The organism is Sulfuricurvum sp. PD_MW2 (assembly GCF_002633015.1).
Lineage (GTDB): Bacteria > Campylobacterota > Campylobacteria > Campylobacterales > Sulfurimonadaceae > Sulfuricurvum.
The window spans coordinates 57,672-115,342 of sequence record NZ_NSIU01000003.1; the positions used below are offsets into that span (position 1 = coordinate 57,672).

Here is a 57,671-nt window from a genome sequence, read left to right on the forward strand (position 1 = left end):
GAGTTTGCCGCATCATTTGGTTTTGACCGTCTCAACGTTTTCTCGTATTCCGATGAAGAGGGGACAACCGCGCACGAAATGGAAGATAAAATTTCAACCAAAGTGATCAATGCCCGTGCCAAAAAACTCGGAAAAATTGCGTCCAAGGTTGAAGAGGAGAGCCTCGCGAAACTTGTAGGAAAAGAGATTCCTCTCGTCATCGACGGGGAGTCTGAAGAGCATGAATTTCTTCTAAGTAGCAGATCATTGAATTGGGCACCCGATGTCGATGGAGAGATTTACGTCAATGATCGTGAAATCGAAGAAGATCTCCTCTACGGAGTGATCTACCGCGCCCGTATTACCGAAATCGCCGGAAAAAATCCACTTGCAACACTCACGGGTCATGCGTGAGATTCTCCACCTCGATCTCTTAAAACAAGGGCGTTCTCTCCTCGCTTTTTCTGGAGGTGTGGACTCTACCGCCCTTTTCCACCTTTTGCTCGAACACCATATCACTTTCGATATTGCCCATGTCAACTATCATACACGTGCAACGAGTGATGAAGAAGAGCGAAATGCCGAATCTCTCGCTGAGCGTCACAACCTCCACTGCTATACCCATTCCTGCCGTTTAGAAGGGATCAATTTCGAGCATCGCGCCCGTGAGGAGCGATACCGTTTTTTCGGATACTTGATGAAAAAACATGGCTACACTTACCTGCTCACCGCCCATCAACTGAATGATCGTTTAGAGTGGCTGATGATGCAGATGTGCCGCGGTTCAGGGTTGCCGGAGATGCTCGGTATCCGTTCACACGATAGACGTGATGAAGTAGAGATTCTACGCCCACTTTTGGAGTGGGATCGTGATTCGATCGAAGACTATCTTGCAGACCATAACATCCCTCACTATCTCGATCAGAGCAATGCCGATGAGCGCTATACGCGCAACTTTTTCCGCCACCGTTACAGCGCTCCGATCATGCGTGAATACAAAGATGCCATCCGTCGAAGTTTTCGCTACCTCGAAGAAGACAATGACGCATTGATCGAAACTATCCATTTTGAAACCGTTCATGAGCTTTCATACACAAGAAACCCTCTCACTGTGAGATCATTGATCTACGGCATCGATCAGTTTTTTAAAGCTCAAGGGCATCTGCTTACCCAACACGATAAAAATGACCTCAAAAAAGGGGGAGAACATATCATTGGACGAGTGTTTGTCGTCTCTATCGAGCATGACTATACGTTTATCGCTCCGTATGAAAGCAATATCGTAATGGATAAGGGATTTAGGGAAGAGTGCAGACGACTCAAAATCGCTTCAAAACTTCGAGGATACCTCTACGGTACCCCTGAAGCGATGAATCTTATGCGTCGATTAAAAGGCGGCTGAGAACTTCTTCTATTCGGCTCACACCAACAATTTCCAAAGACGCTTTCACCTCATCGGGAATATCGCTCAAATCACGTTCATAATTTTTCTGCGGAATCAATGCCAGTTTCATCCCCGCACGGTGCGCCGCAATCAGTTTCTCTTTCAATCCGCCGATCGGAAGAACATTTCCGGTCAAAGAGACTTCACCCGTCATGGCGATATCGGCACGCACTTTTTTATTGGTCAAAATCGACGCGATGACCGTGGACATTGCAATTCCGGCACTCGGTCCATCTTTTGGAGTAGCACCATCGGGTACGTGTACATGCAGATCAAATCGTTTATACACTTCACTCGCATCCAACAACGTTTCACTTTCACGCTCAGCCGGAGAGAGAGGGATAATCGAGTGATCGACACTGAGTTTCCCCTCATCGATCTGTGTTTTCACTACGGAGAGAGCGATACGTGCGGACTCTTTCATCACATCACCCAAACTCCCGGTCAATTGCAACACCCCTTTACCATTGATACGGATCGCTTCGATTTTGAGCACATCACCCCCTACCGCTGTCCAAGCTAATCCGTTCACTACACCGACACGATCGATATGATCGGTTCGATCGATCTCAAAAATCGTTTTTTCCAAAAACTCTTTGAGGTTTTTGAGACTTACGTTCACTTTTAACGTACTTGGCTCTTCGAGTATCTTTTTCGCTGCTTTTCGGACAATGTCCGCGACACGGCGACGGAGATTACGAACCCCTGCTTCACGGGTATGTTTTTCGATCACTTCAGACAATGCTGTTTTAGAGATTGAGAGTTCACTCGGTTTGAGACCGTGCTTTTTCAACTCTTGCGGGATCAAATACTGTTTTGCGATTTGAAACTTCTCTTGCGGCGTATACGAACTGACCGTAATAAATTCCATACGATCGCGCAGTGGTCCCGGGATTTGTCCCACATCGTTCGCCGTCGCAATAAAAATCGCTTTGCTAAGATCGAGATTGAAATTCAGATAATAATCTCTAAAATGGGTGTTTTGTTCCGGATCGAGAATTTCGAGTAATACTGCAGTCGGATCACCACGATGCGATTTCGCTACTTTGTCGATCTCATCGAGAACGATGACAGGATTCATCTTTTTCGCTTCGATCACCCCTTGGACAATACGCCCCGGCATTGCACCGATATAGGTACGGCGATGTCCACGAAGCTCATTCACATCTTCCAACCCACCAAGGGCGATTCGCACAAGCGGACGTTTCAGCGCTTCAGCGATCGAGTTCGCAAGAGATGTTTTACCGACACCCGGAGGGCCTGAGAAACAGAGGATTGCCCCTCGCCCCTCTTTATCGGCAATTCCGCGCAGTTCCAATAACTCTTTAACGGAGAAATACTCCAAAATCCGCTCTTTTGGTTTTTTGAGCGAAAAGTGATCTTTATTGAGTTGATTCTCAACATCGTGGATGTTAAGACCTTTTTTTGCCTCTTCGCCAAATGGAATCTCAAGCACCCATTCCAAATACGTTTGCAATAACCCTGCATCGGCACTGTCCGGATGCATCCGAGAAAATCGCTCCAGCTGTTTGTTCACCTCTTTATAGGCATCAGCATGCATCTTATCTTTTTTCGCTTCGAGCTTTTTACGAAACTCTTCGATCTCTTCATCACGATGGGTATCGGTACCCAACTCTTTTTGGATTTGTTTGAGCTGCTCTTTGAGAAAATACTCTTTGTTGACTTTTTCAATCCGCGTATGGACTTTGGAGCGAATCTCTTTTTGGAGTTTATTGGCTTCCGTCTCTTCGATCAACTCATCGATCAGCATCAAAAAGCGCTGTTCCGGATCACGCTCGATAAAGAGTTTATAGGCGTTCTCTTTTTTGATTTTGATGGAGCTGCAAATCAGGTCGACAATACGGTTATATTCATGATTCTCTTCGATTGTGCGGAGCAAATCGGGGGGAAAATAGTTGCTTACCTGAGAAAGCGCGCGTACTTTTTCTCGTAAGACTTCCAAAATCGCATCCATTTTGAGTTCATTGACACTGCTCGATTGGATAAGATCTACATGTGCTCGAAGCGGATTATCATGAACCATATCTATCACATGGCCGCGTGCAAGTCCTTGAAACAGTACTTTGATTCGACCATCTGGGAGAACTACTTTGCGCATGATAGAGCCGATAACACCCGCATCGTAAATCGAATCGCCTTCCCGTTCCCCTTCGTGTTCCGGTTTTACCGGGCATACAATCACCAAAGAGTTATTTTCTATCGCCTCTGCCGCCGCCGCAATATTTTTTTCATCATTTAAAAACAACGGAGAGATCATAAACGGATATAAAAAAAGCTCATCCTCCGCAATCACCGGCAAAGTGGTCGGGAAAGAGCTGTAATTACTGAGTTGCATCGAAAAAAATCCTTAATTCTTATTTGGTCTTATTATCATCCATAGAGATAACGTTACGTGTTTTAGGAATCATAAAATCATACCAGCTGCTGGTACCGTCACCCTCGAAAGCTTTGCGATACCAGGGTATTTGAGCCTGAACAATCTCTTTAGAATCGATCCACGTCACCGGAGCAATTGAACGATAGAACTCTGCCCCTTTTGGTTTTCCCAAACGCTCGTACAATTGTGCAATGTATTCATTCAATACACCGCGTGCCAGTTGAAGCTGCGTCTCCATAGAGTGAACCAACGGCATATACGTGGAATACGGATAAGATGCCTTAAACGTATCAATATTACGAAGCGTATCATCAATTAATCCCTGATCTCGACCCGGATGAGGAAGGGCCAAAAATTTGGCCTTAATTTTCAAAAATTCAGCGTATTCACGTCCGGCGGGATTGGCATAGCGACGAATATACTCATCCAAAAAATGTTCTGAAAGTAAATACTCTTCATGTGCCATATGCGCTTGAGCCATAATCATCGTCGCTTCCGCCAAAAAAGGCGAGCTGATATGTTCACTTTGAAGTGAACTAAAATAACTATCTGCTTTCTCCAAATTTCCGTTGGAGACGGCTGTCACCATTTTTTCATACCAATACTCTGCGGGTTTATTAAACTCTTCGATATCTTTACCGCATCCGCTTAGCAGAATCAGTGCCGTTACAGCGATCAACCATATTTTTATCATTGAAAAACCTACGCTATTTTGAAATTATCAGCTATTTTACCGTAAAGAGATTAAACACCCCTGCATAAACTTGAAACTTTTTAGTTTGATGTGTTAAAATCAGACTATTAATGACAGAAGAAGGTAGTTATGCAGTTTGATTTAAAACTCCCCTTACTTGGGTTCGAAGCCGTATCCAAAATGGAACTTCAAAAGATTGATGATATATTCATGCGTTTGGAGAGTGTGGGAGAAGGACCCTCTTTTACACTTGTGAACCCTTTTGCTCTTCGAGAATACTCTTTTGATATTCCCGCTTCCCTTCAAGCACTTATGGAGATCACCCCGGAGAGTAATCTGCTTATTTACAATATCATGATTTTGCAGCGTCCCATCGAAAAATCGACTATAAATTTTGTCGCACCGATCGTTTTTAATACCGACAATCAAACAATGGCTCAAATCATCGTTGACAATCGCTCAGACTTTGGTATCTCTGAGCCTATCAGCAATTACCTAAAAGGTACCGATAATGTCTAAGACCATCACCTTTATCGGGAATGGTAAAATGGCATTTGCTCTTGCAAAAGGGCTTTGTTCTACTCATAAAATCGAAGTTGTCGGACGTACGATGCATGCACTCGAAGCATTTGAAATTCGTCTTGGTGCACCGATCAAAAAAACACTCTATGCTGATGCCGATATCAATGGAAAAACGATTGTTTTGTGTGTCAAACCGGCCAATCTTACCGAAATTGCCCCCTTCCTCAAAGGGAAAGCATCTGAGTTATATTCGGTTTTAGCAGGAACAACCCTCGAATCTCTTCGCATCGTATCTGCACACACTTATTGCCGTGCTATGCCAAATCTTGCCGCAGAAACAGGTCATTCTATGACTTCATTGGTCGGAGATACGACAATCGCTTCAAACGCTATCGCCTTGTTCGAGGCAATCGGACAAACGCTCTGGCTAAACAGTGAAAAAGAACTGGATATAGCAACCGCTCTGGCAGGTAGTGGTCCAGCTTATCTTGCACTTATTGCAGAAGCGCTTTGTGATGGAGCAGTCAGAGAAGGTTTAAAACGCGATGATGCAATGGCTTTAATGCGTGGATTGTTTGATGGATTTGGTTCTTTAATCCAAACAATCCATCCAGCACTCCTCAAAGACAACGTCATGAGTCCTGGAGGCACAACCGCGGCCGGATACGGAGCACTTGAAAAAGGAAAAGTCCGAGAAGGGTGTATGGAAGCAATACATGCTGCCCATGAACGTGCCAAGGGGATGAAGTAAACCTTTTTTTACTTCTCTTTTTTATGTTCTGAATCTGTTTTATGCGGCGGAGTGAACGGTGAAATAATCTCCGGTTTTTCTTCTGCGGTCTTGTTTGTTTTCTCTACCGGTTTTTCCGAATGTTTAGTATTTTCATTTTTCTTTGCACCCTTCTCTTGTTCGGAAGGTTTATTATGCACTTTCATCGTAAAACTCGAACGGATTTTATCCCCGTCACGTTCAAAATGAATTGGGAAATTAACCCCGATCACCCACTCACTCTTATTGATATTTTCTAAAAACTCATAGAAACTTGTAGGTGATGTAATCTTCGATGTTGCATTCACTTCGTATACTTTAAATGACCCATTTGCCTCTGTACTGGTCATTTCCGTCAAATACAAATCGGTAAACTCTTTTTTATAAAGACGTTCAAAACGACCCGGATCAAATACTTTATCAAACGCACCGATCGTATGTTTATGCTGTTTTTTCAAATCATCCAGACGATTTTTCATGTTATCAAAACGATTTTGCGTAAGTTCAAACTCTTGAAACTCTTTTTTGCTATCCAAACGCAAAGAGCGATATTCTTTCCCTTTCGGAATCAAAAAGAAAAATGAAAATGCACTTACCCCAATCAATAAGAGAATAGACAAAATAACTACAAAGAGCGTTTGACGTTTCATTCTACTACCTCTTTTACCGTCTCTTCATCCAAATAATTGGAAGAAACAAACCGATACCACCCGTTTTCTGCCGGATAAAAGCTCGTATAGGTACGGTTAAAAATAGAGCGCAACGGTGCATGAAGCATATATTCATACGTATCTTTATTCGGGGTAATCCCATACAAAATCAACGATTTTTCTTCCAATTCCGCACGCGTCAAAGTAATATCTTCAGGAACCAGATCAAAAAGGTTTTTTATACTCTCTTTCATCACCGTGTTATCGGTCGATATCTGCTCTACGATCTTGGCTTCCGTTTCGATCACTTTTATCTCTTCGTCCATGGCTTCAATAGAGTGTTGCAACTCTATACTTTTGCGAGCAACCTCTTTACGCTCATTGACGAAATCATACGTTTTATATTCTAGAAAGAGATACGTACCGACAACCATAGCAATCGTAACGGTAAAAAAGAAAAGCACTAATCTCAGCTCACCGCTGATGAGGCGTTTTCGTCGAGGGGTTATAAAACTATGCTTCATAATCCCTCCTCTTCTATTTTTGAAAGCGCAATCACTTCATCAGCCAAATCAATATTTCGAATCAATACGTTTAAAAAGAGTTCCTCTTCAAGGTAACGTTTTAAATCTATCCCGCTACCGTATGCATCTGCAATATAGATCGTTTCAACAAAACGATTTTGACAGTGTGTTCCGCCGTAAAAGCGGGTTAATGTCCGTTGGATAAGCTCAAATCGATGATAATCGTTGTTAAAGCGATCCATTTGTACTTTTACATCATCAGGACGATAGGTTGTTTGACGTATCTCTTCGATAGTCGGTTCATCTTCACTGAACTCAACAATCTCTTCAATCGTATCCAAATCCTCGATATGACTCAGATCATCCAATTCATCCAAAAGATCAAGATCATCCAACGACTCTATATCATCCAAACTAATATTTTTTTCATTCTCTTCAACCTCAGCGATCCCCACACTAAATCCGCCAAGATTGGTATCATCTTCGATTATTTGCTGTTTTTCATGCGACGGATAATGATGGGCGTATTCAAGTTTTCCATTTTCAAAAATAGCAACACTGAATGAATCTTTTTGTGCCAAGGCATACATTGCAAATCCGCCTTGAATCTTATCGGCAAAAAAATGTTCAATAATCGAAAAAGGGGAAAAAATAAAATCCAAACCGATTTTTTTGTACTCTTCTTGCAAGGCGTCCAATTCACGAAGAGAGGAGTATAAAATCCATTTGTTCTCACGGCAAAGGGTTTTAGCACCGCTCAACTCTTCCATATCTTCAATGGAATGATGAGAGCAACCTGTAAGTGCCCCCTGCTTTTGGTTAGGGTTTAAGAGGGCAATATAATGCAGCGGGGTCTCTTCCGTGTATTTTCGGATATACGTATTCATATCCCGTAAAGCAAACTCACCGTCAAAAGAGCGCTCTTTCGTATAGAGAAACTGCTTTTTCTTTTGCGCAACAATACGGACATTATATTTGCCACCATCTTGAACAATAGCGACGAAAATTTTTCGGTAAAACCGCTCTATCACTTAGAGTCCTCATGATTTTGGCATAGGGGATGCGATTTCAGATAATGCTCCATTTTCAAAGCATTTCCTAATTTTGTATAAATCTGGGTGGTCGCCATACTGGCATGCCCCAATAATTCGCTAACATCGGCAATTCGAGCACCATTGTTTAACAGTTCCGTAGCATAGGTATGACGTAGCTGATGCGGAGTCACTTTGAGTCCAACCTTTGCGAATGCCTTAATAATGGTATATCTTAGACTATTTTCGCTTAATTTTTCACCTTTCTTCTCAAAAACATACTCTTGAGAAGGATGCTCGCGACGATAATTTTCAATCATTTCGACTATCCCCTCTACCATTGGAATGTCTCTTTGTTTTGATCCCTTCCCCCTGATGCGTGACCAGTTATTATCCATATCACTTATACGCAAATGGGTTAATTCAGAAATACGCAAGCCCATGGTGTATAACAAAGAAATTGCCAAAGCTTCTTGCGGGTCAGCATACTCTAATGCATGGGCAATCTGCTCATGGGTAAGTGGTTTCGGAAGTGTTTTAGGGATCTTTATACTCTCATCCCCGCTGAGTTCAACAGCTCTGTTATTGTCTCGGAGATATTTAACAAAACTACGTATCGCACTCAATTTTGCTGCAATCGTTTTTGCTTTTAACGGAGCGATTTTAAGTCTTAGCGGCATTAAGTTAATAGATACAATACCGCTATGTTCAACGATTTCCGCATGCGAGAGCATCTCATCAACAGCATCGTTATAACTTCGGATGGTGAGAGCAGAATACCCCCTAAACCCATCCAGATGCTTTAAAAAAGCTTCTTTTTCACGATATAGTTCGTGCATCATGCCGCCCTTTAGAGTGCATGTTCCATCAATTTCATTTTAATGAGAGTCTTTGCCTCATCCATCTCAAGCCCCGAGATATCGATCGGCTCCGATGCATAGAAATCAATGACCCCAAACGGCTTTGGAACAGTAAAGCGATCCCAGCTCGAGAGCTGCCAAAATTTGGAAGGGACACAACTATAAACGATCACTTTCGTTTGTCGCTTTTGCGCCATAATCACCGCACCGTCGCTCATCTCATGGCGAGGCCCTTTCGGTCCATCAGGGGTAATCCCTATATCATACCCTTCCGAGAGTGATTTAAGCCCTTGTATCAATACTTTTGCTCCACCGCGCGTTGTTGATCCATGTATTGTCCCGAGTTTAAAATAGCGCATGATTCGGGCAATAATCTGACCGTCAAAATGATCACTTATCAGAACATTGGCTTTTGGAATCTTTCGAAATTGGTAATAAAGATACGGTTGCATCAGCAAATCTCCATGCCAAAATGCAAAAATAACCGGCTCATTGGGAATGATAGAGGGGAGATGAAACCGTTTTCGATTCGTGAGATAGATACATCGGATCAAAAATGCTCCGATCGGTGGAATCAGCCATAAAGCAAGTTTACGGAGGATCGTTTTACGCAATGATCTCACCGTATTGGACATTGCGTGAAACCTCGATAATCTTTACTTTAGCGATTTTTCCCAGCCACTCTTCACTCCCTTTGACTTTGATCGAGAGATTATTGTCACTGCGACCCGCAACGTATCCATCACTGCGCAACTCTTCAAAATAGACTTCAACCATTTTTCCTAAATTGATCGATTTCATCTCATCGAGTATCTCATCGTGACGCGCTTGCAATCGATCCAAACGATCCGATCCGACTTCTGAGTCGACCTCTTCCATTTTTTCTGCTTCTGTCAACGGACGAGGAGAGTATTTGAAACTAAAGAGCTGTTCGAAGCGAACCTGATTCAAAACATCCATCGTATCTTCAAAATCTTCATCACTTTCACCCGGGAATGCGACGATGATGTCGGTACTGATACTTACATCCGGAACCAGTTCGCGCAATTTTTGAGCACGATTCAAAAACCACTCTTTGCTGTATCCCCGTTTCATTGCTTTGAGAATATTCGTCGAACCGCTTTGGAGAGGCATATGCATCGATTTACAGATTTTTGGATTACGGGCAAACTCTTCGATAAATTCATCGTCCATATGCAGCGGATGAGGAGAGGTAAAACGGATCCGCTCCAGCCCCTCTACCGCACTCACACGGCGGAGCAATTCGGTAAAATTAACCTTTTCGTTGGCTAAACGACGACCATAATTATTGACATTTTGACCCAGTAAAAAGACCTCTTTTGCACCGTTGTCAACTGCTTTTTTCACTTCCGCAACAATCAGCTCCGGCGGAATCGATACCTCTTCTCCGCGGGTTTTTGGAACAATACAAAAGGTGCATTGTTTGTCACATCCGATAGAGATGTTGATAAATGCTTTGTAGGGGCTGCTGCGGAAATCTTTGAATGCAAACTGTGACTCATCATAATCGATATCCACCTCAACGGCACGATCTTTATGAAGTACATCGGTAATTTTAGAGACATTGCGTGCACCGAGAACGAAATTCACATACGGAGCACGTTTGATAATCTCTTTTCCCAAATGGGACGCAGTACAACCGCATACACCGATTTTGGCATCCGATTTTTTGAGTTTGTTAAAAACACCGAGTTCGGAAAAAAGCTTGTGTACCGGTTTTTCACGAACGGAGCAAGTATTGATGAGGATTAGATCGGCAGCGGTCGCATCGTCGGTGAGTTCATACCCTTCATGTGCATTGAGTTCTGCGATCATATGCTCGGAATCGCGCACATTCATGGCGCATCCGAGCGTTTCGATAAAGAGTTTTTTGGACATTAGAGAATATGAACTTCGTACATGTACTCATTAGCGGAAAGTCCATATTTAACTTCGCGCATATAAAAGCTTTTCCCTTCAGCTTCAAAATGGTCTTGAAGTGCAAGAAGATCTTTATGTGAATTTTCACGATCGAAATAGAGGATAGAAGAGTTGCTTTTTTCTACCATTTCGGTGATTTTTTTAAGATCGATTTTGCGTGGTTTTGTATCTTGTTCGCTGCGTGCGAGTTTGAGTTCCATAATTTTCCCTTTTATATAGAGTTCTTGATATTAGGGGGATTATAGCTGTGAAAGGATAAATATCCCATTAAGAGAATTTCGTGTATAATACTTATCCTTCATAAAAAAGCTTTCCCATACCAACCCTAATTTTTTATGAGTTACCCATTATCAAGAGGATAGTCCTGTGGAAAATATTATAGATATTATTACTTCAATCGCCAACGAAAAAGGTCTGAGTCCGGATCGTGTCCAAGAAGCGATCAAAACATCATTTATCCAAACTGCCAAACGTATTATTAATCCAACTTTTGCTTTTGAAGCGGATATTGACGACCGTACCAAACAAGTGAAATTACGCCAAATCATTACAGTAGTCACTGATGATGCCCCTGAATTAGAAGGTGAAGAAGCAGGTGCTTATATGAGTATCACCGCAGCACTCGAGATTGATGATGAAGCAGAAATCGGTGATCAACTCCAAATGGAACATGATATCGAGAGCTACGGACGCAGCGCATTCGCAGCTCTCCACAGAGAGATCGAATTTCATATCCAACGCCTTGTTGAAAATGAACTTTACGATAAATACAAAAGTAAAATCAACTCAATCGTCTCGGGGCGCGTTACCCGTGTAGACGGAGATCAAAACACCACTATTGAAATTGATGAAATCCGTGCCGTATTGCCGATGAAAAGCCGTATTAAAGGGGAAAAATTCAAAGTCGGAGACGTTGTCAGTGCTATCGTACGACGTGTACACGTCGACAAAAGCAACGGTATCTCTATGGAGCTTTCCCGTACTGCACCGAAATTTCTCGAAGAGCTTTTGGCCCTTGAAGTTCCTGAAATCAAAGACGGTATCGTCGTCATCGAAAAATGTGCCCGCATCCCGGGTGAGCGTGCAAAAATCGCCCTCTATACCAACCGTCCTCAAATCGATCCGATCGGGGCAACCGTCGGGGTACGCGGCGTACGTATTAATGCGGTAAGCGAAGAGCTATGCGGTGAAAATATCGACTGTGTCGAGTACAGTGCTTCTCCTGAGTTGTTTATCTCACGTGCAATGGCTCCTGCAATTATCAGTGCCGTTGTCCTCTCTGAGAATGAGGGTGAAGAGAAAAAAGCGATCGTTACCCTCCCAAGTGACCAAAAATCCAAAGCAATCGGAAAAAGCGGAATCAATATCCGTCTTGCATCGATGTTGACCGGATACACCATTGAGCTTAACGAAGTGGGCGGAACTATCCAAATGGGTGAAAAAGCTCAGGAAGAGAAAAAAGAGGGGCTTAGCTCACTCGAAGCGCTTTTCGGAAACTAATAATACTCTCATACTTTTCTTTTTCATAAGAAAAGTACCGAAAGAAAATCATACAATTAAATTCCCGTAATCCAATACCAAGAGCCGTTCCAAAGGCAGTCGTGCCGAGAGGAACGTAGCGTTTTTGGATTACGGTATGCTCTTTTGCTACTTTTCTGGCTAAACAGAAAAGTAGATCTAAAATTATCTTTTCACAAACGGATTTAACTTCAATAAGACTGCATCCGCAATCTGATTCCCTATCAACGTCAAAAATGCACTCATCATCAAAATCCCCATAATTACAGGATAATCCCGGCTCATCGCGGAGAGATAAAACAACTGTCCCATCCCCTCTATACCAAAAATAGACTCCAAAATCACCGATCCGCCAATCAATCCCGGTAGAGACAATCCTAAAATCGTTACAATCGGCGGTAAAAGATTAGGCAATATGTAATGACGAATAATCTGTGATTGAGAAATTCCTCGTGCACGAGCAAAATAAATATAATCACTTTTGAGGATTTCGAGAGTCAGGGAGCGGATATAAAGAACCAAACTTCCTACTCCGACAAATACCATAACGATTATCGGCAACGTCAAATGCCATGCCATATCAAGATAATATCCGATACCCTCAGGTGGTTCTAACGAATGCATCCCTGCGATTGGAAACCATCCCCATGTAACACTGAGCACCATCATTAAGACCAAAGCCAAATAGTAAGAAGGCATGGCGAAGCTCAAAAGAGAGAACTGCGTGATAAACGAATCGGATTTTTTCCCATGATTTAGTGCTGATTGTATCCCCAACCAAAGCGATACAACAAAAGTTATTACCATAGCAGTGATATTCATCCACAACGTTACGGGAAGTCGATCAGCAACAACAGTAGAGACCTCTGCTCCACTGACAAACGATACACCAAAATTTAGGCTGAGGAGATTGTGTACCCAATCGATGTATTGCTGCAAAAGCGGTTTATCCAGCCCGTAGATACTTTGAAGCTTTGCGATCGCTTCTTGTGTCATGTTCGGATTCAGTTCTCCCCCCATAAAGCTATTCGGTGCCATATGTATCGCTCCAAAAGAGAGGATTGAAATAAGTAACAGCATCAATAGCGTATAGAGAAATGATCGAAATAAATAGTTCATAGAATGATTATAGCAAAAGAAGAGTGTAAAAAGAGGAGTTCATCCCCTAAAGGGGACGAAAGAGAAGCAAAAGAGTCTTAGAATTTAAGAGTCAAGTATGCTTGTACTGAATCGTAACGAGCACCATTTGCGTTAACAGCTGTATTTTGATCTGTTGCATCTGTTGAAATGTATGCCAATGTTGCATCCAATGGTCCGAATGATTTAGTAGCAGTCAATGCAACTTCAGTCATATCTTCATTGCTAGCAGCACTCGTTGGGCGAACAGTTACATCAGTGTATTGTGCAGCAAATTTTGCAATTCCAGCATCGTATTCAGCCAAAAGCATATAAGACTCTGCACCAGCGCGTCCTACATATCCATAGTTCCAGAAAGCTTCTGTATACAATTTAGATTGTGAATTGCCAAGATTGTTTGTAGCAACGTTAGCAATTTTTAATGTACCGTCTTTGTCTGCATTAGAATATGCTGCAGCAACATTCAATTTATCTTTAGAATAACCAAGTTTGAATGCATAAGCTGATGAATCAGTAAATGTTTTTGCTACACCTTTTGTATCGATATCAGCATATTGAGCACCGATTGTCAAACCTTTAACCAATTGGCAATTGATATCAGCTTGCAACCAGTATGCATCCGCAACATCAACTACGTTGTAGTACCATGCTTGGAAAGTAAGTGGTTTGTATGAGTTGTTAACCAATGCTGCTGCATAAGCACCACCTTTAACAAATGTTGTCATTTTAGCTCCAGTCGCCATAATGCCATCGATACCTAGTGGATTAGTTGCTCCACCTGGAACGATATCCTGACGATTATCTGTTACTCCACCTAAACTGTTAGCACCAAGAACGTTAACACCATTCGCTTTTCCAACCCATGCACCTACCAATGTAGTATCCGGAAGATCTTGGTTCAACAATACTGCACCTTCGAATGTGTTAGCAGCAACTGACCATTTTTCAGAGAATGCAAGTGGTGTATCCAATTCCATACGTCCGATTTTTGCAGTTGTTTTACCAAGAGTAGCAGCAATCCATGCTTCACTTACCCATGCTTCATCATCAACTGCTCCACTATGATAGTGTGCACCAGTCCAAGTATTTGCTACAAGGTTATTTTCCAAACCAAGTGTACTAACAGCAGTTGCTGTAACACCGAAAGATACACCTTTTGTCAAATCACCAGTTGCACCAATGCGGAGCGCAGTATCTGCATAACTGTTATCATACCCGAACAACGCATCTGACGTGCCAGCAGTTGTTTGATCTGTATTGCTTGTTCCATAGAAAAGTTTAGCATCACCACTTACTTTTACATTATCGATTGCGAATGCGCTCGCACCGAGCAACACTGCTGCTGCAAGACTCATTTTAACTAACTTCATTGATTCTCCTTAAGTTAAGCTTGACCTTATGTTTTTGTTTCGTCACCGTTAATTGTAACCCCCCTATTCTTAAACATTGCTGTTAAAATAAAATTTGTTTTTTATTCCATACCTTTGAGGAAACCCCTATTTTGCGAATGTGACAATTTTGTAAGAATATATTTAAAGCAGTTTTTGTGACGATTATCCCAGTTCTATGATATAGTACGAATTAATCTAAAAACTTCAATCTAAATAGAGGAAAATCTTATGCATCACTCTCTAACCCTTTCGATTGCATTACTCTTGTTTGGGGGCTGTGCAGCCAATACCACAGGAGTAACACCCTCACAAAATAAAAACCTAAATGTCGTCTCTCCTAGTGCTACTGTAGAAAGTGAAGATGGTGCTATGCAACGTGCATTAGACCGTTGGTTAAAAGAGGAATGGACTCCGCTGACTCAGGACCAAAAAGTGACCACAACCAAAACAATGCCGGATGGAAAGGTCGTTGTTGAAGAAAAAATCGTGGAAGTGCCAAAAACAGATAGCAATGAAACATTTAAGTTGCAAAATTTTGTAGATAAATGGAAAGTGTATCAAGAAAACAAAGAGAAGATGAATGCAGGAAAACCAAAAGATCCTTCCCACATCGATATGCTCAATCGAATGCCGTTGATTGGAAAGTAACCTATCGTAACAGGGCGGAGAGATTATTCTCTCTCATCCCAAACAAAAACGCTTTTACCCTCTGCATTTTTCTCAACAGCAGCCATACCCATAATGTTATAACCTGCATCGACGTAGTGAACTTCACCACTCACGCCGCTTGAAAGATCGCTCAAAAGATACATCGCCGAGTTACCAACCTCTTCGATTGTCACGTTTTTACGAAGCGGAGCGTTGCACTCATTCCATGTAAGGATTTGTTTAAAATCACCGATTCCACTCGCTGCTAGCGTACGAATCGGTCCTGCACTGATCGCATTAACACGTTGCCCTTTTGAAGCGCCGAGTTCTACCGCCATATAGCGTACCGTCGATTCCAATGCCGCTTTTGCTACACCCATCACATTATAATTAGGAATGTATTTTGGTCCGCCAAGGTAGCTAAGGGTAATAATAGAAGCACCCGATGCCAAAACACTCTCTAAACGGCTTGTTAAATCGATGAATGAATACACTGAAATATCCATCGCAATTTGGAATGCATTTTTAGAGGTTTTCATAAACCCTTCGGTCAATGCTTCTTTCGGAGCAAAAGCAACGGAGTGGACCAAAAAGTCGATTTGTCCGAAATCTGCTGCAACTTTATCGGCGATAGCTGCCATATCGGCTTCATCCGATACGTCCAATTTATAAACCGGAGAGTTATTAAAACTTTCTGCAATCGGCTCAACCCGTTTTTGAAGCGCTTCGTTCAAATAGGTGAATGCCATTTGCGCCCCTTGTGCATGAAGCGATTGAGCGATTCCATATGCGATTGATTTATCATTCGCCAACCCTACGATTAGACCTTTTTTCCCTTGCATTAACATCTATTATTCTCCTTTTTGTGTATTTAATTCTGCTGCTTGTGCGATCATATCGCAAAAATCATTGGCACTGAGTGCCGCTGAACCGACCAAAACACCGTCAACGTTTTCCAATGCCATAATCTCGCCTGCATTTTCTACTTTTACACTTCCTCCGTATAAGAGCGGGGCAGACGTTTTAGCTCTCAATGCATGATGCAACGCTTCGATATCTTGATTTGACGGTGTGAGTCCCGTACCGATTGCCCATACCGGCTCATACGCGATAATCAAATCAGGGTATGCAAGATCAATACCCTCAAATTGTCGCTCGATATAGGTCATCATAACATCCTCACCGGCTTCTCTCATTTCAAGAGGCTCCCCGACACAATAAACAATCACAAATCCTTGCTCCGCAAAAAATTGAAATTTTTGCGCTATTTGTTCTTGGGTTTCACCGATAATATGGCGTCGTTCCGAATGCCCGATCAAAATTGTTTTGATTCCGAATTCTTCGAGCTGTTCCAATGCAATCTCTCCGGTAAATGCACCGTTTGCAACAGGATAGCCGTTTTGTACTCCGATCAATACATTGCGAGGATCGTGATCCAGCGCGGTAAACGGAGGAAATACGATCACCGTATCGCTAATGTCATTTGCACTGACGAACGACTCTACGACCGCCATATAGGCTCGTGTCTCTTGACGCGTTTTATTCGCTTTAAAATTGGCACAAATAATCATGACGGTCTCCTTTGGTTTATTTTAATAACGGTTTTACGCCCGGAAGAATTTTACCTTCGAGCAACTCCAGTGACGCGCCGCCACCGGTTGAAATAAATGTCATCTCTTCATCCAAACCGATACGCTGAACCAAATCCGCGGTATCTCCGCCACCGACAACGGTTGTTGCGTATGAATCAGCTACGAAATGGGCAATTTTATTTGATCCGCGTGCAAAGCGATCCATCTCATAAACACCCATCGGACCATTCCAAAGAATCGTTTGAACATCGTTGAGTACTTGACGGTACAAGCGCACCGTTGCAGGCCCGATATCAAGTCCCATCCATCCATCCGGAATCTCCTGAACGGTACATAGACGGCTCATCGCATCCGGAGCAAATTTCTCTGCCGCAACGACATCCACAGGAAGGTAAAATTTCACACCCAAACGCTTAGCCTCTTCCATAATTTTGATCGCATCATCGAGCAAATCATCTTCAACCAATGAGTTTCCGACATTGTGCCCCAATGCTTTGAGGAATGTAAACGCCATCCCTCCTCCGACCAAAATCTTATCGACTTTCGGCAAAAGATTAATGAGTGCTTCAAGTTTTCCTGAAACTTTTGAACCTCCGACAATCGCTGCAAACGGACGGACAGGGCGTTCCAACAATGTTCCGAAGAATTGGATCTCTTTTTGAAGCAAAAATCCTGCGGCTTTATGTTGTTCATCAAAATGCACTGTAATCCCCTCTACCGATGCGTGCGCACGGTGGCTTACGCCAAATGCGTCATTAATGTAAATATCTGCCATGTGAGCCAACGTTGCGCTAAGCTCAGTATCGTTTTTCGTTTCACCTTTTTCAAAACGCAAATTCTCGAGCAACAAAACCTCGCCCTCTTTGAGCTTCGATGCGCGTGCTTTAGCATCTTCACCTACGACATCTTCAGCCATTTGAACATCTACTTTTAAAAGTTGGTGCAATCGACGCGCGATCGGTGCTAACGAATATTTTTCATCCGGTTCCCCTTTAGGTCTTCCGAAATGGGACGCCAGAATAATCGCGCACTTTTGATCGAGACAATAGTTGATCGTTGCAAGCGCCGAGCGGATACGGCGATCATCGGTAATATTGCCGTAATCATCCATCGGGACATTAAAGTCACAACGGATAAATACTTTTTTCCCTTTGATATCACACTCTTTGATGTTCAATAATTCCATTTTTTCCTCTTACTGTAAGATTTATAAATTTATTTTTTACTGATAAACAGCGCCATTTCGATGAGGCGATTGGAATATCCCCATTCATTATCATACCATGCCATAATTTTAATCATATTTCCGCCGATTACTTGAATCAAATCATCCGCCACTGTGGCACTGAATGATGATCCGACAAAGTCTTGGGAAACACGATACCGCTCATCCACTTCTAAAATCCCCGCCATTTTACCTTGTGCATGAGATTTGAAAAGAGCACTGATCTCCTCTTTTGTAGTAGGAGAGTGAACCAAAACGTTCAAATCGACCATTGAAACATCGGGAGTTGGTACACGAACACTTTGTCCATGCAATTTTCCTTCCAAATTCGGCAACACGATACTGATCGCTTTTGCCGCACCCGTTGTTGTCGGAATCATATTGAGCGCTGCCGCACGGGAACGACGCATATCGCTTCCATGTGCCGAATCGATGATCGCTTGACCATTGGTATACGCATGAACGGTTGTCATCAACCCTTTTTCAATCCCATACGCTTCATCGATAATCTTCGCAATCGGCCCCAGACAGTTTGTCGTGCACGATGCATTGGAGATAATCGATTCACCGTTGTAAAGGTGTTCATTCACACCCAAAACAAATGTAGGGATGGCACTGTCTTGCGTCGGGGCAGAAAGAATGACTTTTTTCACCCCTTTCGCCAGATGATGCTGTGTCGACGCACCGGTCAAAAACAAACCGCTGCATTCAAAAACGACATCTGCTCCCAGTACCCCGAAATCAAGTTTTTGCGGATCTTTTTCGCATAAGATACGCACTTTATTTTTTCCGATTTGAAGATAGTGATCTTCGACAATCGCTACATCCATCTCAAATGACCCGTGAACCGAATCGTTTTGCAATAGATATAAAATCATATCAATCGATGCCATATCATTGATAGCGACCAATTCCACATCTTGACGCATCGCGATGAGACGGGTAACACACCGTCCAATACGACCAAATCCGTTCAATGCAATCTTTAACGCCATCATCTAATCCTAAACCGACATAATATAGGGGATGATTTTACCAAAAATCGGTTATAATTTCGATTAAAATAAAGTTGAGGCTTATGAAGCTTGCACTCTATGGCGGAAGTTTTGATCCGCCTCATGCTGGGCACGTTGCTGTCGTTACCAAAGCATTAGAGATTTTACCCATTGATAAGCTTGTCATCATACCGGCATGGCGCAATCCGTTTAAATCTTCTGTTATTGCCGATGGTTCCGAACGATACAGTTGGCTCAAGCGTATTTTTTCTTCTTTTGAAAAAGTAGAAATCAGTGATTTTGAGATTGCTCAAAAACGAAGTGTTTTTACTATCGAAACGGTAAAGCATTTTGCTCCGTTATATGATGAAATTTACTTCATTATCGGTGCGGACAATCTCGAAGATTTAGAAAAATGGCACTCTTTTTCAGAGCTTGACACCCTGGTGACCTGGGTTATAGCATCACGAAACGGAATCACTATTCCCGACACGATGATTCAGCTTATCGTCGACGTGCCGATCTGTTCAACCGATATTCGCCAAAAGCTCACTTCACTGGGGTTGGAGGATGAAATCGAAACAACTATACTAACCTATTATAAGGAACACCAATGAATTCACGAATTGAAAAAATCAGTGCTATTCTCGATCAAAATAAAGCCGAAGCGATCGAAGTATTCGATTTAAAAGAGGGTGATTATTTTGCCGATTACGTTATTATCGCATCATCATTAGGGGAACGTCATACACTGGCATTGTTGGACCATCTCAAAAAAGGTCTTAAACCTGAAGAAGAATTCCTCTACGTAGATGAAAGCGGAGACTGGGTAGCAATCGATCTTGGAGATATCCTCATCCATATTCTAACACCGCAATATCGAGTTAAATACGATTTGGAAAGATTCTTGGGTGAAATTGCGGCACGAAAAAATAAAGCGTAAAGGGTAGTTCCCCTACGCTATGTTTGCACTCAAAAAAATCATCTCCTCTTTTCTCGCTCCGTTTCCCCTGTTTTTAATTTTCATTTTGATCTCTTTTTTACTTTGGCACCGTGGAGATGAACGACGTGCAAAATCGATGTTCATCGTCTCGATTGTATGGATTTCACTATTTTCCTATGCACCGTTTGCCGCCCTTTTGCTCAAACCGCTTGAGGGTATGTATCCAAAATTTGACTCCCTGACAGTAAATGCACACTATATTCATGTATTGGGAAACGGCCATGTCTCCAATCCAAAACTCCCGCTCTCTTCAGAAATAGGGCTTGTTTCACTCGATCGTGTCGTTGAGGGGGTTCATATTTACAAACGTTATCCGAACATGAAACTGATTTTTAGCGGCTATGGCGGCAATGATATCATCAGCAATGCACGCAAAAATGCCCAAGTAGCGATAACCCTGGGAGTATCCCCTGATGATATTGTTGTGCTGGAGAGACCAAAAGACACGTATGAAGAGGCACTAGCCGCTAAAAAATTAGTCGGTTCTGAACCTTTGGTTTTAGTCACCTCAGCATCGCATATGGTTCGTGCATCAGCACTTTTTCGAAAATGTGGTCTCAACATCATAGAAGCACCGACCGATTTTCAAGTCAAAAAAGCCGATACCCTCTGGCAATTCCCATCTGCAGAGGGGCTGTCTCGTTCGGAAGCAGCGTTTCATGAATATTTGGGATTGGCATGGAGCAAACTCCAAAAAAATATCGACTAAAACGATTGTAACGTATCGAAATTATAAATATTGCTCGGCTCAACTGCCATAACGTCGTGAGAATAGGATAAGTTCTTATGGTTACTGATACCGCTGATATACTGTACCATATAATCGAAATTCTCTAAATTGAAATACCCTTTTTTGTTGTCCTTATAAAGCTCACTCAAACGGGGATTTTTAACATTGCTGTAAATCACAAAGGGAACGGTATATTCATCTTTGTACGGCGGTAAAAAGCCGTGTCCGTTATTTTCAAGATTGATGTTTTCTCCATGATCGGATAGGTAAATGAGAAGCAGTTTTTCATTTTTAAATTTTTCATAAATTTGGCCTAGAATATAATCACTGTAATGGATAGTATTATCGTATTCTTCGACCACATTTTTAGCACTTTTGAATAATGCTCTCTCTTTTGGATATCGGTTAATATAATCCGAATGTGATCCCATCAAATGCAGCACATACATCTCTTTTTTAGACGTTGATTGAAGCTTATTTAGATACTCTAAAATCACTTCATCGGTTTTAGCATCGAGATAATTGACATTCGCATACAATGTAGTATTCGCTTCATAGGCAACTGAGGCAATAGAAGAGTCATTTTTTCCTACACTTCCTTGATTTGAAATCCAATATGTTTCATAGCGGTTGGCTTTGAAATTCGTTAATAATGAACAAGAATGCGCATATCGATTTTCATAATAGTGGACATTCGCTTCCGTCAAATCGATCGGGACAGAATAGCGCGTTTGATTGGTCGGTGCAATAGCATTAAATACATAGAGTTTATCCGTTTTACGAAGCGAATCCAAAAAAGGTGTCGTAGGAATTTTATATCCGTAAAGTGACATATGGCTCTTATTGACGCTCTCCCCCATGACAATGATGATTTTATCGTAGAGTTGATTTTTTGCACCGGCTTCCACAATTTTGATATGACGTATATATTCCGCTCTGGCTTTCATAACCTGATCAATTTTATTCTTATCCTCAATCACGGTACAAATCTTACAAGGGACACTAAAAGGCTCAAACTCTCGAATCGGATTGATATAAAACGTCACACTCAAAAGAATCAAAACAAATACACCTGCGCCGATGATTCGAAAAACTTTATACGAATGGGTAAAGTGCCTCAAAAATTTAAACAAAAGAAAGAGAACAAAAAAGGAAAACGTGATCAGAGCATAGTCTCTGTAATCAACATAATGGGTAAGATACTCTTTCGATTCATATACCGGTGATAAAAAAGCGACTTCGATACGCGGCCTGATATCGGCTAATGTGTATCCCCAGTGAAGAGCGATGTGACCGATCAGAATATTGCTCAAGTTGATAAAAATGACAAAAACCGAAAAGAGTATCTTACTGAATTTAGGAATCGTGATTAACAAAACAAGCGTAATGCTCAAAAATAGAGAATGCGTAGAATTAGGGGAGAAGATTAACTGAGGCAACATCGTTAAGATGGATATCAACGTACCGAAATAAAAATAGGATTTATTGGTATGGAATTCGATTTGAATATTTTTTTTCACGTATCACTTTTCAATGTTGAAAGATTAAAGGTGAATGAAAGAAGATGGTGCGCCCGAAGGAATTCGAATCCCTGACCGCCGGTACCGCAAACCGGTGCTCTATCCAGCTGAGCTACGGACGCATCTTTTTAAAGAGAACGAAATTATAGCCTATAAAGCTTATAACTATCTGAGTTGATTTATTTTTAGTACAAATTCAACTTCTGCTTTTGACAAACGGAGCTCTTTTGCGATCGTATCGATATCAACGCCCTGATTGTATCGGCTAATCACTTTCTCATCATCCAGACCGCTGATCGATGTAGGGAGAGAAAGATTACGGATACGCTCCTCCAAATAACGGAGACGATTTTCCGTCTTCTCTTTATAACTCCCGAAACTCTCTTCGATCGTTGTTAAAGATTCCAAAATAGGAACGGATAGTTCATTGACTTCACGCCCCAGTTCAGCATGCAATGAGTTTTGTTCACGTGGGACACTCTCTTGCAACGACGTTACAATTTCCAACTCCTGTTTTAGCCGTTTATCCATGGCAAAGAGCTCACGATGCAAATCATCCACAGCTTTAGCGATTGAACGAATCTGAGAAGAAACTTCCCCCTCTTTATTGATCACATAATAGATCAAACCGACGACGACAACGGTCAGTGCTACTAGCGCTATCTCTATGGAGTGATTCATTCATTCCCTTTCATCTGACGAATCATAATACGTTCACATGCGGTCATAAAATAGCCCCACGCCTCTTTATCCCTCACATGAATTTTTTCTATCTTAGCAATGGAAGGTTCAATCCCTTCGAAATAAAATGCAATTTCACGTTTTGGAAATGTAGTCAGTTCAAGTCGTCCGTAGTAATGTTTTCCTACTTCTAAAATATCCTCAGTGAGTTTGAAATGCTCCAACCCGATACTCTCAATGTACCCCTCGCACGCGAGCGAAAGACGTTTCGAATTTCCATGCATTAGCAATTGTTCGATTTTATCCATCTTCCGATAAAGCTCTGAGAGAATATTGAGCATCAAAAGGTTTGTTTCATCACTTTCTCCCCGCATTTTGACATGTTTTATCCCCTGAGTAATCGAGTTCTCTTCCGACTCACTGATAACATTAAATTCTCGTTCAAATTTTTCTACACTCTCACCTACTTCTTCATAGGCTAAGTCCAATACTGCGGGAACCAATCGAATATTACTCATATCAACACCTCATCTAAAATAATCAACCCGATAAACACAAATCCCAAATAACCGTTGACGGTAAAAAAAGCTTTGTCAATTTTCGTAAAATCTTTACGAACCAAATAGTGCTCATACATCAGCATTCCTGCAGAAAAAATCACTGCTAATTCGGCAAAAACACCCAATGCCGCTAGATGGACAAACCATCCCCAAAATACGACGGTTATCATATGAAAAAAAGCAGAAATTTTGAGTGTCGCAGCACTGCCGTACCGAGACGGGATCGAATGAAGACCGTTGCTTTTATCAAATTCCATATCCTGCAGTGAATAAAGCAGATCAAAACCGGCTACCCAAAACACAACTCCGATGCTCAAAAATACTGACCACAGTGGAATATTTCCCAGAACGGCAATCGCCCCTGCCATAGGTGCAAATCCTAAAGAGATTCCCAATACGATATGCGCCATCGAGCTGAATCGCTTAAAATAAGAGTAGCTGAGCAATACGATCAAAACCGGCAAGCTCAAATAAAAAGCCATCTCATTTATAAAATATGCCACAGCCATAAAAACAAATGCATTGACTACGGTAAAGATCGCAATGGACATTCCATCCAATCGTCCATCGACACTTGGTCTGCTGGCGGTTCGAGGATTTTTCGCGTCAAAAATACGATCGACATAGCGGTTGAATCCCATTGCGGCATTTCGAGCACTCATCGCGGCCAATGTCCCTAAAATCAATAGTTTGAGACCAAACCAACCGTTAGCGGCTACAATCATAGCAATGAAAATAAAAGGGAGAGAAAAGATACTGTGTTGAAACATAACCAACTCATTAAAATCTTGCAACCTTTTTCTCAACCGCTTCACGCTCGCCCTTATTTTTATCAAATTGCTTTTATTTTATCGTAAAAACTCTTTAAGGGTGCCTTATCAAAAGTTCTTCCGCCCCTTTGGTATAATATCACCATGAAACAATTAGCAATAATCGGCTCCACAGCATCTGGAAAGAGTGATTTGGCTCTTAGACTCGCTGATGAATTTAATGCGCTTATTTTATCGATCGATTCGTTGAGTATTTACAAAGAGATCGATATAGCCTCTGCAAAACCTTCCAAGCAAGAACTCGGTCAAGTGGAGCACTTTGGAATCAATCGATTATCTCCTAACGAAACGGCGAATGTTTTTACCTTTATCGACGAATATCGTCGCATACACGCAGCCGCACTCGAAAACAGAAAAAACATTATCATTGTAGGTGGGAGCAGTTTTTATCTCAAAAGCATGATTGATGGCTTATCCAAAATCCCCGAATATTCCAAACTGACCCTCGAAACTGCCAAAGAGATGCTCAATGATTTGGATCAATGTTATCGCCTTTTAAGCACTATCGATCCCGAGAGTATGGAAAAAATCGCTCCCAATGATCGTTATCGGATTGAAAAGCTGCTGCTGATCTATCTTGAATCCTCCATCCCCCCCTCAAAATGGTTTGCAGCTCATCCTCCACAACCTATTATTACCGAGTGTCCCATCCTCAATCTCCATATCGATCGAGAACGCCTACGGGAGAAGATTGCACTTCGTACCCATACAATGATCACTATGGGGCTTATCGATGAAGTTGCAGAGTTGGAACGGCTTTATGGAAGGTCCCCAAACAGTATGAAAGCCATCGGGGTTATCGAAGTTTTAGATTATCTAGACGGAAAAACTACCAAAGATGAGATGACTCAACTCATCGCCACGCATACCGGACAACTTGCTAAACGGCAACAAACGTTTAACGCGCATCAATTCATAGTGGACAAAAGCGGTACGGCTGATGAACTCTATACGCATGCAAAGATGCTTCTAGAATAGCGCTAGAGCATCTTTAGCGAGTTTCCCCCATGCCGATTTCGGGTCAGCTTTAATACTGCCGTTAAAAGCATCTCTTGCCTCTTTTTTGTGTCCTAAACGCTGTTCTATCGCTCCGATGAGATACTGTTGACGAGAACGTTTTTCATTCGTCAATTTTTGCTTGTTCAATGACTTCAAGGTATTCAACGCATCCGCATCTTTGCCTACATTCTGATACGATTGTGCCAAGGTAAACTCTATAAACGGGCTTTGCGTATAAGTTTTTGTTCTCTCTTGCAGCGCCATTACTTTTCGCGCATAGTTTTGCGTCATCGCTTCATCTTTGCGTTTTAGTCCTAAACTCACCATCTGGTTATAGCGTTCAATATCTTTAAAATCATTTGCGTACACGGACTCAATCGACTTAATATGTCGAATCATTCCATCGTTATCATTAACACGCTGCGCTGCATCAAACATGATTCGATAGATATCATTTAACGGCGGATTTTTCTGAACTCCTAAAAGAGTTATCAGCTCATTTCCTCCTTTGATCGCATCCTTGTATTCACCCAATTCAAACTGTGTTTTGACTAAACGGTACAGCCATAATTCCCGCTCACCAATAGACGGCGCTCTAAGATGTCGTTGTGCAATCGCTTTTGCGACAGGATATTGCGTTGTTTTCAACGCACAGTTAAATAACGATTCATCCCATTCGACTAGCAATTTCACTTTGTACATTTTTTGAAGTTTCATCGCTTCGCTGCATTTACCCTCTTGGAGGTAATTTTTCGTCATACCGATTGCACTTTTCGCTATCAGAGTGGTAGTATCCGGATATTCATCCGAATTGAGGCGATAGAGTTCACTTTCAAGATCTAAAATTTCTTTGTATTTTTTCTCTTCCAATAAAAGCTGTGCTTTTTTATAAAGTGCTTTTTTTCCAACAGCATCGTTTCCGTAACGTTCGATCAAATCGTTATATTTTTTGATCGATTTGGTTGTATTGCGATCTCCCTCATCAAAAAAGAGTCCGTCTTTCGCATGGCGGATCTCTTCTACAAACTCTCCGTATTTAAATGTCTCCAGATATTCATTGAAACGTTTTAATGCTTCATTACGTTTTCCGGCCTTTGCAAGTTGAAGTCCAAGGTTTCGGAGCAAAATCTGATAGTCATCCGATTTTTTATCTGTCTTATTTAACAATGCTTCCGTAATACGCGCAGCTGTTTTAGGATCTTTACGGTCCACAAACGTATTGGCCATTGTAATCGCATCACTGCGCACTTCACTAAAATAATTAGGGTTGACACTCGCAATTTTATCGACGTATTCAGCCGCCTTTTTCAGATCTGTACCGCCGATAAGTTCCAATTTTGCGAGATTAAAGGCAGCTTTAGAAGCGATGGCAACATCCGAAGTGGAGTTAAGGGCTCTCTCATAAAAATTTCTCGCTTTTTTAGGATCACCGGTTGTTTCAGCTTGTTCGGCTTTGAAAATCATACCCATTGCTGCAAATGGGCTCTCTGCTTGCTCGTCAAAAAGGCGGTCAAAATAGTAATCCGCATCATTGATCTGACCCATTTTGCTATAAGCATTCGCCGTATAGGTGAGGACTTCCGCCACATTGCTGTCCCCGGAATATTCTCTCATAAATTTCTTCGACGTCGCGATCACTTTTTCGTAATCACCCAATTGATGATACGCCCGAATCTGATAGAGCATCAACTCATTTTTAAAAACGGTATTTGGATATTCTTTTAACGTATCTTGTGCTTTTTCCAAAACTTTGTCATATTTTTTTGCCGCATACGCTTTTTTCATATCCATATAATCGGTTACGTCTTGAACCCGTCGGATCTTTATCGGATTCCCTTTGAGATCCAGTCCGCCGACATAAGGAGGAGTATTTTTTACTACTTTGACCGGAAAATTGATCGCTGTATCGGAAGAGGATCCTTTATCGATTAACGGGAGTGAGTTTTTATATCCGACAACGCTCCAGTGAGCAGAACTCTTTACATCATTTTGATACGTTTGGCTCTCTTTGGTAAGATCAAAATTGATCGGAATGAGTTTCATTTTCCCTTTTGGAAGGACGGTTATAACATACCCTTTTGAAGACGAGGAAGCGCTGATTTTGAGTTGTTCGTTATCGATTGGAGAAAAACTTTGTTTCGGAGAAGTAGTAAACCGACAGTCAACCCGGCGGGTTTCACCGAACTCATCGATAGTGGGTTGACAAGAAAAAGGGGAAGAGTGTCTTAAATGAAATACACTAAATTTCTCTCCACCCTCTTTACCGCTTTGAATGGAGAGTTCTAAACCAAATAAGGGGAGGCATAAGGATACTATAATCCAAAATCGCAATATCTCCCCCTTGATTTCCTTTTAATAGCCGCTATTATACACGAATAGAGTAATAACTTTCAACAACGGATTGACGGCGAAAACGGCAAATATCGTTCCGACGGCTGCAATCCCGATGATCGTTTTAAGTGATAACGACGCATTCATAAAATAGTATTGATCGTATCCGACGATCGGCTCTTTCATGAACATAAACACGATCAATTTGAGATAATAATATCCTGCGATAGCAGAGTTGAGCGCCATAATAAGCGCTAGTACAGTATATCCTGATGATACAGCTGAACCGATCAAGTACATTTTACCCCAGAATAGACCAAACGGCGGGATCCCTGCGAGAGAAAGCATAAACAATCCCATCATCACGGCTGCCATTGGCATAGTTTTCACCATACCTGAAAATTTTTCATACGGATGGTCTGAACTTTGTCCGGCAATTAGATTTTTTTGACGGTTTACCCATAGCATTGTAAATGCTCCGAGGTTTGTAAAGCTAAACAATGCCCAATACAAGAATAACCCTGTATTCGATTGCGTTGTACCGATCAAAATAGCAGCCATAACAAAACCGGCATGACTGATAGAGCTGTATGCCAACATACGTTTAACATCACTTTGAACCAAAGCCCAAATATTCGATGCTGTCATTGTTACAACAACCCCGATATACAAAATGACTTGTAGCCATGCAACACCGCTATGGACCAAGAATTCAAATAAGCGCATCGCAACAACGAATGCCGCGATTTTAGGAACGATTGACATATATCCTGCAAGTGCCGCAGATGATCCCTCATACACATCCGGAGTCCATGTATGAAACGGAACCATTGAAAGTTTGAATCCGAATGCGGCAATCATAAATGCCATCGATAAAAGAACATAACCGATATTTCTATAATGATCTTCCGCCATGATGGTAGCGATTTGATTAATCTCAACCGAACCGCTGATTGCATACAAAATCATTGATCCGAATGCATAAAAACCGGCTGCCAAAGCTCCCATCGTAAAATATTTGACAGCTGCCTCAAATGATTTTGAACGGTTGTGCAATGCAATAAGGGTATACAACGCCAATGACGCCGTCTCAAGACCGATAAAAATCATGATAAGGTTATCGGTTGCAACCATAAATTGGAACCCTGCAATCATAAACATGAAAAGGGCAAAGTATTCCGGATAATCGTATTCATGGAACCGCTTAGAAGTAAGTGCCAATGGAATGAAAAGCATCGAACCTACAACAATAATGATCTGTGAAAGGATCGCAATACCGTCCATCAACATCACATCAAAAAATCCTAAGATCGTCCCGTTTTTGAGAAATACTCCCCCAAAATCGACCAATGCACCCAAATCGAGCAATAAAAACAAAAGAGCAATCATGACATAAAGCGATTTATGCAGACCCCCTTTTGCCAAGTCAATAATTAATATCGATAATGCACCGACGATCGCTATAAGCATCGGAGCCAGAGTCGCTATATTTAGCGATCCTAATGCAACATGTATAGGCTCTAACATTAGTTCGCCTCCTGCATAGTATTTGTTCCATTTTTACCTGACAAATCAGGGATACGAAGTTTTGCTTCTTCGCTTTGAGCTTTATCATGCATTAGTTGAATAACCGATTCAACACTGTTATTGATAGGCTCTAGAACCGGTTTTGGATAGACACCGAGCCAAATAGCAACGATAGTAAGCGGAATCAATCCGACAAGCTCTGTTTTATTGAGGTCTTTGAGGTTTTTATTCTCTTCATTCGTTACGTTACCGAAAAATGCTTTTTTATACGCGCTGAGCATATAGATTGCACCGACGATAATCGCCGTTCCGGCTGTCAACGTTAACATATGCGATTGTTTGTAAAAGCCAAGCAAGCTCAAAAATTCACCGACAAAGTTGATGGTCAGCGGCAAGCCGACAGATGCCATCATCATAATCCCAAAAATTGCCGCATAACGAGGCATAACTGATGCAAGTCCGCCAAACTCACTCATAAGTTTTGTATGACGACGATCATAAATCACTCCGACGAGTAAGAACAGCGCCCCTGAAACGACACCATGCGCTAACATCAAAAATACAGAACCGCTCACCCCTTCAACGTTCAAAGCAAACGTTCCGAGGATAATAACCCCCATGTGTGAGATCGAGCTGTACGCAACGACTTGTTTGATATCTTCTTGTGCATACGCTACCATCGCCGTGTAGACGATCATGATGATAGAAATAATAGCAATCGGCATCATAAAATATACGGACGCATCCGGGAATAACGGCAATGAAAAACGGACAAACGCGTACGTTCCCATTTTAAGCAAAATTGCCGCCAAAATAACCGAACCGATGGTCGGTGCTTGTCCGTGTGCGTACGGAAGCCATGTATGAAACGGAAACATCGGTACTTTAATCGCGAATCCAAGGAAAAATGCGACAAATAACCACAATTGGAAATTCTCAGGAAGAATCAGACGATACCACTCTAAGATTGAGAAACTCCACTGACCTGTTGCTTGGTAATAAAAATACGCCATGAAAAGCATACCGACCAACATCACCAACGATCCCGTAAAGGTATACAAGAAAAATTTGACCGATGCGTAAATACGAAGCGGTCCACCCCATGCTCCGATGATATAAAGCATTGGTACCAATGAGAGTTCCCAAAATACGTAGAACACAATCGCATCCAACGCTGCAAAAACACCTACCATCGTCATTTCAAGGAATAACAATGTAATGATCAAATCTTTGATACGGCGCTTTTCAGTCAATGACGCAATACCGATCAACGTAAAGAATGTCGATAGGATGATAATAAAGAGTGAAATACCATCAACCCCAAGGAGATAATTAACCCCAAACGCCGGAATCAACGGAGCCGATTCCATAAACTGCATACCTGAAACCATTGGATCATACGCATACCATAACCACAATGAGAGAAGAAACTCGATCCCTGCAACCGCAATACCGTATGCGCGCATACTGTCTTTGGTAACGACAAATCCGAGCATTGCCGCCAATGCAGGGAAGAAAATTAAAAGTGTTAAAATATGATCTATCATCATTACTCCTTAAGCGCCGACAGCGTTGTAACCAACGGTAAAGGCCACGGCAAGAATCGAAAGAACGACCAAGCCGACAACCATCCAACGAAGCATTGTTGAAAGGTTCCCGTTTTGGATATCACGCGTATTCTCTCCCGTTTTATAAATCCCGTTTGCAATAGCATCAACCGTTGCATCGACAATTTTAAGATCGATCTGTTTCCATGCAATGCGTGAAAGCTCCGCATACGGTTTAGCGAAAATTTCTTCGTACATTTTAGGGATGTAGTATTGGTTCCACAACAATTTGTAAAAGAAACTTCTTTCCATTGCGGATGATCCATCCGGCACATTGCTCCAGTTAGCGTATTTTTTGTACGCGAACAAAATCGCAGCAATAACAAAAAGCTGCGTGCCGATTGTCATGATCCAATAGGTTGTTTGATCATGTACATGGTACTGCGTTGCTGGAAGCAAGTTCATAACCAATTGGAAATAGGTCATTTTGAATGAGCCGGCGATAATCGCCAATACCAACAACGGTGACATCGCGACAAGCATAAATTTGTACGCTTCATGCGGATGGATACCAAAAAGTTTATAACGCTCTTCTCCATGGAAAATAAGCGCTACAAGGCGGAATGAATAAAATGCTGTAAGACCGGCTGTCAACAACAATACGGTATAAATAACATAATGATGTTCTACAAACCCTACTTCCAAAATCAAATCTTTTGAGAAGAATCCGGCAAACGGATAGATACCTGCCAACGCAACCGATGCAAGAGTCATCATAACAAATGTCCCTTTCATCACTTTGCGCAATCCCCCCATCTTGAACGGATCGAGTTCATCGTGCATCGCGTGCATAACGTTACCCGCACCCAAGAACAAGAGTGCTTTAAAGAATGCGTGTGCCATCAGGTGGAACAATGCTACCCAATACGCTCCCAAACCGGCAGCAACGAACATGTAACCAAGCTGTGAAAGGGTAGAGTACGCAATAATACGTTTCATATCACGGTTTACTAATGCCATAGATGCCGCAAAAAGAGCGACGAATGCACCAAGGCTTGCGATGAAGATACCGACATTCGGGATCAGATCATAAATCGCATTGGAACGAACTACTAAATAAACCCCTGCAGTAACCATCGTCGCAGCGTGGATCAATGCAGAAACCGGAGTCGGACCTTCCATTGCATCCGCAAGCCAAGTATGAAGTGGAAACTGTGCCGATTTACCCATCGCCCCGATAAAGAGGAAAATTCCGATCCACGTAATAATCACAGGTTGAAGGTTACCGATCTCAGCAAATACGACATCATATTGAAGTGATCCGACATTCCAGTAGATCAAGAAAATACCGATCAACATACCAAGGTCAGCGATACGGTTCATGATAAATGCTTCATTAGCTGCCCACGTTGCCGATTCTTTGTGATACCAGAATCCGATAAGACCCCATGAACACAAACCGACCCCTTCCCATCCGATGAAAAGACCGGCGAAGTTATCGCTCATAACCAAAACCATCATCGAGAACACGAATGCTGAGAGCCATGCGAAGAAACGGTTAAACCCTTTATCATGATCCATGTATCCGATTGAATATACATGAACAACGGTGGAGACGATAGTAACAACCATCATCATCACGACGCTCACTTGATCAACGACAAAACCAAACGGGATATACAAATCACCCGTTGCCATCCATGTCATCATCTCGACATGTACTGTATGTCCGCTCATCACGTATGTAAGCAAAATCGCACTGCTCAAAAAGGATGTAAATAACAATCCCGATGCGACAATACCGACCTGTTGCGATTTAGGCGATCCGCTAAAAAGCGCTGAATAAAGCGATCCTACCAGCGGAGCAAACAGCGCAATATATAAATAAAGTTCCATACCCTATCCTCGCATTGAATTCATTTGATCTAAATCGATCTTACCGGTACGTTTGTACCATACGATGAGAAGCCCAAGTCCGATTGCTACTTCCGATGCGGCAATCGCGATAATAAAAAAGGCAAACATTTGCCCGCTCAAGTCGCCGATATAATGAGAAATTGCTGCAAAAGCAATATTCGTTGCATTCAATAAAATCTCTGTTGCGAAAAAGAGCATCAAAAGGTTCTTACGGCGCATTACACCGATCAAACCGATTACAAATAATACACTTGCTAGCACAAGATAATGGGTCAGTGTAATTGCCATCAGTGTCCTCCTGCTTCTGGTTCAAAACCTTCGTCCAAACCATCAATCTCTTCTTCTTTCATCAATGTCAACGATTTGTCCATTTTCTTACCGGCCAAAACGATCCCTCCGATCATTGCAACAAGTAACATTACGGCTGCAAGTTCAAACGGAACCAAATATTTGGTGAATAACACCATACCGACGGCTTGTGAATTTCCAACGTTTTCTTGGATCGGATAAAGCGCTTGAATATTGTTAGAGACGATAGGAGCTACGAAAATCGCAACAACCATAACGGCTGCCAATACGCCTAAAACAAAAACGATACGCGGGTTCGTCCGTTTTTCAACAACATTACGTGTTGTATCGAAAAACATCATCCCAAAAGCGTACAATGCCATAACCGCACCGGTATAGACGATAATTTGGATTGCACCCAAAAAGTCGGCACCCAATATAAAGAAAAATGCCGAGATAAAAATCATCCCTGCCGCCATTGCGGTAATCGCATATAGCGCTTGACTCGTCATAACGGTGATAGTAAACATCACGATCGTGAGAGCCGCAAATAGATAAAAAGCAATTGCTTCAAACATTCCTACTCCTTAATATGCCAACGGGGTCTTTTTGACCGACTCGTCGCTTCCTGGGATGATGGCACCGAAGCCCGGATACTCGGCTTGCTGCCCTGCTTTTAACATATCAAGCGGTGTAAGCATGTCATCTTTGATGACGAAATGTGCACGCTGTTCCGATGCATTTTCATAACGCTGTCCATGAACAATCGCAAGTTCCGGACATACCTCTGCACAATAACCGCAGAAAATACAGCGCCCAAGATTGATGCTGTATTCGGTTACCTCTTTACGGCTGTTCTCGTCGATGCGTGTGTCCATTCGGATACAATCGGAGATGCAGATTTTTTCGCACAATCCGCATCCGATACAACGCTCATACCCCGATTCCCATAAGCGTAAAAGCTTATGTACGGCACGGTAACGCGGTCCGATCGGGAGCTTTTCCATTGGGTATTGGACTGTATGGATGTCAAACTTGATCATCTCTCTCATAACAACCCATAGTCCGACAAAAAGTTCACCGCTAAACGTACGTTTAACCACTTGTTTAAATTTATCCCATCCCGTGGTTGGATAGTTTTCTATATCGACGTAATAATACGCCGATGATTCATTTACATTACGGTCCGTAAATACTTCTTCATGGTGCATAATCCAACCTCCTTAGAACATCATCACGATACCGGTGGCAACAACGTTGAGCACCGCGATCGGCATTAAAACTTTCCAACACAACCACATCAACTGGTCAGGTCGAATATCCGGCCAGGCAGCACGTGTCCAGAGGAAAAAGAAAAAGAAAAAAGACACTTTCAACAAGAGCTGAACCGCACCCGCGATCGTACCGTCACCGAAGCCACCCAAAAAGACGATGGAAATGACAAACGAGATAAAGAACATATTCGCGTATTCACCGATGAAAAACATCCCCCAACGCATACCTGAATACTCCGTCCCAAAACCGTCAATAATCTCGTGATCGTTTGCAACGAGGTGAAACGGTGTACGCCCTGTTTCCGCAAATGCCGCAATCCAGAACAATACGAACGCAACCGGTTGTGACCATACGATCCAATGGGTTATTCCGCCTGCTTGATAGTTATTGATATCGATCAAGGATAATGATCCCACCATCATGAGCGGTGCCAATAATGCAAGACCCGTAATAACTTCATACGAAATAAAAATTGCCGCACTACGTGCCGCAGAGATCAATGACCATTTATTTGCTGATGCCATCCCCCCAAGGAGTGGTCCATACAATCCGATTGCCATAATTCCAAGAACGTACAAAATACCGACATTGATATCCGCAACGATCGGATGAACGGTATAGCCGAACGCCGTAAATTGCGGCCAGAACGGAATCGCTGCTGATGCCATAAAAGCCGTTGCTGCAGTGATAACCGGTGCAATTTTAAAGATCGGTTTAACAACATTTTGGGGAACGATATCCTCTTTGGTAAAAAGTTTGATCCCATCGGCAGCTACTTGAAGCAATCCGTATGGTCCTACGTGCATAGGCCCAAGACGGCGTTGCATGAACGCCAATACTTTACGCTCAAAATAGGTCCCAAGACCCGCAAGCGCTGAGAAGATTAACAAGATTACAACGATTTTTGCAATCGTCTCGATAATGAATGCTACATCCATGCTTTACACCTTTTGAATTGATACACTGGCAAAACGGTAACCGTCAAACAGTGCTTCAGAATTAATCTCAGTATCAAATGTCGGAAGATACGCTATATCTCCCTCAATTTTACCGTCTTTGATAACCGCCACATTCATTTCACCTCGAGAGGTTTTAACGTTAACACGGTCTCCTTCGCTCCAGCCTGACGCTTCCATTGCAGAGGCAGATACGTACAATCCGCCTTTGCTCTGAAGTTGATGTGCACGTGCGGTAAACGGAGAAAATTGAAGTACCGGATTAGCCAAATAGACCACTTTTTCGTTCATCGCTTTAGCAGCATCGAATGTCTTAACACTCTCATCGCCACTTGTAGCAACATCTTGAATATCGAGCATATAACCGCGAACCTCTTCACCCGCATTGGTGTAATGATTTGGAAGTGCATCAAAATCAAGCGCTTTAAATCCTGCACTACGAGGAAGCTGAGCGGTATACTCAACCGTATATTTTGCATTCATTCCAAGTGCGTTGGCAATATCATTCAAGACATATCCGCCATACGGCAATGCCGCATTGGTTGGATTAACCTGCTTGTCAATCCCGGTAAATGTCCCCTCTTGTTGATTCAATGATGGCATATCCAAATCGCCCTCGCCGAGTGCGCTAAGGGTGAAATTACCTACGGTGTTATACCCAATAGTATAGTTTCCGCATTCTGCGTCAAGATCACAAATCATTGCTACACCGAGTGTGTTAGAGAGATTTGGAATCATCGTCACGTTAAACGATGTGTATTTTTCGATCAAAGCAACCAAACGGGCACAATTTGCCGAATTCGGGTGAGTATAGAGATCCGGACCGACCATCAATGCGAAGCTCTCTTTTTTCGCCAAATATTTGGTTAATGTATCGGCGAAACCAGCCGGCGCATTCAAAAGGGCAAAAAGGGCATTGTCATCTACTTCAACCTCTTTCGAGATTTTTTTCTTGATGGTTTTCGTAACCTCTTCGCTCACCTCTTCTTCGACGCCGGTCTCTTCGTTGAGCACTTTTTTCACAACTGTTTCGGTCACTTTTTCATCAACGCTCTCTTCAACAGTCACGGTTTTTGACGAATGGAAGGTTGCAAGGTACTCAACTACCGATGCAGGCATGTGATCTTTATCTCCGAAAAGATCGAGCAATAAATAAAGTGCAGCCTCTTCCATCATCGGTGCATGGTTGAACTGAGTGATATTTTTGGACATCCCCTCAACGACCGGATCGTTGATCGGGTGGAAATAAAGTCCTGCTCCTTTGTTCATCGAGAGGGCATTATTCATTGCAAAACGGGCATTCGGGTTATCGGTTTTGAGTGCACTTCCGATTGAGACGACAAAATCCGCTGCATGAACCGCTTTAAGATCTCCGCTGTACAGTGACTTTCCGCTGATTGCACTGTAATCACTCAAGAACGTTTTGAATGCCAATGCTTCATTGTTTACCAAACGATAACCGAATTTATCTTTCAGACGTTGAAGGATCAATGCCTCTTCATTGGTAATCGTCGAGGTGAATTTGATCGTATCGGCTTTTTTGAATGCATCCAGCGCTTTAATAAATGCTGCAGCATCTTTACTCACATTGCGATTTTCAAAATCATATCCGTAACGCCCCGCACCACAAAGAGAGACATAATTCCATTCGTTTTTAACACGATAAATTTTTGGCTCCGTATCAACAATACTGGTGTGCTTGATGTCGTAACTGATTTGGCATCCCGCTGAACAATGGGCACACGTAGCCGGGATTTGTTTGTGTTCCCATGCATTTGAGGTGTATTGGTAATCACTGCTGACAAGAGCCCCTACCGGACAAACCGCGCTACATTCTCCACAGTTTGTACAATCAAGTTTGTCTCCGGCGTTCGGCGCAATAAGCGATTTATTGAGCTTATTCCACATTGCATAGGCATCTTTCGGCATTGTCTCTTTGAATGTTGCCTCAATCGCGTCACTTCCGCGTGCTACGGTAGAGAGTGCAGCGTCTCCGATCATATCTTTACAAACCGTAATACAACGCTCACACATGATACACAATGCAGGGTCATAGTGAATCAATCCCCAATCTTGTGCCGGTTTATGGGTATCTTTGATCGAATACGTTTGTGAATCAACTCCCACTTCAAGAGTGTAATTTTGAAGTTCACATTCACCTGATTGATCACATACACCACACTCTAATGGATGGTTGACATCGTAAACTTCCATAATGGCACGACGCTCTGCAAGAATGTTAGGAGTGGTTGTCGTAATATCCATCCCCTCTTTTGCTTTAGCATTACACGCGTAAACCTGTTTTCCGTCCGCTTCCACCAGACAGATACGGCATGCCAAAGTTGGCGAACAACGTGTCAAATAACAAATAGCCGGAATAAAGATACCATTCGCACGTGCCGCATTGAGGATGTATTCACCCTCTTGCGTTTTAATAGCACGACCGTCTATGGTAATCGTGATTTCATTCATGATTCACTCCCTACCCTCATAATTTTCACCTTTTCAAAACGGTATTGTTCATTTAAGCCGCCAAATCCGACATCATATGTCGGAACCAGAGCAATCGTCCCTTTTAACGTGGAATCGAGTTTAAAAATCCGTTCTTGAGTGCTTTGAGGAAATTCAAGGCGAATTTTATCACCATCGCTAATTTTTGCGGCAGCTGCAAATTGAGCTGAACCACTCAATACTGCCTCTTTTTCAAGCTGTTGAGCTTGAGCGGTATAACTGTTGAATTGATTGATCGGATTACAGCGATAGACAACCGTTCCGTTAAATTCCGGCAAATCATCAATTTCGTCTAATACACCGTTTGCTTCGACATCGCAGTTTTCCAACAAGTACCCTCGATTATCTTCTCCAAGAGTACTAAAGAAATTGCCGAGTTCATCGAATTCCATACCGTTGAACCCTTTTTCTTTCGGAAGCTTAGCCGTATAATCAATCGTATTTTCTGCAACTACGCCAAGTGAGGAAGCGATCTCGTTCAACGTATATCCCTCAAACGAAACTGCAACGTTTGTCGGCAATACCTGATAGTTAAGGCTAACAAACGTCCCTTCTTGTTGATTAAGCGCCGGGAGTTTGAACATGGTATCGCTGAGTGAACCCATTGTATAATCACCTGCTGCGTTGTACCCGATGACATTGCCACCGCCGTTATCAACATCCAAATCACAGATCAATGATACGCCTACGGTATTTATACTCGTCGGAACTACTACCACCGAAAACTCGCTATAGGTTTCGATCATGGCACACAAACGGGCGATATTGGCTGCACGTTTATGGGTTAATACATCGCTGCCGATCACAAGAGTTTTGCGTTTTGTGCGAACGAATGTTTTTGCAATGCGTGCCAATTCTTCATCTCCGACATTCGATTCGGCGCACAAATACCCCTCATCAAGATTATCAAAATAGCGTTGATTTTCATCACTCAAGTCTGAACCGCTGAGAAGTGTTTTAGCAAGCATTGCGACAACACCCTCTTCCGTGCCCACTTCGTATTTTACAAACTGCGTTACCACATTTTGCAAAAGATCATCTTCCATCGGATGCATATAGACCACTTTTGCACCGTTATGACGAGCTGCAGTAGTCATAGCATAACGGAGAACCGGATTATCACTCGATACACGTCCGCCAATAACAATAATGCCATCGCTTTGTCGTAACGCGTCGATGCTTCCGCCAAAACCGCTTTTGCCGCTAATAGAGCTAAACGCGTTCATAAAATTCTGATACGTTCTGGCTTCTTCGTTGTAGAGTTTGAGTCCCAATTTCTCTTTGAGCAATTGAAGAATCATTGCCTCTTCATTGGTAATCAATGAGCTAAATCGGAGTCCATCAGCATTTTTGATTGCTTCTAAAACCTTAGCAAATTCTGCTTCGTCTTTTGATCCCTCTATTGCGAAATCAAACCCAAAGCGTCCTGCTCCACACAATGTCGTGTGTTCAAAATCATTCGTAACACGATAAATTTTCTCTTTGGCACCGAGTGAATTGGAAGTATGACGCACTTCGTACATCAATGAACATCCTGCCGAACAATGAGCACACGTTGCCGGAATTTTAGTAAGTTCCCAAGCATTTGCACTGTATTGAAACTGCGAACTGACCAATGCTCCAACCGGACATACCGCGATACACTCTCCACAGAACGTACAATCAAGCGTTTCGCTGTTTTTCGGAATCACAGACGATTTGTATCCACCGAATTGAAGTTCAATCGCATCATCTCCGATAATCTCATTACAGACATGGACACATTTTTCGCACAAAATACACAAAGAGGGATCATAATTGATCAATCCCCAGTGCTCAATCTTGCGATGTTGATCTTTTGCGCTGAAGTGTTGTGCCGAAACACCGAATTCCAAAGTTTTATTTTGTAAATCACATGCTCCGGATTTGTCACATACACCGCATTCTAACGGATGATTGACATCATAAAGACGCATGATATTGGTGCGCTCCGCTTTCAATCTATCCGACTCAATCGTTACGGCAAGTCCTTCCGTCGGAGGGGTTTGACAGCTGAGAATCAGACCATCAGTTTTGTCGGTTTCAACGACACACAATCGGCACGATGCACACGGAGTTGTTTTTTCCAAATAACACATGGTCGGAATATAAAACCCTGCTTTTCGCGCCGCTTGAAGGATAGTTTCCCCTTTGAGAGCGGTGACATTTTGACCGTTAATCGTAAAATTAATCATCCATCCCTCCTTAGTGCGCGATCATCGCGATATAGTAACAACGCATACAGCGCTCTGCTTCTGAGAGCGCCTCTTCTTGCGTAAAGCCGTATTTGACTTCTCGGTTATTGTCGCGCCGCTCATCCACGGTGAGTACCTCACTGTGTTGACGCGGCAATCCAGGAAGCCACCCTTGTATTTTCTCTTTTTTATTATAGACTTTGAATTTACGGAGATGATCTTCCATAATCTCTTCATCGGTTAGTTTAATTTCGTCGTTCACGACATAACGGCTGATAACCGATGCCGCACGTTTGGCTTGTCCGACTGCATTGACGATCGTCATCGGGCCGTATTCACAATCCCCCGCCGCAAAGATCCCTTTGCGTGAAGTCATATAGTCTTTCCCGTTGGTTTTGATCGTTGCCCATGAGGTACGTTCGATCTCCCACTCTTCCGGAAGAAGTTTTAAATCAGCACTTTGAGAAACGGCTGGAATAAGGTAATCACACTCCATCTCAAAGCTTGCTCCTTCGATTTTCTCCAACGTCGGACGTCCGCCGTTTGGATCAGGGACGAGCTCAAAACGATCCACTACAAGCGATTTAAGGACATCGTTCTCATCTTTCATCGCCGCAACCGCCGAGTGAAAAATAAATTCAACACCCTCTTCAACCGCTTCGTGGTACTCTTCATACGTCGTATTTTTAATAATCGTCGCTTCATCACGTCGATAGAGCATCACCACTTTTTTGGCGTTAGCACGGATCGCACAACGGACAACGTCCATCGAGGTAAATCCTCCCCCGACACACACGAGCGTTTTACCGGTTAAATCGACAAAGTCTGTCGGCAGCATATGACGTTTTTGATCGGCTTCTGGAACCATGATGTCGTATTTGACTTGGAGATTGACTTTATCCAAAAAGTCGATTGCTCCCCAATACCCCTGAATCTCGGCGCGTTCATTGTCACAATAGACTTTTTTCGAGATACGAGTACCCGTCGCCACCAACGTCGCGTCATACTCATTCTCGAACTGACGCATCATATCAGCGGTCACTTTGGTATTGGTGATAAAATTCACCCCCAAAGAGCGAACCGCTTCTATGTCTTGGTTGTATTTATCAATCGGCATACGGTATTCAGGAACACCGACCGCAACCTCACCGCCGAGAACCGGAAGCTCTTCGTAAACATCAACGTCAATACCGTCCAAGGCTAAATAGTACGCACCCGTCAATCCCGCAGGCCCGGCACCGATAATCGCCACTTTTTTCCCGATGGAAGGTTTTTTCTCACTCGGATGGAAAAATCCGAAACCGTGATCAGTTTCATAATCGGCACCGAGACGTTTGAGTTCCATAATCGAAATCGGCTCATCGAGATTCGTACGGCGGCACTCTGTCTCACACGGATGAGGACAAACACGTCCGCACGTATGCGCTAACGGCATTGTTTGACGCGTCGCCATCAATGAATCATCAAAACGCAAATCGCGAACACCTTCGATATATGCCGGAATATCGACGTGTGCAGGACAAGCATCCATACACGGAGCAGTGATTTTAGCGATATAGCTGGTATCTTCCAAATGGTAGTGTTTGGACGCTTTTTGGTTCTCGATACACGCCATAAACTCCGACTCAAAATGAGTCATAAGGTCCAATAGCGGATTGGGAACCGTTTTGCCGATTTCGCATTTAGAGGTCTCTTGCATCGTGCGAGACACCTCTTTAAGGTGCTCCATATCCGATACAGATCCCTCTCCGCGAGCGATTTTGTCAAGCAAGTCGTACAAAATACGTCCGCCCCATCGCCCCGGTGCACATCGTCCGCACGCTTCAGAATAAACCTGATACTGCGCCGCATACTCGGTTGCGAGACGAACGACGTCTACATCCGGGTTAAATAAAGCGACACCGTCCCATCCGATAAACGCTTTGGATGATGCGTGCTCGTTATATTCCAACGGAAGGTTGTAAGCAGAGTTTTCCCAACTATCTTCATTCTTGCCGATGTTGTTGATCTGCTCGCCCCGCCATGTGGAGAAATAGACTTTACTCACAAGGTTTCCTTATTTCTTGACCACAATGGTCCAGTCAGCTTCGTTGAATTTCAACGAGTTCATGAGTTCACACCCAAGATCTTTAACCAAATCTGCCGATTGTTGTACCGGAGTAAAATCACCGATCTCAAATAAGAAAATCAATACTTCGCCGTTCACCGCTTCGTTTTTGATAATCTCGGACATGCGGCCTGCAAAATTTTCTTTTAAATGACGTAAATCGTAACGTTTCACTGCATGCTCCTTTTAGCGGTCTACTTCACCGAAGACGATATTGGTCGTCCCGATGATCGATACAACGTCCGGAATATAGTGACCCGGCAATAAGTCGGTCAAAATTCCAGTATGCCAGAATGACGGCGCACGTAGTTTAAGACGGTACGGATACGCACCCCCTTGGCTGTTGATGTAGTAACCGAGTTCCCCTTTCGGTGATTCAGTCGCTACGTAGACTTCTCCCACTGGAGGACGCATACCTTGTGTCACAAGGACAAAGTGTTGCATCAACGAGTAGTTTTGAGTCATGATATCAATTTTCGGAGCTGAAATATATTGCGGCGCATGTGCCATCAACTCCGGCGTCGTATCGGCGTACATATCGAGTACTTGGTACAAGATTTTTGCCGATTCGCGCATCTCTGCCATGTAAAGTTTATAGCGAGCGTAGTTGTCCCCTTTGTCCGAAACCGGAACACTGAACTCTACTTCGTCATAAAGTTCATATGGCTCTTCTTTACGGATATCCCACTCGACGCCCGACGCACGGAGCATTACCCCTGAACAACCCCAGCTCAAAGCCATCTCTTTTGAGATAACCCCGACGTTTTCCATACGCATTTTCCAAATACGGTTAGAGTCCAAAAGGTCTTCGTAATCTTTGATATTTTCCGGCAGTTTATCGAGGAATTTACGCAAATCCGCGATGAAGTTATCCGGTAAATCGAGCGGAACTCCACCGATACGAACGGCAGCGTGAGTCAAACGGGCACCGCAGTAATCTTCGATCAAATCCATTAAATATTCGCGTTCACGGAATGCGAACAAGAAGACCGTCATCGCACCGATATCAAGTGCGGTGGTCGCCAACCAAAATAGGTGCGACATCAAACGGTTCGTTTCAAGAAGCATCATACGGATCACTTTAGCACGACGCGGTACTTCAAGACCAATCAATTTCTCTACCGCAAGAGCAAAGCCGTAGTTGTTTGAACTCGATGCGATATAGTCCATACGATCCGTCGTCGGCATGAACTCGTTATAGATCATATTCTCCGCCATCTTTTCCATACCCCGGTGGAGATACCCGATATCCGGATGTGCTTTAGTGATCTGTTCTTGTTGCAAATGAAGCATCAAACGCAACTGTCCGTGCGCCGATGGATGCTGCGGACCGAAGTTGAGAATCAGTTCATTGTCATCACGATCAAAGGTGATGTTTTCAAAAAAAGGTCGTAATCTATTGGCTTGTTGCATACTGTAATTCCTTAACGATCGCGATCAGAGATCACAACGCTTTTTTCTGCGTCAAATTTTTGAATCATGAATACACCCTCAGACTCTTGATATACAAGAGGTGTATCCGGTTCACCCTGGCTGATATCGGCACCGCGAGGTACTTCGTGACCCAAACGGGCGAAACGTTCGGTGTCATAACGATCCACGCGTGCAGAATCACGGTTTTCAGGCCCGATAATGTCACGTGCCTCTTTTCCGAAAATACGATCAACTTCATACCATTGCGCAAACTCATCCCCTTGGAGCGGATAGCTTTTACGAAGCGGGAATCCTTCCCAGTCATCCGGCATCAAAATACGTTTCATGTACGGATGATTGTTGATGACCACACCAAACATATCGTACATTTCACGCTCCGACCAATCAGCCGAACGGAAGAGTTTTTCAACACTTTGAATCGACTCTTTTTCACTAATTTTACATTTTACACGGATACGTTTGCGTTTGCTCATGCTGAGCATTTGATAGAAAATTTCAAATTTTCCTTCAGATGAGAGCCAATCGATTGCCGAGAGTTCAGAGAGCTGATTGTACTCAAGTTCATTTTTGAGCAATTCAATCACGCCGTAGTTGTCGTGAGCATTGATCACAACCACCATTTGTCCTACTTGGATGTAGGCATCCAAAACCTCAAACTTTGATTTGATCGCTTCAAGGTCGCTTGCAAATACTGCATCCTCGGAAACATCAGTTTTTGCTACTTGAGGAGCAACCCAATAACGGTCGGTGTAATAGGGTTTTTTCTGTACATCGTCTTTAGGGGTGTAAGATCTCATTACATCAGCCTTTTTGGTTTTTGAGCACGTGATGCGCTCTCACGTCGAATTTTTTGTTGAAGCAGCAATACCGCATATTGCAATGTTTCAGGACGTGGAGCACATCCTGGAAGATACAAATCAACAGGGATGACACGATCCACACCTTGAACCGTCGCATACGTGTTAAACATACCACCGGTATTCGCACAAGAGCCCATTGAGATAACCCATTTTGGCTCAGTCATTTGATCGTACAAACGACGAATAAACTCAGCATGTTTTTTGGTCAGTGTACCCGCAACAACCATGAGTTCTGCCTGACGCGGTGAAGCACGGAAAATAGTTCCGAAACGGTCAAAATCGTAACGTGATGCACCCGATGCCATCATCTCAATACCACAACACGCCAATCCATACGTCAGTGCCCAAAGGGAGTTTGAACGACCCCAATTGACCACTTTGTCGATTGTCGTCAATGCGACGGGAAGCCCGCCGTCTTTCAGATAATTTACTTGATGTTGTGCCATTCGAGCGCCCCTTTCTTCCAAGCGTAAACAAAACCGATAGCGAGTAGCAAGATGAACATCATCATCTCAGCAAAACCGAACCAACCGAGCAATTTAAAATCGATTGCCCATGGAAACATGAAAACAATCTCGACATCAAACAATAAAAACAGTAATGCGAAGAGATAAAACTGTGTCGAAATACGGTTAGGTTGTTTCGTCACTTCCGGTCCACACTCGTAAACCGTCAACTTTATCTTTTCAGTATCTTTGGCCGCCAATGCCCGACTGGCAAGGCGTGCAATCACGGTAGTCGCGTAAAACGCGCCAAACGTTAACACAAACAGTACAAATACCCCAAAATAGGGATTTGCTACGTTGTAATGCTCCATAGTTCCGACCTTTTTATGGTTGATGGCATATCCCGCAGTTGAGCAAAGCTCCCCTACGATCTACGTTTTTAATAAAAACAGTTGTTGCACTATAACAAAAAGAGAATTAAACGAACCCTTATACACCCAATTTTTTTATTGCAATGTCACGATAAGAAACATATCATTTTTCATTTTTAGATCTTAATGTTAAAATTCGTAACACATACAATGGAAGATTATTATATTCGTATCAAATCGGAACAAGTACTAAGCAATTATGGGGATTTAACTGGTGGGAAGCAGCACAAAATGTGCTACTTTGGGAAGCAATTTAGTGTTTTTCTTGAAGCATTCGGTCTAATGTATTAAAAACACTGTCGCTCGCGTGCTCCATCTCTTCAAAGATTTTAACAAAACGATCCGATCCGATCTCATCGGTTTTCATCAAATCGAAAATTTTATGGGTCGAGTTATGAACAATCGAGTGCGGAGATTCGAGAGAAGAGTAGCTTGGTGTTTTCTTGAAAAAATCAGCCCCTTCACCCTCATAATACCATTTACCTAAACGGCAGTTATGGTGATCGACAAATGCAAACTGCTCTTTTTTCGTGATTGCTGAAAGATAAGTATTCACTTTCCAAATGACATGATCGAGTTTGGCCAAACTCATAAATACACGTTCTGCGGTATGTTCCGTTTGAGTAAATGTCACACGCATCATTTGGGCATTATGTTCCATATTGTCATTAAAGCTGCTGATCGATTCATTGGATTCGTGTATGTTCTCTTGAACTTGTTCGAATTTTTCACCGATTGTCGTAACGTCTTGCTTCATCGATTGCAGCGATATATTGATTTCACTGATCGCTTTATCGGTACGGTCGGCAAGTTTGCGCACTTCATCCGCAACGACGGCAAAGCCCCGCCCATGCTCACCGGCACGCGCTGCTTCGATAGCTGCATTCAATGCCAAAAGATTGGTTTGATCTGAGATATCTTTGATCAATACTAAAATACTTGCGACATCTTGGGCACGATCAGAGAGTGCTTTGACCGTATCCATCGACTCTAATGCCAAACCGTTCAACCCCTCTAACGTACTCGAAATACCCGATGCTCTTTGTCCGAGTTCGACGATGTTTCCAAGTAATTCATTGGATTTGATAATATTTTCTTTTGATGAAGAAACCGATGATGCCATATTCCCCTGAATATCCACCAAATTTTTCTTCAATTGTTCATTTTGATATTTCATCATGATGGAAGCATTCACGAAATGTTCGTGATCTGATTCTTGAGCACTTTGCGATTCGTACTCATACACTTTTTGGGATAATTCCCGATTTTGATCTCGAAGTTCCCTGTTCTCTTTTTGAAGAGCTGCAATTTCCTCTTTTAATGCGGTATCATCACTAAACCAACCCATATTACGCTCCGTTTTTAGCTTCTCGCGGAGATTATACCAGTCGTTTGTCGCAAAACTATTTCATTTGTTAATTTTTAGTTATTTTGAGATATTTTTTTGATATTAATGGTTCAAGAAGCCTACGGATTTTTCATTCTCAAAACTTCCCGAACGCTCCTTTTGGATTTCGGCAATAAAATCATCAAGTCTAAAAACGCCCTCTTTTCGCGCTGCAACGTTATACGCGGTATTTTTGATGATCAAATTGATTTGACCTCCGGTGAGCGTATACGAGGCTAATTTTTCAACATCAAATCCGTTTTCAAACGGTGCATTTTTCGGAAGCATCATTTTCCACAACATTAGACGCTGCTTTTGGTCCGGTTTTTTGAACTCAATTTTGTAATTAAACCGGCGCGAAAACGCCTGATCGATATTTTCGAGCAGATTGGTCGTTGCGATCAAGATCCCCTGAAATTTTTCGATCTGCTCCAAAAAGATATTTTGCATCTGATTGTGCATCTGATCCGCAGACGAACCGATCCCTGATGAGCGGGAAGATAAGAATTGATCGGCTTCATTCAAAAGCAAAATCGGCTCTGTTTTTGTCTGATGGGTCAAATCGGCATAGGTATCGAAAATTTTACGAACATTTTTTTCCGATTCACCCACGTACATTGAGAGGATCTTCGAACAGTCAAAACTGAGTATCTGCCGTTTCAAAGAGCGTGCCAATGAGTGTGCTGTCAATGTTTTTCCAGTCCCCGGAGGGCCGTAAAAAATGATTCGTGCATCGATCCCCGCTTTTTTATCTTTCACCCCCCATTCATGAAGACGTGCGATCACTTCACGATCCAGCTGACGCATCAAATTTGAGAGAGTTTGTTCAGTCGAAGGGTTGAGTACTACGTTTTCAAGCGATGTTGTCGGTTCGATCAATTCAAAAATTTCCTGCTCTTTGATGAGCATATCGAGTTTGAGTTTGCGTACTTTTTTCTTTTTCTGCGGGTGCATAATCGATTGCAATACTTCATCAACGATATAGAAAGCACGGCTGATACCCCCAAACGGATTGAGCATCTCCTCATAGTCGATTACTTCATCACTGATGAGTCGTGAGCCGTCTTCAAGAAGAGCGCGGTTTTTGATCCGCTCATAATCATCGAAACTGATCAAATCGATGAGGGTATTCATCTCACGCAGATTTCCCTCGGTCGCGCTGTACTCCTCTTTGAGAAGTGCCAAAAAGATCACCTGCTCTTTTGGTTCAAGCTTTTTTTGTTTGAAAAAGCGATCGAGCACCACATCGAGTGAGGTTTGGGCAATCCGCTCATCGATACGTTTTTCGAGGAGATCGAGTTTGTTTTGGATACGGTTGATTCCAAGGGAGTGCTCATTGCCGTTATGGCGGATAATCGACATTTTTTGGTACAGCTCAATACGAAAAAACTGATCTTGGAGGTACTCCAAATGATCGGCGTAGGGTTTGATATCCGGAAGCGTCATCTCCAATGACCCCTCTTCGAGGAGCTTCATAAAAATTGAGGTCAATGCCACCGGTGTATTGTAAAGCTCCAAATGGGATAACTCACTGATTTTGAGAGGGGTAAAAGAGTGGTGAGTGATCCATCCCAATTCCAAAAGGGTTTTGACCTCACCGAAATGTTCCAAATAGGTATAATCATCCGCACCATACAACTCTTGTAGGAGTTCGGCGACGATAACGTCTTCTTGAGATTGCAAAAATTTTCGGGTCAGAAGCTGTAAAATTTTCGCTTCCTCTACCGTACATTTAAGCTGCGAAAAAATACCCGTTTTTTCAATCGTTTTGTTTTCTAAAAAATCAACTAAAAATTTCAATGCTGTCCTTGTGTGAATCCGTTTTGTATTTTATCTCGTAGGAGAGATTCTATCCTTAAATAGACTGGAATGAATAGAGTAATTCAATCTCCTGAGCCCATATCGCCTCATCGATCGTTTCCAATACCAATGGGATATTGTCCATCCTCGGATCGTTCATAATGAAGCCGAAAGCATCGAGACCAATTTTACCTTTTCCAATCGAATCGTGTCGATCGACGTGACTGCCAAGATCAGGTTTAGAATCGTTGATATGCATTCCACGCAAATAATTGAATCCTACAATCCTCTCAAATTCCGACCATGTTGCATCATAGGCCTCTCGGGTTCGAATATCGTATCCTGCAGTGAACATATGACACGTATCGATACAAACACCTACTCGTGATTTATCCTCAATTCGCTCGATGATCGCGGCTAGCTGTTCAAACGAATATCCCAGATTGCTTCCCTGTCCTGCAGTATTCTCTATCACCAATGTAACTCCCTCGGTGACACTCAGCGCTTCGTTCATGCTCATCGCGATCCGATCGATGCACTCCTCTTCGCTGATCTGTTTGAGGTGACTCCCCGGATGAAAATTGAGCCGATCAAGCCCAAGCTGCATACAGCGACGTGTTTCATCGATAAACGCTTCGAGCGATTTTTGCCGTTTGTCCTCTTCAGGGTGTCCGAGATTGATCAGATACGAATCGTGCGGCAGCACGTGACATGGCAAAATACCGCTTTTGACAAGATTGTCTTTAAAAAGTCCGATGGTCTCATCATCCAGTGGCTTCGCTGCCCATTGTTTTTGGTTTTTCGTAAAAAGGGCAAACGCCTTTGCCCCGATCGCCATTGCATTAAGCGGGGCATTAAAAACACCCCCCGACGCCGAAACGTGAGCACCGACAAATTTAGCCATGTATATTCCTGATAATTGATTAATCGTATTTTAGCGAAGTTTTCGTATTCTCTTCGCCGCCTCTTCGAGTACATCAAGGGGTTTAGAATAGCAAAAGCGAACCAGGTTGCATCCCGCATCATCGTGATAAAATGCCCGTCCCGGAACAGATGCAACCCCAGTTTTTTCCAAAATCGCCATCGCTTTGTCAAAATCATCGCTTCCTCTAACACTGCTCACATCGGTCATGACATAATATGCGCCATTTGGAATACTCGGATTCAATCCTGCATCACGGAGTGCTCCGCAAAAGAGATCGCGTTTGTGTTCATGGAGTCGGGCAAGCTCGTTGTAGTACTCATCCCCAAGTTCTTCCAATCCTATTGCCGCACCGATCTGCAACGGTGCAGGGGCACAAACGTAAATTAGATCGTTGAGCTGTGCCATCGCTTCGATAACACTCACGGGAGCAATCGCATATCCCAATCGCCATCCGGTGATACTAAACACTTTGGAAAATCCGCTCAGCACAACGCATCGGTCTTTGAGACTTGGGACACTCAGTGCCGTGATATGAACTGCGTCACCGTACAAAAAGTGCTCGTACATCTCATCCGCAAACACGATCAGATCGTGTTTTTCGGCAAACGCTCCGATGTGCTCCAACTCTTCATGCGTATAAACTTTTCCGCTCGGGTTGGCGGGGTTGCAAATCACCATTGCTCTCGTTTTAGGAGTCACGACGGCTTCGAGTGCATCCATATCGAGATTCCACTCCGGAGCTTCCAGCCGTACAAAGGTAGGAACCGCACCAAGAGAGGTCAGGGTGGAGCGATGATACCCATAATAAGGTTCAAATAAAATCACCTCATCACCGGGGTTGAGCAGAGCCATACACGCCGTATAAAACGCCCCCGTCGCACCATCAGAGACCAAAACCTGCTCCGACTCAATCTCAACCTCATAAAAACGTTTCATTTTCGCGGCGATAGCATTGCGCAATCGTGGCAATCCCTCGGTCGGAGTATAGATATTTACGCCAGCGTTCATCGCAGCATACGCCCCTTCAATGACGATGCGGGGAACTTCAAGATCGCAGACCCCTTGTGCCATATTGATCCCGTTTCGTGCATTGCATGCCCGCGTCATAGATCGGATATGGGATTGTTCGACCGTTCCGCTGCGTTGACTGAGTTTCATCTGTAATTGCTCCCGAATAAAAGAGAGAATTATAACTTATCGCGCAAAAGCTTGATCACAATCGCTAACAAAACACCGCCTGAGGCAATGAGGCTTAACGAACCTATCTTCCAAAGGATCGGATTATTCATCGCTATCGCCAGAGCGATACTCAACACACCGACCACTCCAAAGCCCCACTGCACATTTGCCCAACGTGTCGGAAGCAGCTGATGGAGCATCGGAACCTCCCGCTCATCGATATAGGGGGCATAACGTTCAAACCAGACCAAAAAAGGGACAATTTTATACAGATGCGCCGAAATCAAAAACCCTAAAAATCCAGCCGTCAAAAACCAAAATGACAAAATTACCACCGTCTCATCGCTGCATACTAGTGCATAGATCCCCAAACCGATCGAAAGGACCAACGCGATAAACGCTATGAGGACTGATCTCTCCCAGATATCGCTATAACCCCTTTTTTTCGTAGTAAAGATGCGATACACCTGTATCATATAATAGAGCACGGATCCGATTCCGATCCATAAGGCACTCTTTTGCAGCCACACCATTTGGAACATCGATGCAATAATCATTGCACTGACAGAAGCGATCATCGTATAAAAACTGATTGTATGGTCTCGATCTGAGGGACGATTACATGCACCAAACATCGGAAGGACAACAGTGCTTACTCCCATAATATTGAGCATCACGTATCCCCCAAACACAGCAAAAACATGTCCCATTCGCCATTGCGTCGGATCGGTATTGATAATCCCCGAATACGATAAAGCCATCCAGACTCCGACCCCCAGCCCAAATCCCAAAAAGAGAGTACTCCACTGCATCGAGCGGGTCACACTGGTTCGACGACGACTGCTACGAAGACTGATAAACAGATTGAACGCAAAAAGGCCCAACGCCAAAAATATGATCCCTCCTCCGATCGGAAGATATAGAGAAGATACAAAGAATCCAAACAAAAGAGTACAAATTCCAATGAGGAGGAGAGGAAAAATCCAGCGAAATACAGAGGGATAGCGATGATAGACCTCGGCAACAACGACCGACATCTGCCCCATCGCACCGATGATCACCATCATGACAAAACCGATCATATAGGAATGAACCCATCCGATCACGTTAAAATCGTGGAGACTCACACGTGATGAGAAGAAAAACAAAAAACTCATCGCCACGATATAAAAGAAAACAGCACTGATAAAATAGGGAGCAATCAGCCGAAGCGGAAGGGAAAAATTAGGGGAAACGTTCATTCTTACCCTTTTTTTCTATTGATTATACTCTATCAAAAACTTAACGGGATTGATTGTCGTCAAGATTTTCAATTCTGATGATCAATCCATTGTTTCGGTCTTTGAAATAGCTCAGACCGGGTTTGAGCCGATATACAATGTCCATTTTTTCATTGCGAATGTATTGAGTCTTTGCACCGCCGCACTGTTCACTCGTATTGATCCCCTGAAAAATCGGCTCACCGAGCAGTATTCGGCGAAGCGTATCGGTAGGGTACTCGGCAGATAGATACTCACGGATGAAGTCTTGCTCGCTCATGCACCCTGCACTTACGCACACCTTCTCATCAATAGAAATCTTTTCTACTGCAACTCCTGCCGTAAAGAGTTCGGCCTCCACCGATTCTCCTTCATGACGGATATACCCCGTATCGGCAAACTTGAGCTTCGGTGATTTGATCGTGATGATTTTGGGTTCACTAATGCTGTAGTGTTTGCCCGTACACCCTCCGATCATGAGCGCGAGGAGACTAACCCATAGGATAAAGAATTTTTGCATGTACCTCATCCAATTTTTGGAGTAGTTCGGAGCTAAGCGTCACATCCATTGCAGAGAGACTCGCATCGAGCTGTTCAGGGCTCGTCGCTCCGATAATCGTCGAAGCGACAAAATCAAACTGCTTGCTCCAGGCTATCGCCATCGTCACCGGATGAATCCCGGTTTCATGCGCGATACGAAGATATTCTTGCGTCGAAGCAAGAGTTTTATCGTTCATAAAGCGCGCCGCCATCAAACGTTGACGCTTATTAGCCGATTTGACGTAATCACTGAACCGTCCTTGTGCATTGATGTCTTGGTTGTATTTTCCGCTCAGTACCCCTCCGGCCAACGGAGAATACGGCAACAGTGAAATCTTCTCTTCACGGCAAAGTGCTCCGATTTCGGTCAAATCCCGACGGTTGAGAAGCGAGAAATTGTTTTGGATCGACTCGAAACGGGCTAATTTTTCGTATTTGGAAACCATCAATGATTTCATCGTCCCCCGCGCCGTATCATTGGAGGTTCCGATATAGCGGACTTTGCCGCTTTGCACCAAAGCATCAAAAGCTCGCATTGACTCTTCGATAGGAACAATCGTATCGGGCCAATGCATCTGATAGAGATCAATATACTCTGTTCCCAAACGTTTGAGTGATCCTTCAATTGCCCGCTCGATATGAAACCGATCAATTGCCGTATACCCATGACGAATCGGAGGGACGAACCATCCCGATGCGGCTCCCGCCACTTTGGAAGCCAAAATAATCGAATCGCGCGGCTTTGTTTTGAGCCAGCGTCCTACCATCTCTTCAGTTAAACCGACAAGTTTCTCTTCGGGAGGGACGGGATAGAGTTCGGCAGTATCGAAAAAATTGACCCCAGCATCGTACGCTTTATCCATGATTTTAAATGCCGCTGTCTCATCACATTGGCTTCCAAAGGTCATTGTCCCCATACAAATCGGTGATACGCGCAGTCCACTTCGGCCTATATAGCGGTAATTCATGCAATCTCATTTCACAGTAACAAAATTTATAATGCTATTTTAGCGTTTTTGAACCACAACTGTCTTCGCAAATGGATGCGATACAATTATTCGTTATAATCTCCGCCATGGATAGAAAACTGATAAGCGATTTTTTTCATCTCAATCTTCCAAGCGATATGGAACAGTGCATTGAGTTATTCGCCATTTTCGGTGGCTACAATCAACCAATCGATACCGATCAGCCGATTGAAACACTCATCTTTGAGCATATCATTTCCCCTTTTGAATCTCATCGTGAGAATATACTTCTACCTCTCAACGATAATCCTCTGTATATTAATTTGCTCCATGCTATTGCAGTTGGAGATCGCAGGCAACGTTCAGCCTACCGTCGCGCCCGCATCGGTAAAGAACGGGGGAGCGAGGCGTTTGCATTTTTGCGTCATAGCGGTTATCTCAGCCTTGAACGTTCACGGGAAATACCTTTGCAGCGGGCCTATCCGAAACAGCGGTTCAAAAAAGAGATAGAACACCATGTCATTTCTCATAAATACCGATTTATTACCCCATTTTTACGTTTTTGGTTTGCCTTTGTCGAGCCGTTTTCCCAATCGATCCGTGAGGAAAATTATCAATTCTTTTTAGAGCATTTTCGAGAGCATTTCAATGCTTTTGTCGGATTTACGTTTGAAGAGCTGTGCGACCTCTATATCCGAGAGATTTTAGCTCCGACATTTGGAGGTGATATTTTGGATTCAGGGAGTTATTGGAATCGTGAAGTAGAGATCGATCTTTTCACTGAGACGATGGAAGGGGAAATTTGGGTCGGGGAGTGCAAGTGGACAAACCATAAAGTCAACAAAAAAGAGTTTCACAAACTTGAAGAAAAATGTTCTAAACTCTCGATAACACCCGATAAAATATTTTTGTTCACAAAACGGGGATTTTCAAATGAGCTGAACGATATAAAAGACAAACGTCTCTATCGTATTGATGCAGAAGAGCTGAGTGTATTAACTAACCGCTCTTAGTGCCCCGTATGCCTCTTGAAGAAGCTGAAATTTCTCCGTATATTTATTGATGATTTTCGGGCTTTTATTTTGTACACGATCAGGATGATACCGTTTAGCCAGTGTACGATACCGTTTTTTCAAATCTTCCGGCGAAGACCCCATCGGAATTTCAAAAATCGCATGATAGCGGATCATTTTATCGATTGCATCATTGCTTTGTCCCCATCCGCGATAGTTGCCATACAATCGGCTCATAAACATATCATCATATTGGTAGTTGATCGTAAAATGGAGAACTTCACGGCGATTGAGTGTTTTCTCCAAACGTGCCCGTGATTGCTGCGTCGTTACGTCGATAAACAATGCATCGTTTGTCGAGCTGGTCACCATACTGGAGAGCTGCTGTTTGAGATAGCGCATCACCCAACGATTTGGCGTTAGAACACTCAGTTTTACACGATCCGGTCCGAACGCATACACTTCGACATCGACTTTTTCACTCTCACGAAACGGTACTTCGATACGGACAGCCGCTGTTTTGCACCGTTTTAACGAACGGGTATAAAACGGGCTGGAGAGTTCATTGGCTTTGGTGAAACGCTCACTGAGCGTCTCTAAAAATTCCTCTTTTTGATCTGCGGAGTTTTCATTATTGAGAACCAATACCCCATTATCCAAAAACAGCGTGTTATGGATGTGATGATCGAAAAACTCCTCCATCCACGACTCTTCGAGCGTGTTGGAACTTCCTTGAACAAAGATAGCGTTATTGCGTAAAACAACTCTCACGGCAGCCCCCGTTTAGTGATTCTTTTCTCATCTAAAGCAAAATGAGTTCCACTCTTGTGCCACCAAAAGGACACTTTATTTTTTTAGAGTTCTCCATTCCATATTCCAAGGGGTCTTTATGTCATACGCGACGAAACGATATTGGTTTTATGCCTTCGTCACCGTCATCACTTTTGTCATGCCGTTTATCACGGTCAATCAAAACCATCTTTTACTCCTCTCCTTTGAAAAATTACAGTTTCATTTCATGGGATTGGCGTACGATGTCAATGAGTTTTATATCATGCCGTTTTTATTGATGTTTTTCTTCATCGGAATTTTCGCCCTTACGTCCATTATGGGCAGAGCGTGGTGCGGATGGGGCTGCCCGCAGACAATTTTCCGCACCCTCTACCGTGATCTCATCCAAGGCTCTCTCCTCGATCTGCGCACAATCGCCAATAAACAAAAACGGATGAATACGTCACCACTGGAAAATAAGCTCAAAATCGTTGTTGGTTTTTTACTGTGGACATTAATAGCTATAACTGCATCAACCAATTTCATCTGGTACTTCGTCCCTCCGGAAGATTTTTTTGTCTACATGCAACACCCGCAAGAGCATCTGTTTATCGTTACTTTTATCCTCTCATCCGCCGCATTTTTAGTTTATGATATTGTTTGGATGCAGGAGAGTTTTTGTACCTATCTTTGCCCCTATTCACGTATTCAAACCGTCCTTTATGATGATGATACCAAACACGTCCTGTATAACACCCATCGCGGCGGTGTGATTTATACGGACAACCAAAAACAGATTACCGATGCCAAGCAATGGATCAACAGCGAAGAGTGCACCACCTGTGAAGCATGCGTCAAAGTATGTCCGACCCATATCGATATTCGAAAAGGGCTACAACTAGAGTGTATTAACTGTCTGGGATGTGCCGATGTGTGCAGCACCGTCATGGGAAAACTGGGGAAAAAATCGTTGATTGAATGGAGTAGCCCAAAGTCGCTCTTGCATCATGGTAAGCGCACTATCTTTTCAAAACGCAATCTTATGTATTTTGCCGCCATGATCGGATCCTTGATCTTTGCTGCGGCATTAGCATCAGAACAAGAGCAAGTATTGGTCAATATCAATAAACCAAATGAACTTTACAAAATACACGATGGCATCGTTAGCAACAACTATATTGTGAACATCCACAATACCCAAAAACAAACCTATACTTACGATGTAAAAGTAGCTGACAAAAACTTTCGCATCGATCGATTTGAATCTCTCACCCTTAAACCCGATGGGATGAGAAAACGGATTTTGGTCATCTCGACACCTCAAAATCTCTCTCGCTCAACCCGACGGGACACCCCATTGAGACTCAAACTAACCATCTTCGCACAAGAAGATCCGAAAATCTCCATCACCAAAGAGATTTCGTTTATCTATCCGCGGATCCCGTGATGGATAGCTATGGAGAGGGTGAAAACACTCCCCTCTCGAAGCTTGCTTTGAACTGCAATGGTTCCACCAAAGCTTTTCTCGACAATCATTTTCGCCAGATAAAGCCCTATACCGCTCCCCTCTGATTTCGTCGTGAAATAAGGATCGAAAATCTTGCCAAGCGTCTCATTGCCTATCCCCTCTCCATTATCCTCGATCACAATAATCACATTATCCTCTGAGCACTCCGTACGAATACTAATCTTGGGTTCACTCACTCCGCTCAGCGCATCGGAGGCATTGGAAACCAATGCTAAAATCACATGTGAGAGTTCATTTCTTTTCCCAAACAGCATAATTTCTTGATCGCAAGAGAGCCACACCAATGCAATCCCTTTGCTCTTCAAATCAGGAGCGATCACGGCAATGCTATTTTCAATTGCCTCGGTGAGTGAAAAAGGTTCTTTGATTTTAGCAGGGGTATAAAACTCTTTGAAATCATCGATCGTTTTGGATAAATATTGCAACTGTTCTTGTGCAGATACGATTTTTTTTTGAAAATATGCCTCTTCCAGCGTCTTGGATTCATAACGGTTTTTTAGATTTATCAACATATACGACAAATTGTTAAGGGGTTGACGAAACTGATGCGTTATCGTAGCAATCATCTCTCCGCTCTTCGCCATTTTGGATTGCTGAAACAGCATATTTTGATGATCGATCGCCTGATTTTTAAAAAGATTGTATTTATACGAAATGGAGATCGTGAACAGCACCGCTTCTACCGCAAAAGCGATCAAGACAATATCGACATACCCTCGATCGACGTATACGTGTTTGAGCTGAAATACAAACAGCAACACACATAACAACGACCACCCTATGACATAGACAATGGTCGGTTTAAATCCCGATCGGA

The 57,671-nt window shown here is 43.0% G+C and carries 56 protein-coding genes and 1 tRNA gene (2 of these 57 cut by a window edge); 12 read left to right on the forward strand and 45 right to left on the reverse strand.

The window, feature by feature from the left end; translation table 11 throughout:
• On the forward strand, positions 1-393 hold the final stretch of the coding sequence (rimO, locus tag CJD30_RS02825; RefSeq protein WP_294916103.1) for a 30S ribosomal protein S12 methylthiotransferase RimO. 924 nt of this gene lie to the left of the window's left edge; the window shows 393 of its 1,317 coding nt (coding positions 925-1,317); its start codon lies beyond the left edge, outside the window; its stop codon occupies positions 391-393.
• A complete protein-coding gene (tilS, locus tag CJD30_RS02830) occupies positions 368-1,381 on the forward strand; it encodes a tRNA lysidine(34) synthetase TilS (protein WP_294916104.1) in 1,014 nt (337 codons plus the stop codon). The genes rimO and tilS overlap by 26 nt, the downstream gene beginning before the upstream one ends.
• Here tilS and lon read toward each other — a convergent pair.
• Positions 1,356-3,779, reverse strand: coding sequence for an endopeptidase La (gene lon, locus CJD30_RS02835; RefSeq protein WP_294916106.1), 2,424 nt, complete (start codon positions 3,777-3,779; stop codon positions 1,356-1,358). The genes tilS and lon overlap by 26 nt on opposite strands.
• A gap of 19 nt (positions 3,780-3,798) precedes the next feature.
• On the reverse strand, positions 3,799-4,515 hold the full coding sequence (gene bamD, locus CJD30_RS02840) for an outer membrane protein assembly factor BamD (RefSeq protein WP_294916108.1): 717 nt from the start codon (positions 4,513-4,515) through the stop codon (positions 3,799-3,801).
• 129 nt (positions 4,516-4,644) lie between these two features.
• Between bamD and fliW the strand changes: the two genes are divergently transcribed.
• Complete coding sequence (gene fliW, locus CJD30_RS02845; protein ID WP_294916110.1) at positions 4,645-5,034, forward strand: flagellar assembly protein FliW; 390 nt, start codon at positions 4,645-4,647, stop codon at positions 5,032-5,034.
• The gene (locus CJD30_RS02850; RefSeq protein ID WP_294916111.1) at positions 5,027-5,788 is read left to right on the forward strand and encodes a pyrroline-5-carboxylate reductase; all 762 of its coding nucleotides are present in this window, start codon (positions 5,027-5,029) and stop codon (positions 5,786-5,788) included. Before fliW ends, CJD30_RS02850 begins: the two co-directional genes overlap by 8 nt.
• Before the next feature lie 8 nt (positions 5,789-5,796).
• Here the strand turns inward: CJD30_RS02850 and CJD30_RS02855 are convergent, their stop codons facing one another.
• Genes CJD30_RS02855 through CJD30_RS02885 form a run of 7 tightly spaced genes read right to left on the reverse strand, consistent with a single transcriptional unit; the run spans position 5,797 to position 11,012 of the window.
• Positions 5,797-6,456, reverse strand: a complete 660-nt coding sequence (locus CJD30_RS02855; protein WP_294916113.1) for a hypothetical protein — start codon at positions 6,454-6,456, stop codon at positions 5,797-5,799.
• Positions 6,453-6,980: a hypothetical protein gene (locus CJD30_RS02860; RefSeq protein ID WP_294916114.1), complete on the reverse strand. Its 528-nt coding sequence runs from the start codon at positions 6,978-6,980 to the stop codon at positions 6,453-6,455. Before CJD30_RS02860 ends, CJD30_RS02855 begins: the two co-directional genes overlap by 4 nt.
• On the reverse strand, positions 6,977-8,011 hold the full coding sequence (locus tag CJD30_RS02865; protein ID WP_294916116.1) for a hypothetical protein: 1,035 nt from the start codon (positions 8,009-8,011) through the stop codon (positions 6,977-6,979). Before CJD30_RS02865 ends, CJD30_RS02860 begins: the two co-directional genes overlap by 4 nt.
• The gene (locus CJD30_RS02870) at positions 8,008-8,853 is read right to left on the reverse strand and encodes a tyrosine-type recombinase/integrase (RefSeq protein WP_294916118.1); all 846 of its coding nucleotides are present in this window, start codon (positions 8,851-8,853) and stop codon (positions 8,008-8,010) included. The genes CJD30_RS02865 and CJD30_RS02870 overlap by 4 nt, the downstream gene beginning before the upstream one ends.
• Before the next feature lie 8 nt (positions 8,854-8,861).
• Positions 8,862-9,506, reverse strand: coding sequence for a lysophospholipid acyltransferase family protein (locus CJD30_RS02875; protein ID WP_294916120.1), 645 nt, complete (start codon positions 9,504-9,506; stop codon positions 8,862-8,864).
• Positions 9,478-10,770, reverse strand: coding sequence for a tRNA (N6-isopentenyl adenosine(37)-C2)-methylthiotransferase MiaB (gene miaB / locus CJD30_RS02880; protein WP_294916122.1), 1,293 nt, complete (start codon positions 10,768-10,770; stop codon positions 9,478-9,480). The genes CJD30_RS02875 and miaB overlap by 29 nt, the downstream gene beginning before the upstream one ends.
• Complete coding sequence (locus CJD30_RS02885) at positions 10,770-11,012, reverse strand: HP0268 family nuclease (protein WP_294916124.1); 243 nt, start codon at positions 11,010-11,012, stop codon at positions 10,770-10,772. The genes miaB and CJD30_RS02885 overlap by 1 nt, the downstream gene beginning before the upstream one ends.
• A gap of 166 nt (positions 11,013-11,178) precedes the next feature.
• Here CJD30_RS02885 and nusA point away from each other — a divergent pair, with 166 nt between their 5' ends.
• Entirely contained in the window at positions 11,179-12,312 is a 1,134-nt protein-coding gene (gene nusA, locus CJD30_RS02890) for a transcription termination factor NusA (protein ID WP_294916126.1), read from the forward strand.
• Positions 12,313-12,495: 183 nt separating this feature from the next.
• On the opposite strand, the gene CJD30_RS02895 is transcribed toward nusA, so the two are convergent.
• On the reverse strand, positions 12,496-13,449 hold the full coding sequence (locus CJD30_RS02895; protein ID WP_294916128.1) for an ABC transporter permease: 954 nt from the start codon (positions 13,447-13,449) through the stop codon (positions 12,496-12,498).
• 77 nt (positions 13,450-13,526) lie between these two features.
• The gene (locus tag CJD30_RS02900; RefSeq protein WP_294916130.1) at positions 13,527-14,837 is read right to left on the reverse strand and encodes a porin; all 1,311 of its coding nucleotides are present in this window, start codon (positions 14,835-14,837) and stop codon (positions 13,527-13,529) included.
• Positions 14,838-15,086: 249 nt separating this feature from the next.
• Between CJD30_RS02900 and CJD30_RS02905 the strand changes: the two genes are divergently transcribed.
• Entirely contained in the window at positions 15,087-15,506 is a 420-nt protein-coding gene (locus CJD30_RS02905; RefSeq protein ID WP_294916132.1) for a hypothetical protein, read from the forward strand.
• Positions 15,507-15,529: 23 nt separating this feature from the next.
• Here the strand turns inward: CJD30_RS02905 and fabI are convergent, their stop codons facing one another.
• Genes fabI through gap form a run of 4 tightly spaced genes read right to left on the reverse strand, consistent with a single transcriptional unit; the run spans position 15,530 to position 19,318 of the window.
• The gene (gene fabI / locus CJD30_RS02910; RefSeq protein WP_294916134.1) at positions 15,530-16,354 is read right to left on the reverse strand and encodes an enoyl-ACP reductase FabI; all 825 of its coding nucleotides are present in this window, start codon (positions 16,352-16,354) and stop codon (positions 15,530-15,532) included.
• Positions 16,355-16,357: 3 nt separating this feature from the next.
• The gene (locus CJD30_RS02915) at positions 16,358-17,077 is read right to left on the reverse strand and encodes a triose-phosphate isomerase (protein ID WP_294916136.1); all 720 of its coding nucleotides are present in this window, start codon (positions 17,075-17,077) and stop codon (positions 16,358-16,360) included.
• Between the two features lie 16 nt (positions 17,078-17,093).
• Entirely contained in the window at positions 17,094-18,284 is a 1,191-nt protein-coding gene (locus CJD30_RS02920) for a phosphoglycerate kinase (protein ID WP_294916138.1), read from the reverse strand.
• 29 nt (positions 18,285-18,313) lie between these two features.
• On the reverse strand, positions 18,314-19,318 hold the full coding sequence (gap, locus tag CJD30_RS02925) for a type I glyceraldehyde-3-phosphate dehydrogenase (RefSeq protein WP_294916140.1): 1,005 nt from the start codon (positions 19,316-19,318) through the stop codon (positions 18,314-18,316).
• Positions 19,319-19,401: 83 nt separating this feature from the next.
• Here gap and nadD point away from each other — a divergent pair, with 83 nt between their 5' ends.
• From nadD to CJD30_RS02940, 3 genes are read left to right on the forward strand one after another with little or no spacing between them, the layout of a single operon-like run.
• Positions 19,402-19,935 carry a nicotinate (nicotinamide) nucleotide adenylyltransferase gene (gene nadD / locus CJD30_RS02930; RefSeq protein ID WP_294916142.1) on the forward strand — a complete coding sequence of 178 codons (534 nt, stop codon included), beginning with the start codon at positions 19,402-19,404 and terminating at the stop codon, positions 19,933-19,935.
• Positions 19,932-20,261 (forward strand): ribosome silencing factor, encoded by a 330-nt coding sequence (gene rsfS / locus CJD30_RS02935; RefSeq protein WP_294916144.1) that lies wholly within the window; start codon positions 19,932-19,934, stop codon positions 20,259-20,261. Before nadD ends, rsfS begins: the two co-directional genes overlap by 4 nt.
• Positions 20,262-20,280: 19 nt before the next feature.
• Positions 20,281-21,030: an ElyC/SanA/YdcF family protein gene (locus tag CJD30_RS02940; protein ID WP_294916146.1), complete on the forward strand. Its 750-nt coding sequence runs from the start codon at positions 20,281-20,283 to the stop codon at positions 21,028-21,030.
• Here the strand turns inward: CJD30_RS02940 and CJD30_RS02945 are convergent.
• The 5 genes from CJD30_RS02945 to mqnP form a co-directional block, all read right to left on the reverse strand.
• Positions 21,027-22,571 (reverse strand): phosphoethanolamine transferase, encoded by a 1,545-nt coding sequence (locus tag CJD30_RS02945; RefSeq protein ID WP_294916148.1) that lies wholly within the window; start codon positions 22,569-22,571, stop codon positions 21,027-21,029. The two genes, CJD30_RS02940 and CJD30_RS02945, sit on opposite strands and share 4 nt — an antisense overlap.
• A 45-nt stretch (positions 22,572-22,616) precedes the next feature.
• Positions 22,617-22,693 (reverse strand) — tRNA-Arg (locus CJD30_RS02950).
• 43 nt (positions 22,694-22,736) lie between these two features.
• Positions 22,737-23,252: a hypothetical protein gene (locus tag CJD30_RS02955; RefSeq protein ID WP_294916150.1), complete on the reverse strand. Its 516-nt coding sequence runs from the start codon at positions 23,250-23,252 to the stop codon at positions 22,737-22,739.
• The gene (locus tag CJD30_RS02960) at positions 23,249-23,770 is read right to left on the reverse strand and encodes a hypothetical protein (RefSeq protein ID WP_294916152.1); all 522 of its coding nucleotides are present in this window, start codon (positions 23,768-23,770) and stop codon (positions 23,249-23,251) included. Before CJD30_RS02960 ends, CJD30_RS02955 begins: the two co-directional genes overlap by 4 nt.
• The gene (mqnP, locus tag CJD30_RS02965) at positions 23,767-24,627 is read right to left on the reverse strand and encodes a menaquinone biosynthesis prenyltransferase MqnP (RefSeq protein ID WP_294916154.1); all 861 of its coding nucleotides are present in this window, start codon (positions 24,625-24,627) and stop codon (positions 23,767-23,769) included. Before mqnP ends, CJD30_RS02960 begins: the two co-directional genes overlap by 4 nt.
• Positions 24,628-24,726: 99 nt before the next feature.
• Here mqnP and miaA point away from each other — a divergent pair, with 99 nt between their 5' ends.
• Positions 24,727-25,620 (forward strand): tRNA (adenosine(37)-N6)-dimethylallyltransferase MiaA, encoded by an 894-nt coding sequence (gene miaA, locus CJD30_RS02970; RefSeq protein ID WP_294916156.1) that lies wholly within the window; start codon positions 24,727-24,729, stop codon positions 25,618-25,620.
• Here the strand turns inward: miaA and CJD30_RS02975 are convergent.
• From CJD30_RS02975 to CJD30_RS03085, 23 genes are all read right to left on the reverse strand, one after another.
• The gene (locus tag CJD30_RS02975) at positions 25,612-27,972 is read right to left on the reverse strand and encodes a tetratricopeptide repeat protein (protein WP_294916158.1); all 2,361 of its coding nucleotides are present in this window, start codon (positions 27,970-27,972) and stop codon (positions 25,612-25,614) included. The two genes, miaA and CJD30_RS02975, sit on opposite strands and share 9 nt — an antisense overlap.
• Before the next feature lie 21 nt (positions 27,973-27,993).
• Entirely contained in the window at positions 27,994-29,499 is a 1,506-nt protein-coding gene (nuoN, locus tag CJD30_RS02980) for an NADH-quinone oxidoreductase subunit NuoN (RefSeq protein WP_294916159.1), read from the reverse strand.
• Complete coding sequence (locus CJD30_RS02985; RefSeq protein WP_294916161.1) at positions 29,499-31,046, reverse strand: NADH-quinone oxidoreductase subunit M; 1,548 nt, start codon at positions 31,044-31,046, stop codon at positions 29,499-29,501. Before CJD30_RS02985 ends, nuoN begins: the two co-directional genes overlap by 1 nt.
• 9 nt (positions 31,047-31,055) lie before the next feature.
• Positions 31,056-32,942 (reverse strand): NADH-quinone oxidoreductase subunit L, encoded by a 1,887-nt coding sequence (gene nuoL / locus CJD30_RS02990; protein WP_294916163.1) that lies wholly within the window; start codon positions 32,940-32,942, stop codon positions 31,056-31,058.
• A gap of 3 nt (positions 32,943-32,945) precedes the next feature.
• Positions 32,946-33,251, reverse strand: a complete 306-nt coding sequence (gene nuoK, locus CJD30_RS02995; RefSeq protein WP_294916165.1) for an NADH-quinone oxidoreductase subunit NuoK — start codon at positions 33,249-33,251, stop codon at positions 32,946-32,948.
• Positions 33,251-33,829 carry an NADH-quinone oxidoreductase subunit J gene (locus CJD30_RS03000; protein ID WP_294916167.1) on the reverse strand — a complete coding sequence of 193 codons (579 nt, stop codon included), beginning with the start codon at positions 33,827-33,829 and terminating at the stop codon, positions 33,251-33,253. Before CJD30_RS03000 ends, nuoK begins: the two co-directional genes overlap by 1 nt.
• A gap of 9 nt (positions 33,830-33,838) precedes the next feature.
• Positions 33,839-34,462: an NADH-quinone oxidoreductase subunit NuoI gene (nuoI, locus tag CJD30_RS03005; RefSeq protein ID WP_294916169.1), complete on the reverse strand. Its 624-nt coding sequence runs from the start codon at positions 34,460-34,462 to the stop codon at positions 33,839-33,841.
• Positions 34,463-34,474: 12 nt separating this feature from the next.
• Positions 34,475-35,464 carry an NADH-quinone oxidoreductase subunit NuoH gene (gene nuoH / locus CJD30_RS03010; RefSeq protein ID WP_294916171.1) on the reverse strand — a complete coding sequence of 330 codons (990 nt, stop codon included), beginning with the start codon at positions 35,462-35,464 and terminating at the stop codon, positions 34,475-34,477.
• A 3-nt stretch (positions 35,465-35,467) separates the two neighbouring features.
• Positions 35,468-37,954: an NADH-quinone oxidoreductase subunit G gene (locus tag CJD30_RS03015; RefSeq protein WP_294916173.1), complete on the reverse strand. Its 2,487-nt coding sequence runs from the start codon at positions 37,952-37,954 to the stop codon at positions 35,468-35,470.
• The gene (locus CJD30_RS03020; RefSeq protein WP_294916175.1) at positions 37,951-40,206 is read right to left on the reverse strand and encodes a 2Fe-2S iron-sulfur cluster-binding protein; all 2,256 of its coding nucleotides are present in this window, start codon (positions 40,204-40,206) and stop codon (positions 37,951-37,953) included. The genes CJD30_RS03015 and CJD30_RS03020 overlap by 4 nt, the downstream gene beginning before the upstream one ends.
• 10 nt (positions 40,207-40,216) lie before the next feature.
• Positions 40,217-42,253: an FAD-dependent oxidoreductase gene (locus tag CJD30_RS03025; RefSeq protein ID WP_294916177.1), complete on the reverse strand. Its 2,037-nt coding sequence runs from the start codon at positions 42,251-42,253 to the stop codon at positions 40,217-40,219.
• Between the two features lie 9 nt (positions 42,254-42,262).
• A complete protein-coding gene (locus CJD30_RS03030) occupies positions 42,263-42,487 on the reverse strand; it encodes an NADH-ubiquinone oxidoreductase subunit E family protein (RefSeq protein WP_294916179.1) in 225 nt (74 codons plus the stop codon).
• A 12-nt stretch (positions 42,488-42,499) separates the two neighbouring features.
• Complete coding sequence (gene nuoD / locus CJD30_RS03035) at positions 42,500-43,726, reverse strand: NADH dehydrogenase (quinone) subunit D (protein ID WP_294916181.1); 1,227 nt, start codon at positions 43,724-43,726, stop codon at positions 42,500-42,502.
• 11 nt (positions 43,727-43,737) lie between these two features.
• A complete protein-coding gene (locus CJD30_RS03040) occupies positions 43,738-44,544 on the reverse strand; it encodes an NADH-quinone oxidoreductase subunit C (RefSeq protein ID WP_294916183.1) in 807 nt (268 codons plus the stop codon).
• Positions 44,544-45,053 carry an NADH-quinone oxidoreductase subunit B family protein gene (locus CJD30_RS03045; RefSeq protein ID WP_013459129.1) on the reverse strand — a complete coding sequence of 170 codons (510 nt, stop codon included), beginning with the start codon at positions 45,051-45,053 and terminating at the stop codon, positions 44,544-44,546. The genes CJD30_RS03040 and CJD30_RS03045 overlap by 1 nt, the downstream gene beginning before the upstream one ends.
• Positions 45,035-45,424: an NAD(P)H-quinone oxidoreductase subunit 3 gene (locus CJD30_RS03050; RefSeq protein ID WP_294916185.1), complete on the reverse strand. Its 390-nt coding sequence runs from the start codon at positions 45,422-45,424 to the stop codon at positions 45,035-45,037. Before CJD30_RS03050 ends, CJD30_RS03045 begins: the two co-directional genes overlap by 19 nt.
• A 313-nt stretch (positions 45,425-45,737) precedes the next feature.
• Positions 45,738-46,832, reverse strand: coding sequence for a methyl-accepting chemotaxis protein (locus CJD30_RS03055; protein ID WP_294916187.1), 1,095 nt, complete (start codon positions 46,830-46,832; stop codon positions 45,738-45,740).
• Between the two features lie 102 nt (positions 46,833-46,934).
• Positions 46,935-48,671 (reverse strand): AAA family ATPase, encoded by a 1,737-nt coding sequence (locus tag CJD30_RS03060; protein WP_294916189.1) that lies wholly within the window; start codon positions 48,669-48,671, stop codon positions 46,935-46,937.
• A 55-nt stretch (positions 48,672-48,726) separates the two neighbouring features.
• On the reverse strand, positions 48,727-49,575 hold the full coding sequence (gene nfo / locus CJD30_RS03065) for a deoxyribonuclease IV (protein WP_294916191.1): 849 nt from the start codon (positions 49,573-49,575) through the stop codon (positions 48,727-48,729).
• A 30-nt stretch (positions 49,576-49,605) separates the two neighbouring features.
• Complete coding sequence (locus CJD30_RS03070) at positions 49,606-50,754, reverse strand: aminotransferase class I/II-fold pyridoxal phosphate-dependent enzyme (protein ID WP_294916193.1); 1,149 nt, start codon at positions 50,752-50,754, stop codon at positions 49,606-49,608.
• A 29-nt stretch (positions 50,755-50,783) separates the two neighbouring features.
• The gene (locus tag CJD30_RS03075; protein WP_294916194.1) at positions 50,784-52,016 is read right to left on the reverse strand and encodes a hypothetical protein; all 1,233 of its coding nucleotides are present in this window, start codon (positions 52,014-52,016) and stop codon (positions 50,784-50,786) included.
• Between the two features lie 40 nt (positions 52,017-52,056).
• Entirely contained in the window at positions 52,057-52,554 is a 498-nt protein-coding gene (locus CJD30_RS03080; RefSeq protein ID WP_294916196.1) for a hypothetical protein, read from the reverse strand.
• Positions 52,526-53,542, reverse strand: a complete 1,017-nt coding sequence (locus CJD30_RS03085; RefSeq protein WP_294916198.1) for an aldo/keto reductase — start codon at positions 53,540-53,542, stop codon at positions 52,526-52,528. Before CJD30_RS03085 ends, CJD30_RS03080 begins: the two co-directional genes overlap by 29 nt.
• A gap of 107 nt (positions 53,543-53,649) precedes the next feature.
• Here CJD30_RS03085 and CJD30_RS03090 point away from each other — a divergent pair, with 107 nt between their 5' ends.
• Positions 53,650-54,555, forward strand: a complete 906-nt coding sequence (locus CJD30_RS03090; RefSeq protein ID WP_294916200.1) for a DUF234 domain-containing protein — start codon at positions 53,650-53,652, stop codon at positions 54,553-54,555.
• Here the strand turns inward: CJD30_RS03090 and CJD30_RS03095 are convergent.
• On the reverse strand, positions 54,538-55,326 hold the full coding sequence (locus CJD30_RS03095) for a J domain-containing protein (protein ID WP_294916202.1): 789 nt from the start codon (positions 55,324-55,326) through the stop codon (positions 54,538-54,540). The genes CJD30_RS03090 and CJD30_RS03095 overlap by 18 nt on opposite strands.
• A 118-nt stretch (positions 55,327-55,444) precedes the next feature.
• On the opposite strand from CJD30_RS03095, the gene ccoG reads away from it, so the two are divergent.
• Positions 55,445-56,773 (forward strand): cytochrome c oxidase accessory protein CcoG, encoded by a 1,329-nt coding sequence (gene ccoG / locus CJD30_RS03100; protein WP_294916204.1) that lies wholly within the window; start codon positions 55,445-55,447, stop codon positions 56,771-56,773.
• Here ccoG and CJD30_RS03105 read toward each other — a convergent pair.
• Positions 56,755-57,671, reverse strand: the 3' portion of a protein-coding gene (locus tag CJD30_RS03105) for a HAMP domain-containing sensor histidine kinase (protein ID WP_294916206.1). The gene runs 415 nt beyond the window's last position; 917 of the gene's 1,332 nt are visible here — the last part of the coding sequence; its start codon lies beyond the right edge, outside the window; the stop codon is at positions 56,755-56,757. The two genes, ccoG and CJD30_RS03105, sit on opposite strands and share 19 nt — an antisense overlap.

What these genes read in the sequence shown, in the direction of transcription:
- nadD (WP_294916142.1), top strand. Translation starts at nt 19,402, where the DNA reads ATGAAGCTTGCACTCTATGGCGGAAGTTTTGATCCGCCTCATGCTGGG.
- CJD30_RS02885 (WP_294916124.1), bottom strand. Translation starts at nt 11,012, where the DNA reads ATGGAACTCAAACTCGCACGCAGCGAACAAGATACAAAACCACGCAAA.
- CJD30_RS02900 (WP_294916130.1), bottom strand. Translation starts at nt 14,837, where the DNA reads ATGAAGTTAGTTAAAATGAGTCTTGCAGCAGCAGTGTTGCTCGGTGCG.
- CJD30_RS02855 (WP_294916113.1), bottom strand. Translation starts at nt 6,456, where the DNA reads ATGAAACGTCAAACGCTCTTTGTAGTTATTTTGTCTATTCTCTTATTG.
- CJD30_RS02955 (WP_294916150.1), bottom strand. Translation starts at nt 23,252, where the DNA reads ATGAATCACTCCATAGAGATAGCGCTAGTAGCACTGACCGTTGTCGTC.
- CJD30_RS03020 (WP_294916175.1), bottom strand. Translation starts at nt 40,206, where the DNA reads ATGATTAATTTTACGATTAACGGTCAAAATGTCACCGCTCTCAAAGGG.
- miaB (WP_294916122.1), bottom strand. Translation starts at nt 10,770, where the DNA reads ATGTCCAAAAAACTCTTTATCGAAACGCTCGGATGCGCCATGAATGTG.
- fliW (WP_294916110.1), top strand. Translation starts at nt 4,645, where the DNA reads ATGCAGTTTGATTTAAAACTCCCCTTACTTGGGTTCGAAGCCGTATCC.
- ccoG (WP_294916204.1), top strand. Translation starts at nt 55,445, where the DNA reads ATGTCATACGCGACGAAACGATATTGGTTTTATGCCTTCGTCACCGTC.
- CJD30_RS03040 (WP_294916183.1), bottom strand. Translation starts at nt 44,544, where the DNA reads ATGAGATCTTACACCCCTAAAGACGATGTACAGAAAAAACCCTATTAC.
- CJD30_RS02870 (WP_294916118.1), bottom strand. Translation starts at nt 8,853, where the DNA reads ATGATGCACGAACTATATCGTGAAAAAGAAGCTTTTTTAAAGCATCTG.
- CJD30_RS03050 (WP_294916185.1), bottom strand. Translation starts at nt 45,424, where the DNA reads ATGGAGCATTACAACGTAGCAAATCCCTATTTTGGGGTATTTGTACTG.
- CJD30_RS03000 (WP_294916167.1), bottom strand. Translation starts at nt 33,829, where the DNA reads ATGTTTGAAGCAATTGCTTTTTATCTATTTGCGGCTCTCACGATCGTG.
- CJD30_RS03070 (WP_294916193.1), bottom strand. Translation starts at nt 50,754, where the DNA reads ATGAAACTCAGTCAACGCAGCGGAACGGTCGAACAATCCCATATCCGA.
- CJD30_RS02940 (WP_294916146.1), top strand. Translation starts at nt 20,281, where the DNA reads ATGTTTGCACTCAAAAAAATCATCTCCTCTTTTCTCGCTCCGTTTCCC.
- nuoD (WP_294916181.1), bottom strand. Translation starts at nt 43,726, where the DNA reads ATGCAACAAGCCAATAGATTACGACCTTTTTTTGAAAACATCACCTTT.
- bamD (WP_294916108.1), bottom strand. Translation starts at nt 4,515, where the DNA reads ATGATAAAAATATGGTTGATCGCTGTAACGGCACTGATTCTGCTAAGC.
- CJD30_RS03045 (WP_013459129.1), bottom strand. Translation starts at nt 45,053, where the DNA reads ATGGCACAACATCAAGTAAATTATCTGAAAGACGGCGGGCTTCCCGTC.
- CJD30_RS02905 (WP_294916132.1), top strand. Translation starts at nt 15,087, where the DNA reads ATGCATCACTCTCTAACCCTTTCGATTGCATTACTCTTGTTTGGGGGC.
- CJD30_RS03090 (WP_294916200.1), top strand. Translation starts at nt 53,650, where the DNA reads ATGGATAGAAAACTGATAAGCGATTTTTTTCATCTCAATCTTCCAAGC.
- CJD30_RS02895 (WP_294916128.1), bottom strand. Translation starts at nt 13,449, where the DNA reads ATGAACTATTTATTTCGATCATTTCTCTATACGCTATTGATGCTGTTA.
- nuoL (WP_294916163.1), bottom strand. Translation starts at nt 32,942, where the DNA reads ATGGAACTTTATTTATATATTGCGCTGTTTGCTCCGCTGGTAGGATCG.
- CJD30_RS02985 (WP_294916161.1), bottom strand. Translation starts at nt 31,046, where the DNA reads ATGATAGATCATATTTTAACACTTTTAATTTTCTTCCCTGCATTGGCG.
- CJD30_RS02850 (WP_294916111.1), top strand. Translation starts at nt 5,027, where the DNA reads ATGTCTAAGACCATCACCTTTATCGGGAATGGTAAAATGGCATTTGCT.
- miaA (WP_294916156.1), top strand. Translation starts at nt 24,727, where the DNA reads ATGAAACAATTAGCAATAATCGGCTCCACAGCATCTGGAAAGAGTGAT.
- CJD30_RS02960 (WP_294916152.1), bottom strand. Translation starts at nt 23,770, where the DNA reads ATGAGTAATATTCGATTGGTTCCCGCAGTATTGGACTTAGCCTATGAA.
- rsfS (WP_294916144.1), top strand. Translation starts at nt 19,932, where the DNA reads ATGAATTCACGAATTGAAAAAATCAGTGCTATTCTCGATCAAAATAAA.
- gap (WP_294916140.1), bottom strand. Translation starts at nt 19,318, where the DNA reads ATGGCGTTAAAGATTGCATTGAACGGATTTGGTCGTATTGGACGGTGT.
- nuoN (WP_294916159.1), bottom strand. Translation starts at nt 29,499, where the DNA reads ATGTTAGAGCCTATACATGTTGCATTAGGATCGCTAAATATAGCGACT.
- CJD30_RS02915 (WP_294916136.1), bottom strand. Translation starts at nt 17,077, where the DNA reads ATGATTATTTGTGCCAATTTTAAAGCGAATAAAACGCGTCAAGAGACA.
- CJD30_RS03085 (WP_294916198.1), bottom strand. Translation starts at nt 53,542, where the DNA reads ATGAATTACCGCTATATAGGCCGAAGTGGACTGCGCGTATCACCGATT.
- nuoK (WP_294916165.1), bottom strand. Translation starts at nt 33,251, where the DNA reads ATGGCAATTACACTGACCCATTATCTTGTGCTAGCAAGTGTATTATTT.
- fabI (WP_294916134.1), bottom strand. Translation starts at nt 16,354, where the DNA reads ATGTTAATGCAAGGGAAAAAAGGTCTAATCGTAGGGTTGGCGAATGAT.
- CJD30_RS03075 (WP_294916194.1), bottom strand. Translation starts at nt 52,016, where the DNA reads ATGAACGTTTCCCCTAATTTTTCCCTTCCGCTTCGGCTGATTGCTCCC.
- nuoI (WP_294916169.1), bottom strand. Translation starts at nt 34,462, where the DNA reads ATGCACCATGAAGAAGTATTTACGGACCGTAATGTAAATGAATCATCG.
- nfo (WP_294916191.1), bottom strand. Translation starts at nt 49,575, where the DNA reads ATGGCTAAATTTGTCGGTGCTCACGTTTCGGCGTCGGGGGGTGTTTTT.
- lon (WP_294916106.1), bottom strand. Translation starts at nt 3,779, where the DNA reads ATGCAACTCAGTAATTACAGCTCTTTCCCGACCACTTTGCCGGTGATT.
- nuoH (WP_294916171.1), bottom strand. Translation starts at nt 35,464, where the DNA reads ATGGATGTAGCATTCATTATCGAGACGATTGCAAAAATCGTTGTAATC.
- CJD30_RS03055 (WP_294916187.1), bottom strand. Translation starts at nt 46,832, where the DNA reads ATGGGTTGGTTTAGTGATGATACCGCATTAAAAGAGGAAATTGCAGCT.
- CJD30_RS03080 (WP_294916196.1), bottom strand. Translation starts at nt 52,554, where the DNA reads ATGCAAAAATTCTTTATCCTATGGGTTAGTCTCCTCGCGCTCATGATC.
- CJD30_RS02875 (WP_294916120.1), bottom strand. Translation starts at nt 9,506, where the DNA reads ATGTCCAATACGGTGAGATCATTGCGTAAAACGATCCTCCGTAAACTT.
- CJD30_RS02920 (WP_294916138.1), bottom strand. Translation starts at nt 18,284, where the DNA reads ATGGAATTATTGAACATCAAAGAGTGTGATATCAAAGGGAAAAAAGTA.
- CJD30_RS03015 (WP_294916173.1), bottom strand. Translation starts at nt 37,954, where the DNA reads ATGAATGAAATCACGATTACCATAGACGGTCGTGCTATTAAAACGCAA.
- CJD30_RS02860 (WP_294916114.1), bottom strand. Translation starts at nt 6,980, where the DNA reads ATGAAGCATAGTTTTATAACCCCTCGACGAAAACGCCTCATCAGCGGT.